We start from the raw sequence: 47,112 nt of genomic DNA on the forward strand, positions 1-47,112 counted from the left end.
ACCGGCACAGGCGGCGCGGCCGGCGTGGGCACCACGGGCGTCGTCATCTTCATGGGCTCGCCCTGCGGCGTGGGTGCGGGCTCGGGCAGCGGGGCCACGTGATCCTTCTCTGCCGCCTTGGCGACCTTGCGGTCCTGGCGGGCGGGGTCGATCTTCAGGAAGTGGTCGACCAGGTTGAAGTAGCGCTCGTAGAACACCCCGGCCGGAATCGTCTCGCTGGCCACCTTCACCATCGAATCGTCCCCCGAGCCGATGGGCAGCGACACCGAGCCCAGGATGCTCAACCCCACGCTTGCCGACGTGCTCGTCTTCTTTAGCGTGTAGCGGTCTTGCACCGCGTTCACATAGGCCGTGCTGGACGTGCCGTCTGCATTGGCCTCTGCGCACACCACGTGGAACGAGATCACCACGTGCGAATCGTTGCTCGGCTGGAAGTTCTTGCTGCCATCGATCGTGTCCGGGCGCGGCGAACTCGACACATAGCCCTGGCTCAGCAGCGCACGGCGCGCCGCCTCGCACGTGGCGTCAGACTTGGCGTGGAAGGTGCGCGCGTAGGGGCTTGCCGTCGCATCGAACTGCTCCTGCTGATAGAGCGGCGTGGGCGCAGAGCTGCACGCAGCCAAAGCGGCAGCGATGCTGACAGCAGCGCACAAAACAGACAACGGACGGAAGCGGTATGGCATGGCGTTGGGCAAAAGGGCTTGGCCGGGTGACGGTGCGGCCCGGCGGTGCCACTGCAGGTGCGGCGCAAGTTTTGTGCGCGGCAGGCGGTGGCGGCGTGGGCGTATGGCCGGGCGCCATTATAAGTTTGTCGGGTGACACGTCACCCCGCGACATGCGCCCATTCTGCTCGCGCGACATCTTTGGCATCGCGGGTAACGGTTTCATTAGGCCTTTGAGCATGCCTAGCCCTGGGGTTCCACCTTGCCAGTGCGCAGCGCAACCGCCCAATCCTGCCGGCCCCGCTGCTCCGCAATCGCCGCTGCATCGTTCCACGCGTATTCAACCGCACAGAACTCGGCAGTTCATTCACCTTCCTGTTCAGTCACGATGGCATAGCGCGCATGCGGGCTGCCGGGTTCAATCGTGTGGGCAAACGGATAGGCATCGCTGTAAGCCTGTAGGCCGACGCTGCCCGTGTTGACGATAAAGCGGCCATCCACCAGCTTTATCGCGCGTGGCATATGGGTGTGGCCGCACAGCACGAGCTTCGCGCCGGCATCTTCTGCGCAATAGGTGCCGCATCGCGCCCGACAGTTTTTTGCGGGAGTACGAGCAAACCGCCGCGTAGCCAAACGCCGCCGCACAACGGCGCTTACCGCCCACCCGGCCGCCGCTCGTGCCTCGCATATGAGTAATTTTTAATTCAGATTTTTACCAAATATAAATCTGGCGCCAGGCTTCGATCTTTATCCAACCCCCGCCCAAAAAAACCCCCAAAAAACCCCACCAACGGGGGCAGCGCAATCCCGATGCATCGCCTATGCTGTTTCCCATTAAAAAACGGCGCCCTGATTTGAAGCGGATTATCAGAGAAAGCGCCTAGTCCTAAATATCTAAAAAGCATTCGGCCGGGGGGCGGTAAATGGGGCGGAGGAGAAAACAAGCATCCACCAGCGACGTGCTGTTGGCGCTGCCGTGGTGGATGCTGGCCCTTGGCGCGGCGGCCAGTTATCTGATTTTTCACAACATCCTCCCGGCGGCGTTTAGCGCCAATCCGCTGTTGAGCGGCGTCGGGATGTTGGCGCGCGGGCTGGCCTGGATGCCCGCGCTGCTGCTCGGCTTCTTTGCCGTGCTGTCGTACTTGCGGGAGCGCAGCCAGCAGGCCGATGCCCGGCTCGGCCCCCCGCGCACTGAACCGACTGGGCGATCCCGCCCGCCGAAGGCGCCGCCCCAGCCCGCCCGCAACGCAGCGGGCAGCATCACGCCCAACCCGCCTCATCCGACTCGCAACACCCGCTGCCCCCCACAAGCCGCCACGCCGGCAGAACCCGCCCCGCCCCAAAGCTGGACGCTGGAGGCCATCCACGCACTTGAGTGGAAGCGGTTCGAGCTGCTGTGCGTGCAGTACTACGAGCAGATGGGCTTCACGGTGAAGACGGTGCCGCACGGCGCAGACGGCGGCATTGACGCCACGCTGTACATGGCTGGCCAGAGCGCGCCCGTGGCGGTGGTCCAGTGCAAGGCGTGGTCCAAGCCCGTGAAGGTGGAGCAGGTGCGGGCGCTGGGCGGCTCCATGCTGGCGCACAAGGTCAAGCGGGGCGTGTTCTGGTCTTTGTCCGGTTATGTCGGCAACCCGGTGCAGGAGTATTCCGAGCTTGCCGGTATCCAGCTATTGGACGGGCCGGCGGTGCTTGAGCGCATCCGCGCGCTGGCCGAAGACAAGCAGGCCGCGCTGCTGGCGAAGGTGTTTGAGGGGGATTCCCGAACGCCTTCGTGCCCGGCTTGCGGGGTGAAGCTGGTGGCGCGGAATGGGAAGAGTGGGGCGTTTTGGGGGTGTAGCAATTTCCCTAAGTGTTGGAATCGATTGGAGATGAAGCACGGCGTGTCTATGTAGTCGCGTTTTGGTTGAGTCAGTGCTCTAGGGATGGAGCTGCGATAAGCAGTTAGTACTTCCAAAAAATCTGCAAGGGAAAAGACAAGTTTGAAAAACGGGGGAAGGAATGAAAACTGAATTGCCAAATGAACACGGTCTTTCTGACGGCTCCTTACGGCACTTGTTGTTTTATCAAGATGGGAAACCCTCTCTCAGCGATATCCAGCATCAAGGTCTCGTAGCCGGGGTGGCTCGCGACACAAGCATGTTGGTTGTGTCACCGACTTCCACCGGGAAAACGCAGCTCGCGGTCTGGGCGATTGCCAAGGGTATTGAGAATGACTGTAGAACAGTTTACTTGGTAACCCATCGGGCTTTAGCAAAGCAGAAGTTTGACGATTTCAAATCGCTGTTCTTATCAAATTTTCTGTCTGGCAACCCCGCTTCATTAGTGCTCGCAACCGGCGATAGCGTTGAGGATTCTGAGGGAGAGTTCCCCCCGGAACCTCTGAAAGCATCGCTCTTAGTGGCGACCTATGAGAAATATCTTGCCATGTTGTCTGCTAGCGGCGTTCCCCGGGACATGAGCAATACAGTAGTTGTGTGCGACGAGATTCAGCTCATTGGAGACAAGAATCGTGGCCAGAACGTCGAGATATTGCTAACTCTTCTTCGCAATGCGGGTTGGCGTCAATTTGTTGGGTTATCTGCAGTTTTGCCTTCCCGCGATGCACACGATTTGGCTGACTGGCTGGGCGTGCAACTAATTATGAAGGCAACCCGCGAAAAGCATCTTAGCTATCGCACAGCGTTTAGCGTAACCCTGTGTCATCCCGGTGTGGATCCGAGCGTTGCACCCGTGGTAGCTGCCTGCGGGCGCCTTTGTGTTGTGGAAAGTGTGGATTTGGGGGAGGCACTCCTTCGCTATTGCGAAGGTTCTCTGTCGAACGACCAGCTTTATCGATGGCTTGCAACACCCGGGCAAGCTTTGGCGGCAGATCTGCCATTCGTTGAGCGCGTCTAAAGAGAAGCTCGTGCCCATATACAGCAGGGGTGGGAATGACCTTCATGAGCGGTTTCGGAGTGGTCGGACTGCTGTGCAAACAGACACATTGCTGCTCGCGCGGGAGTAAAGGGGAAGGGAATGTTCACCGTATTTCTTCAAGGGGCCAACCGAGGTATCGGAATGGGCTATCACAGTTTTGTAGATGAGTTTGAGCGCATTTGCAGAGAGCACATCCGTGAAGGCCGGGCCCGTGCATTCGCATTTATTTTTTATAACATGACGCATGGGCTAGTTCGACGGGCGCTTAAGAGCACAAATGGTTTCCAAGTTTTGAACTCTGCATCTGGAAAGGATTTGACAGTCTTTTATCTCCACTCTGGTGCGGTTGATGGTTTATCGGACAATTTTAATGAGAAATTCCTCAGAATTTTAAGAGTGGATGAGCAAATTACACCGCCTTGTATTGTGTTTTTTAGAGTGAATGGAGAGAATATTGAGGACCTTGATTTCCGGGCCATAGATGATGAGGTAGGGGATTCGCACCTTATTGTGGAGGAGTTGAGAAGGTATATTAGTGAATATATCGATCGAATTAATGAGCAGGGAAATTTGTCAGGCATAAGTTGGATCGCCACAGAGATGCTGTCTGGCCTTCTCAAGAAGGCGTTGCTGCACGCGTGGTGAGAGATGGTTGGGTAGTCCGCAGCCATGCCGTCTACGTTGTCTGGATGAGATTTGGAGTGGCTAAAACGATAAAGTGGATCAATCTGTCAGAATGAATGGCGCGCTATCTTTTTGTATACCTGTGTCGAGGGTCAAATTTTTTCGACCGTCATAAATTCATCAAAACGAAGATTTATGATTTTCTTCTTTATTAGGGCTTGGATTGTAGAAATAAGCAGCGAGGCGCCAAACTGATGTAGTTGGTACAGTTTGGTCGCATCGTCGTCTAGCGCCCGGTCAATTACCTCGCTATGAATTGGATGGGGGACTGCATAACCACCATGCACAAAAGAGCTGCGAAGATCATAAAGTGACCGAATTTCTTTGTTGAGCTTTTTCTGTGCAGGTAAGTCAAGATCCAGGATCATTCCCAGTCGACGCACAAGGCCTGACACGCTTTCCCCAACTCGAGTTGATACCAATGCCTCGAGTCCATTGAATATCCATATTACAGAGTCGATCCTCGTCTCATCTTTTGCCATATGGAGCAAAACGTATAGTGCTTTTTCAATCCCGGTGCTAGCTCTCTGCTTGTAGCCAATACTGATCGCTTGAAACCACTCGCGTACATCCTCTATTGGAAGAGCTTCCACTGTCGGCCATCCACCGTCAAGAGATTCAACCCAGCCATTCTCAAAGCAGAAGGAAGATAGTCTTACCTCTGTCGATCGGGATTCGTTTCCGGAATTTATGAAGAGTGAACGAAAATTCGCTGAGCCTGGGGTGGATAAATTTGCGATTAAAAAGAACTCATGGATAAATGCTTCTATGAAAAAAGACGGATACCACTTGTAATCTGAATATTTATTTTTGTTGATTGTATTAACTTTGGCTGTGATTTTTAATGGCCGAGAAACCTTGCTGAACCATTTTTTGTCAAGTGGGGTTCCAATTCGAACTGGGCGTAGCAGATCATTGTCGCGCCGAATTCTATTAGCCATGCGTTGCCACCCGACGTCAATGGTAATGGTGCAGTCGTTATGAGTGTATTCGCATTGACGAAGGATCTTTGATGCTTTGTGCCAAAACGCTTCGATAGATGGATCGATGGTCTTGTAATGATCCTCCATATCCCGACTGAAGTTTTTAAATTCCAGCGAGATTAGATAAGTCGAAGTTGACTGCGCTGACATAGCCAGATTCCTTGCCAATGTGGAATGGGAATAATACTTGCACAGCACTCAGATTTCGATATGTTCCCCGGAGCCAAGGTATCCGCTAAACTCCCACCCGCTGCGGCAACAACCGCAGCCGAGACTGCAATCTCGATCGTTCCTGTCCGGAAGAAACTCAAGTTTCTACCGCTGTCGTCGTTCGCCCATTCGGGCGGGCCCGACAGGGAGGGCTTCGGCCCTGCCGTCATGACAGTAACGTCGGTATTGCAGACCTTGTCGTGTGCCCGCCCACCCTCCCAGGTGGGTGGCTCCTCACTCAACCAGAGGGCAAGACAATGGATCAACCGACCCAAGCTGTACCCATCCCCATCCCACGCGGGCATCGCCCCGCAAACTGTCAGTTCACCAGCATCACGCGGCGGCATCCGCCCGGAGGTGTCCGATGAACGTCGATGACAATCTCCTGTACGCACAGGGAGCCTTGGCCGCCAAGGAGTACCTGCACAAGGCGCGGATGGATATGAAGATGCACCGCAAGTTCGAGCCACAGACGTTGCGCTGTCATAAGCAGGTCTACGTCAAGGACAAGGCACTCGAATTCCAGGCCGGGTTTATGGACGCGATCGGGGCGTTCATTCTTAGCTCGCTGGATGGCGTGACGGTGGATCTGTTCCGGTGGGATGTTCTGCACGTGCTGGCGCGTGCGAATAAGCAGAAATAAAAGAAAAACAGCAGCAAAGCGACCCCGGGACGGCGGGGGCGCCAGGCCAGGGCACAATGCCCAGCCCAATATGTGCCGAGCCCAACGGGCTACGCGCGACACTCAAAGGCCCGACCGCCACGGTCCGAGGCCCATACGCCGAGCGCCAACACCCGAGCGCCGCTCGCAGACATTCAATTTTTCGAGCTCAAACACTCGCGCGCGAGTGCGGGGAGACGCGTGCCTACCTGAAACAGTCGAGCGCCGGGGGCAGAGGGGCGTATCAGTATTTCCGTGTTCGCGCAGGCGTGCATTCGGCGCCTTTCGTCACCACCCCTGCACCCCGTCGTGGCCCGCCTACCGGCTGCGTTGATGAATCGTTGCCAGTTCCGTGCGGTTTCGTGCCCCCATGCGCACGAGCCGTTGGCGCATGTGGCTTTTGACGGTTTCGACGCTGATGTGCAGCCGTTCTGCGATCTGGGAGTTCGAGCGGGCGCACGCCACCTTCTGACGACATCCTGCTGTCGCCGCGCCAGGTTGGCGACCAGCTCACCTTCCTGGGCAGCGATGGGGGCCATCCATCGTTCAACGGCTGCATCCAGGGCTTCCGCGTTTAAGCGGGCGCATTGAGTGCTGTGGAGTTTGCGGCGCTGGCCCGGTGAGGTGATGCGGCATTGCTCGGCACTGGTCGCGACCACAGCTGGGGCAACTCGCAAGGGGCGCGCCTAGCCGGGCGCCCCTGCTTCACCCGATATTCCACTGTGGCGCAATCGCCAGCAGTTGCTGACGGAGGTTCTCGATCTCGTTGGCAAAACCGTCGGCCAGCGCGCTTTCCACCGTGGGCGTGCCGTAGGCATGGCTTACCTCGGCGGAGTCGGCCGCGCGGGGTCGTGCCAGACGCGCCAGCGTGCCAAACCGCAACGCGCGCGACATGCCGATCAACGTGTCGCGAGTGCGCCGGGCGCCCACGTCGGGCAGGGCGCCTGCAGGCGCCGCACCCAACGTCCCGCGCGTTGCGTTGAGCAGTTCCAGCGTGCTGATGCAGATGCGCAGGCTGCGCTGGATGTCTTCCAGCCGCTCCAGGGGCACGTCAATCTCTTTGGACACCGATGGCATGAGCGAGCGCAGTTGCACCAGCAGCGTATTGAGCTTGCCGAGGTGCTTGCTGCGCTCGCTCGAGGCTTCACCGGGCTGGCCGAGGCCGGCAACCGCCCGGGCGCATTCGCGCAATGCTTCGGCCAGCCGGTAGCGCCACGAGTACGTGGCGTACAGCGGCAGTGCAAAAGAGAACAGCAGCGCAATCGCAATCCCCACCAGCACGTTGAGCGTGCGCCAGGCGCCGTCGAGCAGGTTGTTGTCACCATGGCCGACCACGATGACCAGCGTGATGGCGGCCAGCAGCGCGATATAGCCGCCCTTGCCGATTGCGTGATACGCGCAGACGCCGCACGCGATGGCCGTGAGTGCGTATGTGAGCGGCAGATGCCCAAGCCACGTCTGCTGGACGATGAGCAGCAGACCCGCGACGGCGCCGATGAGGGTGCCCCACGCGCGCTCTGCCGCGCGCTTGCGGATGTTGCCGTGGTGCTGCAGGCCGGCAATGACGATCAGCAGCGAGATGGTGGCCCACTCCCCATGCGGCCATCCCAAGCCCGACGTGACGGCAATGGAGAGCAGCACGCCCAGGCCGACGCGCGTGCCATGGATGTACCGCGCATGCCGATAGCGCCGGTGCGGATCGCGCACGAGGCGGAGCAGCGAAAGAAAGGGTGCAGGGTGTTTCACGTTGCGGGGTGCACGAATGGAAATTGACATAAGCAAGATCGTTGCAGATTCTGGGGTGCGCCGTACACAGAATGGGCGCCATGTCGGTGCCGATGCCTTGCCGTGGTGCGTTTTGGAGGCAACCGGCACGGCAAGACTTCGGGTTTCCCCTAGGTATTGCACAAAGCTTGCCATGGGCGGGTGACCATTTTGCGTATTGCGCAAAATGACGCTTAAGTGCGTGCCGAGTCATGTCGATTAGGATTCGTAGCTCCATAGGCAACACTTCGGGCTGCCCCGGGATTTGCCGATCCACCTCGAACAAGATCGAGTCCTATGACGACGCAGGCGCTATCGCCCTGGCTGAGGTTGTTGAGCGCCGCTGAGCGCTTCGACCGCGGGCCGTATTTCATTGCCATTCGGCGCGGGCTGGCGCTCTCGTTGCCGCTCATCATGGTGGGCGCGGTGGCGCTGCTGTTGCGCAACCCGCCCACCGCCGGCATGCGCCACCTGCTGCTGGAGGCCTTTGGCACGCGGCTGGATGCCTTTTGCGACAGCGTGCTGGCCGGCACGATCGGCATCGGCTCGCTGGTCGCGCTGTTCGGGTTTGCCGATGTGTTGGCGCAGTTACACAACCAGCGCGCCGGGCACCGCGTGGTCAACCCCACCGTGGCGGCCGTGGTGGTGGTGTCGTGCTTCTTTACGCTCATCGCGCCGGCTGCGAACGCATCGTTGATGGCGTGGCTCTCGCTGGGGCAGGGGCTGTTTGGCGCGTTGGTGGTGGCGTCGCTGGGCGGCAGCCTGTTTCTCAAGCTGTGCAGCATCCGCCGTTTGCGCATTCCGTCCCACCATTTGAGCAACGATCTGCTGGTGGGCGATGTGCTGTCGGTTGTGCCGGCCGGCATGCTGACGATCCTGACGTTTGCCCTGCTCAAAGCCGGCATGGCGTGGGCGGGCTGGCTGCACTTCATGGCGATAGTCGACCCGCTGCTGGCGTGGCCGTATTCGGCAGTCTCCAATAGCCTGCTGTTTGGTTTGGGCTATGAGACGGCGGCGCAGGTGCTCTGGCTGTTCGGCATCCACGGGCCGAACGCGCTGTACACGGTGCACCAGCACATCCTGGAGCCCGCCGCGCAGGCCAATGCGGCGGCGGTTGCCAGTGGTGGCCAGCCGCCGTTCATCTTTACCTATCACTTCTTCGCGGTGTTCGCGCGCATGGGCGGCTCAGGCGGCACACTCAGCCTGATCTTGGCGCTGCTCATCTCCAGGCGCATGCAACGCGGCCGCAAGATGGCGCTGGTCGTCATGCTGCCGGCATTGTTCAACGTGAACGAGCCCCTGCTCTTCGGGCTGCCGCTGGTGCTCAACCCGGTCTATGCGATTCCGTTCCTGCTCACGCCGGTGGTGCAGATCCTGATCGCCTATGCGGCCACCGTTGCCGACCTGATGCCCAAGACCAGCTACCCCGTGGCGTGGACCACGCCGGCGCTGTTCAGCGGTTACGCGGCTACGGGCTCGGTGTGGGGGGCGGTGGTGCAGCTCATCGGCCTGGTGGTGGGGGCGGCGATTTACCTGCCGTTTGTCCGCATGGCGGATGTTCTGTCCGCACGGCGCAGTCAGGATGTGCTTGCGTCTTTGCTGCAGATTGCGGAGTCGGCGGAGGTGAGCCTGAAGGGCCGGCGCTGTCTGGACCTGCCGGGCGACGAAGGCCGCATGGCGGTGGCGCTGGCCAGCGACCTGGAAGACGCCATCAAGAGAGAAGGGCAGATCTTTCTGGAGTTTCAGCCGCAGGTGGATTGCTCAACCGGGCGCGTGTTCGGCGCCGAGGCGCTGCTGCGCTGGCAGCATCCGGTGCTGGGGCGCGTGGCCTCGCCGATCGTCGTGGCGCTGGCTGATGACATTGGTCAGATCGATCAGTTGGGCCTGCGGATTCTGTCGCTCGCGTGTCAGCAGCGCGCGGCCTGGCGCGATGTCTTGCCGGACGATTTCGTGGTCGCCGTGAATCTCTCACCTCGGCAGTTGCTGGACTGCAGGCTGTACCGGAACGTGCTCGACATCCTGCATCGCGAAGGGTTGTCGCCCACGCAGCTCGAACTGGAGATCACTGAATCGACGATGCTGCTGCCGGACATCACCGCCATCGGCAACCTGAAGCAGCTGCGCGAGGCCGGCGTGAAAGTCGCGCTCGACGATTTCGGGATGGGCCATACGTCGCTGCACTACCTGCGCGAGCTGCCGCTGGATACCGTGAAGATCGACCGCTCGCTGGCAGATGTGAGCGCGGGCAGCGTCAACGAACACATTGTGCGCAGTATTGCCAGCCTGAGCCGCACGCTGAACCTGTCGACGGTGGTGGAAGGCGTCGAGACGGAGCAGCAGCTTGAGCGCCTGTCGGCCTTGGGCTGTGAACGGTTTCAGGGGTATTTCTTCAGCCGCCCGCTGGCGCCGAGCGTGTGTCAGCAGTTTGTGCTGGATGCCAACCTGCGGCCGTTGGTGCACGCGCTTTGAGAGCGCGTGCGTGGCTTAACGGTATTTGCCCACAAAGCTCTCGCAACGACGGACGCGGCCAACCTTTGCGGCCCATCGATAGAGGCCTTCCACCAGGCTCTTGTTGACCGTGACGGGTTGACCGTTGATCTGCCCGAGCACTTCCGATTGGTTCGGGTAGGGCTTCTCGAACAGCAGCTTCATCTCGCTGCCGCCGCCCACCGCCAGGTAGACGGCTTCGCGCGGCTCGAACTGCAGCGCGAACGAGTTGCTGCGCACGCTGGCGCTTTCCACGGACTCGGCAAAGTTGGCGATGAGCGCGGCGTCTTCGGTGCTGTATTCGCATCCGGCGTCTTTCAGTTGCGCTTCGTCCACGGCCTTGAGCGACGCCATGGCCGGGTCCATCAAATACAACGTGATCGCACGCGCCTTGCGCATCCGCGCGCTCAGCCCTTCGGCCGCCCAATAGCTTTGTTCGACCTTGACGACGGGCTCCGCCCTTGGGGCGGGCTCGGAGCTGGACGCTTGCGCTTGCGGTGCTTCCGGCATGGGTGCTTCCGCTTGCAGTGTGCCCGCTTGAAGGACTTCCGCCTGGAGCGCTTCGGTTTGGGGCGCGTCGGTCAGGGGCGCTTCCATTGAGATTTGTCCGAAGGCCACTTGGCTCATGCTGCAAGCACAGGCCAAGACCAGAGAGATGATCTTTTTCGACAACTCCTACCCCTTTGAAACGTGCGTTGTTGTGTTGTGTTGCGTTGCGTTCTGGATGTTAAGCCGAAGAGATGACGGAACAGCTTGGCTTGCCTGTGACGGCACAAGCGGTGCTGGGCAACCGCTGCGTGAATGATGTTGTGGACTGCAGGAGTGCCATTGACGGATCGCACACGGTGCCTGCGGTTCTTATGCTTTCGAGCCACGCATCCAATGTCACCCGCATCGCTATGCCAAGTGTTGCATAAAGAAGACCGAGATTTCCTCATCCCGAAGCATTGTGGCTTTGGCCGACAGCATGTGCCCTGCTTCCGGAAAGAGGAGCTGCTCTGCCGTTTTTCCTCCAGCTGCATATCGTTCGGACAGCCGCTTGCTCATCTTCGATGACCATGTTGTGTCTTTCTCGCCAGCGCTGATCAGGAGCCGACCGGGATAACCATCGATTGCAATGGGCTGGGACGGCATGAGTGCTTCTGAACTGCCTTTCCAAGTCCATGCTCGCCGCGAAGGATCCCACGCCTGCCAACCCGGGTCGCCGGGGTCTCTCCACTCGCGGGCGTCGAACGCGCCGCATATCACGGAGAGTTTGACGCTGCCGAATACCTGGACAGTGAAGAGACGATGGCCGAATTTCTGTCAGCGGCGCTCGAGACGGGGGATGCCGCTTTTATTGCGGAGTCGATCGGCGTGATCGCTCGAGCGAAGGGTATCGCTCAAATTGCAGAAGAAACGGGCCTTGGACGTACAAGCCTATACAAGGCACTGCGCGCAGAGGGGAACCCGGCGTTCTCGACGGTACTGCAGGTCATGAAGGCACTTGGGTTGCACTTGCAGGCCAAGCCCGCCGTATCCAAAGAGAATGTGGAGTCCGGCAAGCGTGGGGCCAACGCCAAAGCGAAAGGTGCAAAGGTGAGCGCGTCCCGAAATGGCGGTGCAAACAAGCCTACAAGCAAGAAGCCCGCGACTCGTACCAAGCGGGGCTCTGCAACGGGACACGGAAAGGTCATCCCAACTTAACAACGGTCTGTGCGCGTCTGCTGCCCCACGCCCACACTTCGCCCCACACCAAACCGTTTCCCGCACACCCAGCGCCCAGCCTCGCTACGATCCTCCTGTATCACGTGGCGGCAGCCTGACCGCCAAACAGGAGGGCACTCCGTGCCGCATACCACCACGCCCGCATCCAGCCACGTCACTGATCTGGCCCTGCTGCTCACGCTGTCGACCTTGTGGGGCGCGTCGTACACGTTCATTCGGGTGGGCGTGGAGACCATTCCGCCGCTCACCTTCATCGCCGCCAGAACGTTGATCGCGGCGACGCTGCTGTTGGCGTGGATGCGCAGCCGCAATATCCGCATGCCCCGAGACAGGCAGGTCTGGATGCGCTTCGGCGTGCAGTCGCTGCTCAACAGCGTCGTGCCGTTCACGCTCATCGCCTGGGCCGAGCGCTCGGTTGGCGCGAGTCTGGCGACCGTCCTGAATTCGACGTCGCCCGTGATGGTGTTTGTGGCCACGGCGTTCGTTACGCGGCACGAATCGGTGTCGTTGCGCAAGCTGGTCGGCGTGATTGCCGGGTTTGTCGGCACGTGTTTTGTGATTGGGCCGAGCGCGTTCGATGGGCTGGGAGGCCAGCTCGTTGCGCAACTGGCCATCCTGGCGGCCACGGCGTGCTATGCAGGCGCGGCCATCTACGGCCGGTCGTTCAAGGGGCTGCACCCTGCGGCGCCTGCTACCGGTTCGTTGCTGATGGGCGCGTTGGTGCTGACGCCCACCAGTCTGCTTGTGGATCATCCTTGGGCACTTCAGCCTTCTGCGCGTTCGCTGATGGCGTTGGTGGCGCTGGCGGTGTTCTCTACGGCCCTCGCGTTTGCCATTTACTTCCGGCTCATTCAAACGCTCGGCGCGATCGGTACGACTGCGCAGGCCTATCTGCGCGTGCCGATCGGGGTAGCGATCGGCGTGGTGTTTCTGGGGGAATCGTTGCCGCCTTCAGCGTGGATCGGGCTGGCGTGTGTGGTGGTGGGGGTGGCGGCAATGTCGATGCCGGCGCGGGCCACGCAAGTGCTGCGGGCGTAGCGCGGCACAACCGCATCACCGCGTCGATGCGTCACCGCTCCCCATCCGCCACATGACTCGCCGCCAGCCGCTTGAGTTCCGCGCGCGCCGCTGCCAGCCGGGAGTGCAGCACCGTGTTCTCGATCAGCAACAGCAGCAGCACAAAGCTCGCACCCAACAGCCCGAACATGCGGCCGGCATAGAACCCCAGGTCATACCGCCCGCCGTTGAATACGGCGCTGAGCGCGACATCGCAGATCCATACGCACAGCACCACCATCAGCCAGACATCGAGCGTCAGGTGCGGGCGGCTGCGCCAGAGCGCGACCAGCGCAGCCACGCAAAAGCACCACGTGCCGCCCGCCACGATGCCCATGGTGCGTGTGTAGCGGTTGGCGGCCATGATGGTGGGCAGCAGGTGATCGCCCACGGTGGCAAGTAACACGCAGGCGATGGACGCGCCCAGCACGGCCGCCACGGTGGCCAGCGCCGTTTGCCGCGTCAGCGTGTGGACTGGGAAGCGGCCGGGCTCGCGCTCTTCGCGGCTTTTGAGCACGGCGTAAGCGATGACAAACAGCGGAAAGCCCGTGTGCCAGAACATGTAGATCCAGGCGGTGCTCTGTGGCCCGGCGCCCAGCAGGCCGCCGGATGCGAACAGCCCCGGAAATGACAGCAGGTGCCCCACCGCCGTGGCGGCCGTGAACAGGTAGCCGCTGGCGAGCGCCAGCATTGCGCGCGACCGCGTGATGGCGAACTGCCCGAAGAGCAGCGCGGCGGTAATCAGGTCATTGAGGATGAGGGCCGATTCGTAGATCGGCACGAACGATGGAAGTTGCGCCAACTGCACCTTGGCGAACGGCACGGCCGACACCAGCACCACCAGCGACAGTATGGCCACTGCCTGCGCCATCCAGTACGTCCGGCGTCCTGGCGAGAGGTTCAGCAACAAGCCTCGCTGCATGTCCAGCGTTTCCGTCATCCCGTTGGCCCCCTTGCCGTGACTGTGTCACTCGTTCGCTTGTGGTGTGACTTGCTGTGCGACTGCGCAGCCCGGGTGCAACCCCTGCTATAGACGCGTGATAGTCAGCGGCCTGCCCGATGTCAACGCGGCGAAGGGGTAGAATTTCAGGCCTGGTGCCGCTGGCGGCCAGCAGGGTGTTACGGGGAACGCCCGAGTGCGGCTTGCGTTGTGCGGGAATAGACTGGTGGCCACCCCACGGCACCGCCCTGCAAAGGAGTGCGCATGCAACCTCATTCCACCACTGCCGCCACGGCAACCCCCGCCACGAACGACGCACTGGTTCTGCGCGACGACCACGACGGCGTCGTCACCCTGCGGCTGAATCGGCCCCTGCAGTTCAACGCGTTGTCTGAAGCCATGCTCGATGCGCTGCAGCGCGTGTTGGACGACATTGCACAAGATGCGACGGTGCGCTGCGTGGTGCTTGGCGCCGAGGGCAAGGCGTTCTGCGCCGGGCACGACCTGCGTGAAATGCGCGGCACGCCGGAGCTTGCGTATTACCGGGCGCTGTTTGCGCGCTGCAGCGTGGTAATGCAGGCCATTCAGGCGCTGCCGGTGCCGGTCATTGCGCGCGTGCATGGCGTGGCAACGGCGGCGGGTTGCCAGTTGGTCGGCAGTTGCGATCTGGCCATTGCCTCGGATGCGGCGCGGTTTGCGGTGTCGGGCATCAACGTCGGGCTGTTCTGCTCGACGCCGGCGGTGGCGTTATCGCGCAACGTGCTCGCCAAGCGCGCGTTCGACATGCTGGTGACTGGGCGCTTTATCGATGCGGCCACGGCGGCCGACTGGGGCCTGATCAACGAGGCTGTGCCGGCGGCGGACCTGGATGACGCGGTTGCCCGCAAGGTGGCGGACATCGTGTCGAAGAGCCCCACCGCCATCCGCTATGGCAAGGCGATGTTCTACCGGCAACGGCAGATGCCGCTTGCCGATGCCTATGCTTACGCAGGCGATGTCATGGCCCGCAACATGATGGATGAAGACGCCGGCGAGGGCATCGATGCCTTCCTGGAAAAACGCCCCGCCCGCTGGCGCTCGTAGGCGCTGTTGGGGCGGGGTCAGGCGGCCGTGCCCGGACATCGCGACTGAGCGCCGCCTGCGCTCGGGCGCCGGATACGCGGTTGGATGGCAGCCAGCGAATGCGACGCCATCACGTTTGCCCGAGAAACGTAGCGATGCGATCGGCAATCGCATCGGGTGCATCTTCCAGGCTGTAATGTCCAACGCCAGGCAACCGATGCACCGGTGCATCCGGAAACAGCTCGCTGAACAGCGGCAGGAAATGTTCCGCATGCAACGTGCGATCGGCCATGCCCCAGATCGCCATGGCGGGTTTGGTGACAATGGCACGGCGCGCTGCAGCGTCCGGCAGTTCAAAACGATGCGCGCCGGTAGCAAAGCCTTTGGCCCAGCCGATGGCACCCACGCAGTCTGCTGGCGTCGCAAAGCGCGCGCCGTACGCCTGCAACCACGCATCGTTGATGAGCCGGTGGTCTTCAAAGCCATTGAGCTTCAGGGTACTGAGGATATTGAAGCCAAGTTCACCCAGCACGGCTTCAATGCGCCCCTCCGATTCCGCCCGCACGATCCACTGAAACCACGGCGATACCGCCGCATTGGCGGCCAGACGTTCACCCAGCGTCGCCTGCCCGAACGGCGTCGGCCCATTGACGCTCACAATGCGCCGCACGCGATCCGGATGACGTGACGCGAGGCCCATGCCGACCGGGCCGCCAAAGTCGTGCATGACGAGGGTGATATCGCGCAGGTCCAGCGCGAGCACGAAGCGCTCGAGGTTGTCGATGTGGTCTTGCAGCCAGTAGCTGCGTGATGGCGGCGTTCCGCTCTTGCCGAAGCCCATGTGGTCGGGCACCACCATGCGGTGGGTGCCGCGCAGCACCGCGATCAGGTGCCGGAAGAGGAAACCCCACGTGGGCTCGCCATGCAGGCACAGGACGACTTCGCCATCGGCGGGGCCCTCGTCCACGTAATGCATCGGAAAGCCCGGTGCATCGGTAAAGCGAGGTGCATAGGGGTACATCCCATCGAACGTATCAGTACGCATGCCGTGCCCCTCTTCATTCATGTGGTTGCAAAATGAAACCGTTGCGTTATAGCAGTCGAGGTTTTATATTGCAACCACATTCAATGTGAGGGCGCGCACGGTATGCGCGATGCAGATGGTCAAACGTACGAGCCACGCGGATTCTCTTTGCGGCGTCGCCAGGCCACTGGACGCCATTGGCGACGGGTGGTCGCTGCTGATCGTTCGCGATGCGTTTGACGGCCTGCGCCGCTTTGGTGAGTTTCAGCGCAGTCTCGGACTGTCGAAGAACATCCTGGCGGTGCGCCTGCGCAACCTGGTTGCGCACGACATTCTCGAGACGGTGCCGGCGTCCGACGGCAGCGCGTATCAGGACTACGTGCTGACCGAGAAAGGGCGCGCGCTGTTTCCGCTGCTGGTGGCGCTGCGGCAGTGGGGTGAAGCGTTCTGCTTTGCGCCGGATGAGGCGCACGTTGTACTCGTCGACAAGGCAACGGGTAAGCCGGTGCCTCGCCTTGAACTCCGTGCGCAGGACGGGCGCGCGCTGGCACCGGAGGATACGGTGGTCGTCCACCCATCGGCCATCAGGCCGACGAAGCGCCAGCGGGCGAAGGCGAGCTGAGCGTTAGCGCTCAGACGCGAGCCGCCGTTTCACTCGGCAAGACCCAGCCGTTCGAGCAGGCGCCGGGTATCGGAAGGCGCTTCGACCTTTTTATCGTTATCAGCGGATGCGATCGGCCCAGCGGTCGAGCGCGGCATCGGCATAGGTGCCGCTGTAGAGCGCATCGGCGCCATGCAGGCGGAGGTCGACGCGATGTCTTCTACCAGCCGCCGCGGCCATTCGATCAGGAATGCGGGTTGCCCTTTGCGCGCGGTGCGCGTCACCGATGCGGCGCGCTCACCTGCGCTTGCACGTGCATCAGGCCGGTTTGCGGCGCGTGCAGGCCCAGCGGCTCGTCGGTCAGATCGCGGGCAAGCGAATACGCCGTGATCACGGCCAGCGTGACGCCCACGATGGCCAGCATTTCCCGGGTGTCCATACGCATCTCCTCCTTGGCTCCTTAGGTTCCTTGTGTGCGTGGTTTGCGCCCTGTCTTGTCGGTGTCGGGCGGCGTCGCAGCACGGACGCAAAGTTCAGGCCTGAGGAAGCCAAATGGCGGAGTGACGCGGGTGTTTGCTGTCTTACCGTGCGCGCAACGAAGACGGCGGCACGCCCAGCAAGCGCTGAAAACTGCGGCGCATGCGCTCGGTATCGCCAAATCCGCACTCGGTGGCCACCCGCTGCATGGAGACGGCCCCGCTTTCCAACGCGGCGCGGGCCGCCTCAACGCGCAATTTTTCCACGGCCTTTGCAGGGGTGAGACCGGTTTCGACCTGGAATGCGCGGGCGAAATGGCGCGGGCTCATGCAGGCGTGCTCGGCCAGATCGCCCACGCGGTGCGGTGCGCCCAGGTTGCGCCGCACGTGGTCGAGCAGCGGCTTGAAGCGGCCGCGTGCCGAATCCATCTCATTTAGCGCTGAAAACTGCGACTGTCCGCCCGGCCGGCGGTAGTACACGACCAACTGCCGCGCCACCGCGCGTGCCAGGCGCTCGCCCAGGTCGTCGGCGATGAGCGCGAGCGCCAGGTCGATGCCGGCGCTGATGCCGGCGCTGGTCCAGATGGGGCCGTCGTTTACGTAGATGTGGTCCGGTTCGAGCTGCACCTGCGGGAACGCGCGCGCGAACTGCTCGCTGCGGCTCCAGTGGGTGGTGGCGCGTCGGCCGTTCAGCAAGCCCGTGGCGGCCAGCAGCAAGCTGCCCGAACACACGCTGGCGACGCGCGCCCCGCGGGCTGCGCAACGCTGCACGAAGCGGCGCGTGCGTGCATCCGCCATGGCCGCATCCACGCCGTCGCCGCCGGCAATGAGCAGCGTGTCGACCTGGCTGGCCGGGGGCAGGGCGTCGGCATCCCAGCGGGCCCCGGAAGAACTGCGTACAAGGCCGGCCTGCGCGGCAACCGTGCGCAGCGCGTAGTGGTCGTCCCGATACCGGCTGGCGACTTCAAACGCCGCCACCGGCCCCGCAGCGTCGAGCAGTTGGAAGTCCGGAAAAATGAGCACAGCGATGCGGTGGGCCATGGCAGAAAAAGTGGGAGACTGGTCATTGCTGCCAACACGATAGAGCGAGATCCTGTTAAGCGTCAACCTGCCATCACATCACTTTCAGGAGATCCGAACCATGACGACTTCCCCATTCATCGTTGTCTTTGCGCTGTACAACCGTGTCACCCAGCTCGACTTCACCGGTCCGCATGAGGTGTTCTGGCGGCTGCCCGGCGCGCAATGCGTGGTGGCTTCCGCAGCCGGTGGTGAGATCCATGCCGATGGCGGTCTCACCATCTCGAACGTGCAGCGGTTGGCGGACATTCCGCATGCTGACCTGATTTGCGTGCCCGGCGGTTTCGGCGTGATCGAAGCCATGGAAGACGCAGAGTTCGTGCGCCAGGTGCGGCGCCTGGCCGACGGCGCGCGCTATGTCACGTCCGTCTGCAGCGGCTCGCTCGTGCTGGGCGCGGCGGGGTTGCTGCAGGGCAAGCGCGCGGCCTGCCACTGGGCATGGCGCAACCTGCTGCCCGCGTTTGGCGCCACCGTGGACGAAGCCCGCGTGGTGCGTGACGGCAACCTCATCACGGGCGGCGGCGTGACGGCCGGCATCGACATGGCGCTGACGGTCATGGCCGACATTGCCGGCGCCGAACATGCGCAGGCCGTGCAGCTCGGTATCGAATATGCCCCCGCGCCGCCGTTCGATTGCGGCCGCCCCGAGCGTGCGGCACCGGAGATTCTCGAAGCGGTGACGTCGCGGCTGGATCGTTTGCGTGCGGATCGCCATGACGCCGTGCAGCGGGCGGCGCAGCGCCTCTGAGCGCCGGCGCCGGCCGGAGCCGGATTGCGGCGACAATGACGTCTTTCGACGTATCCACGCTCCAGACTGGCGCCGCATTCTGCATGAACACACCGTCTTCCCAACCCAACGCCCGTGGTCCGATCGGCATCGTTGCTGCCCTGCATGAAGAGATCAACGAATTGCTGACATGGCTGTCTGACGCGCAGTGCATCCACATCGGCAGCCGCGATTTCTGGACGGGCGAGTTGGACGGCCAAACGGTCGTTGTGGTGCTGTCGCGCGTCGGGAAGGTGGCGGCGGCGTCCACCACTGCCGTGTTGATCACGCAGTTCAACGTACGCGCCGTGGTGTTCGCTGGCGTGGCGGGGGCATTGGCTCCGGGCGTGGCCGTGGGCGACGTCGTGGTGTCGGAAGAACTGCTGCAGCACGATGTCGACGCGTCGCCGCTATTCCCGCGCTGGGAGATTCCGCTGACCGGCATGGCGCGTTTTCCCGCCGACGCGGCACTGGCCAGCGGGCTGCTGGAAAGCGCCGGCGCCGTGTTGGCTGATCCGCATGCGCTGCTCGGTCCGGATGTCATGCGGGCGTTCGGGATTGCCGCGCCGCAGGCGCATCGTGGTCTGATCGTCAGCGGGGACCGCTTCGTCTGCACCTCGGCGGAAAGCGCGGTGCTGCGCACGGCATTGCCGGATGCCCTGGCCGTCGAGATGGAAGGCGCCGCGGTGGCGCAGGTGTGCCACGAGTGGGGCGTGCCGTTTGCCGCCATCCGCACGATTTCCGACCGCGCGGATGACGCGGCCAGCGTGGACTTCGCGCAGTTCATCACGCAGGTGGATTCACGCTACGCCGTGGCCATCCTGCGCAAATGGCTGTCGACGGCCGCTGGCGCCTGAACGGCTTAATGACCCTTCGCGGCCAGATACTTGTCGAGTGCGTTGGCGCGCTCGCTCAGGCGGAAGATTTCGTTCTCCAGGCGCTGCAGATCGTCGAGCTTGCCCTTGCCGTAGATGGCGGTCTCAAAGGCCGCTGTTCTGGTGTGGAAGTCCTGCCACGCCTGCTCTGAACTCACCAGTGCGTCGTTCGCCTTGCTGTTCAATGTGCCGAGCAGCGTCTTGTACGTACGGTCGAGGCGCTCATTCTGCGCGGCCTTTTCTGCAGACAGGCATGCGCCGATTGCGTCCGCGTTGTCCGGCGCCTTGTCGACGCACGCATACAGTTTGGTGGAAATGCCCTGCGGCGCACGGCGCTTGATGCCGTTGGCCAGGCTCTCGGCTGCAAATGTGCCGGCGCTGTGTGTCAGCAGCACAACGGCAACGGGAAGGGCGAGCGTCTTCAGTGTCGTCAGCGTGTTCAAGAAATGACTCCTGATCGCGTGTCTGCGATGCGTGAAGGGCCAACCAGTCTATCGGCCCGCTCGCGCCTCCGCGATCAGCCAGGCAGGTGAGGCCGCAGGTTCGCAGGGCGTTTTCCACATAGGCCTCTTTTTCGCCGACGGGCGCGACGTAGTGCAGCGCTTCAGCGGTGGCTTCAAGGCCCTCTGTGCGTGCAATGATCCACGCCGCCAGGTACGGCGAAGCAAAGCAGCCGCCGGCCGTCGCCACATTGCCGTTGGCGTAGAACGGCTGGTTCAGCACTTCCACGCCGGTTTCCTGCACCCAGGGTTTGGTGGTCAGGTCCGTACAGGCCGGCACGCTGCCGAGCAGCCCAAGCTTGGCCAATATCAACGTCCCGGCGCACCGTGCCCCGACCAACTGGCGTGACGGATCGAGCGCCAGGCGCGCCATCAACGCCGGATCGGACACCACATCGCGCGTGCGGATGCTGCTGCCGACAGCGTTGCCGTGGCGCTGCAGGAGGATGGCATCTCCGTTTCCACGGCAGAGCCGTTTGCGACGTCGAAGCAGGTACCGCATGCGCTGCGGCTGGCGCTTGGCTCCGTTGCGCCCGACCGCCTCGACGCCGCATTGCAGACTGTCAGGCAGCGCGTGCAAGCGCAGGTGGATCGATAACGAAAACCGTGCCAAACCTCGTGCGCTTGCCTACACTCTCGTCGCAACGAAATGGCCCAATTTCCCGACAGGAGACCCTATGAAGAACTGGCTTGCGACGATCGCCGGATGGACGCTCTGCGCATGCGCAGCGTTCGGCAACGCCGCCCATGCGGCCGATGCGCCTGATGACGGTGCGACGCTGAGCGTCAACATCGGCACGGAGCACCGCACGCTGTCGCGCGATGCATTGCTGCACGATCCGCACCTGACCAGCGTGACCGTGGAAGACCAGAACCTGAAGCACCGCCTGACCTTCAAGGCGATCCCGGTGACGGCGCTGTTCCGCGGGCAGACTGTCAGCCCAGAGGCCAGCGCCACCACCGCCGCCAGCGACGGCTACGTATCGCACCTGCCGATGCGCTTGCTGCTGGGCGATCGCGCCGACGGGCCCCGCGCCTGGCTGGCCGTGGAAGACCCCGCCGCACCGTGGCCGACGCTCAAGGGCCAGGACATCGGCCCGTTCCGGCTGATCTGGACGGCGCCGCCGGCCAAGGCGTCGGTGGTGAACGAAAGCCTGTGGACTTACAGCATCGTGCGTATCGACATTGCCGCGCTGCCCGGCGAGCGCTTTGCGGCCATCCGCCCGGCTGCGGGGTTGCCTGCAGATGGCCCGGTCATGCGCGGTTTCGCCACGTTCCAGCGCGTCTGCTTCTCGTGCCACACGCTCAATCGCGCCGGCGATGCCAACCTGGGCCCCGATCTGAACGTGCCGTACAGCCCGGTGGAATATCTGGGCGACGAGAAACTGCGCCACCTGATCCGCGATCCGCAATCGCTGCGCTGGTGGCCCAACGCACGCATGTCGGCCATCGACGAGAAGACGCTTTCCGATGCGCAGCTCAACGACCTGCTGGCGTATTTTCACCACATGACCAAGCGCAAGTCGGCAGCGCAATGACGGGCGCTTAGCGCCGCTATTCGGTCGCCCAGTCGACCAGCGTGGCGATGGTGTTCATGTTGCGCGCCGTCCCCGTCTTGGCGGCGGGGATTTTCAGTTTGGAATCGGCCATGCCGTCGCCGTAGTGCACGTAGATTTCGCGGGTGCCCAAGGCCATTTCTTCCGTCCGGCGGCCGGTGGCGGCAGCCAATGCATCGGCGGGTGGCGGCGTATCCAGGAAAATCGCGACCGTCCGGCTGGGCGCCGCTGTCTTGAACGGATTGCCTTCCAGTACCGCCGCCAGCTCGGCGCCCGTGCGCACGAGCACGCCCACGGGTTTGCCGGCGTAGTCCTCCAGGCAGCGTTCCAGCTTCGCCTTGACGGTCGTTTCTGCCAGCCGGCTTTGAAAAACCACGTTGCCGCTCGCAATGTAGGTGCGTACGCCGGTCAGCCCGATCGATTCACACATCGCGCGCAATTCGGCCATGGGCAGTTTTCCTGTGCCGCCAACGTTCACGGCGCGGAGGAAGGCGATGTAGCTGGGCATGGGTTCTCCTGTTCTGTCTGCCTGATCAACGGCTTACGGGCGTGCTCCGGTCCGCAACATTCTGTTACGAGATTGACGAATGTGTTTAACCCGCCCTGTTGTACGACTTGTATTCTTCGCCCCGAATCATCGAGCCCGGATCGGCTCCCTCAGTGTTGGTTGAGTGCCGCATCCTGCATTTGCGCAAAAGGAGAACACCATGTTGAAGAAAATTGCACCGGCCCTGATTGTGGCAACCCTCGCCGGCCTGACGGCTTTGCCCGCAGCGGCGGATGACCTGCGCAATGCCATGGGCGGCCACACGGGCGGCATCGTTGGTGCGGGCCTGGGTGGCGGCGCCGGTGCAGCTCTGGGCGGCAACGTCCAGCGCAATTCGTATTCCGACCGCGACGACCGGGGCTACCGTCGCCATGGCAAGCACCATCACCACCATTGATGTGATGCGCCGGTGCGCTCGCCATTGAGCGCACCGGCCGACTTCCTGCTTTCCTTCCGGCGAAGGCGCTGCCTGCGTATGTTGCCCGGCGCGTCGGCAACTCCTGTTGCCATGACTCGCCGTTGCCGCGTGCGCCGCCTACCATAGCGAGACGGCCGCGACCGGCCCGCACACGAAGGAGAGCGCCATGACGCAACGCTTCGACGCCATCATCATCGGCACCGGACAGGCCGGCCCGCCGCTGGCTGCGCGCCTGTCCGGCGCCGGCCTGAAGGTGGCCATCGTCGAGCGCGGCCGCTTTGGCGGTACGTGCGTCAACACCGGCTGCATCCCCACGAAAGCCATGGTGGCCAGCGCCTACGCGGCGCGCATGGCGCAGCGTGCGGCCGAATACGGCGTGGTGATCGACGGCGGTGTCACCGTCGACATGCGGCGCGTAAAGGCCCGCAAGGACGAGATTTCCGGCCGCTCCAGCCACGGCGTGGAGCAATGGGTGCGTGGCCTGGAGCACGGCACGGTCTTCCAGGGCCATGCCCGCTTCGAAAGCGCGCGCGCGGTGCGCGTTGGGGACGAACTGCTCGAAGCCGAGCGCATCTTCATCAACGTTGGCGGCCGGGCGTTGGTGCCGCCCATGCCCGGGCTCGATCAGGTGCCGTTTCTAACCAACTCCACCATGATGGATGTGGACTTCCTGCCCGAGCACCTTGTCGTGATTGGCGGGAGTTACGTCGGGCTGGAGTTCGGCCAGATGTTTCGCCGCTTCGGCTCGCGCGTGACGATCGTCGAGAAAGGTCCGCGCCTGATCGCGCGCGAAGACGAAGACGTATCGCAGGCGGTGCGCGAGATTTTGGAAGCCGAAGGCATCGACGTGCAGGTCAACGCCGACTGCCTGAGCGTGCGGCGCGACGGCGCCGGTGTCGTGGTCGGCCTGGAGTGCGGCAGCGGCGCGCGCGAGGTGTCAGGCTCGCATCTGCTGATGGCCGTCGGGCGCGTGCCCAATACCGACGATCTCGGCCTCGACAAGGCCGGCGTGGAAATCGACAAGCGCGGCAATATCCGCGTGGACGAGCAGTTGCGCACCAACGTCCCCGGCATCTGGGCCATGGGCGATTGCAACGGCCGGGGCGCCTTCACGCACACGTCCTACAACGATTACGAGATCGTCGCGGCAAATCTGCTTGATAGCGACCCGCGCAAGGTGTCGGACCGCATCCAGGCGTACGCCATGTACATCGACCCGCCACTTGCACGCGTCGGCATGTCGCTCACGGAAGCGAAGCAATCGGGGCGCACGCTGCTGGTCGGCAACCGCCCGATGACGCGGGTCGGCCGCGCGGTAGAGAAGGGCGAGAGCCAGGGCTTCATGCGCGTGGTGGTCGACGCGCAGACGCACGAAATCCTGGGCGCGTCGATTCTCGGGGTGGGCGGCGACGAGGCGGTGCATTCGATTCTCGACGTGATGTATGCCAAGGCGCCGTACACCACTATCAGCCGCGCCATGCACATTCACCCCACGGTGTCGGAGCTGATTCCCACGTTGCTGCAAAGCATGGAGCCCGAGCAATAACGCAAGACGTGGCGCCTGAAAAAAAGAAGGGCGCCTTCCAGGCGCCCCACACATCGATTCGCTAGCGTGCGCGCCGCTCAGGGCACGATCGAGAGAAACAGATACGCCGCGAAGATCGCCAGATGCACGACGCCATGCAGGATGGTCGTGCGACCCTTGCCCAGCGTGAGCGACGACACGATCAGCGTGAGGAACAGCAGGACCATTTCCTTCGGGCCCAGGCCCAGTTCGAGCGGACGGCCGATCCAGATGAACACGGCGGCCACCGTCGGGATGGTCAGTCCGATACTCGCCAGCGCCGAGCCCAGTGCGAGGTTCAGGCTCGTCTGGATGCGGTCTGCATTGGCGGCGCGCAGGGCGGCCAGGCATTCCGGCAACAACACCAGCGCGGCGATGACGATGCCGACGGTGGCGGGCGGTGCGCCGGCATTCAGGATGGCCGCTTCCACCGAAGGCGACAGCACTTTGGCCAGCCCAACAACTGCCACCAGCGACACCATCAACAACACCGCGCTGAGCGCCGCCACGCGTGCGGGCGGCGGCGGTGCGTGCACGTCTTCGTTGGCACTGTCGACGAGGAAGTAATCGCGGTGGCGGATGGTCTGCACGATGACGAAGCAGCCGTACAGCACCAGCGACGTCACCCCGGCAAAGGCCAATTGCGACGAAGTCATGACCGGCCCCGGCGTGGAACTCGTGTAATTGGGCAGCACCATGGTCAGCGTGACCAGTGCAGCCAGCACGGCCAGCGCGGCGGTGGCGCCCGGCGCTTGAAAGGCTTGCTCGCGGTGACGCAGGCCGCCCACGAACAGGCACACGCCCACGATTCCGTTGCAGATGAGCATGACCGCGGCAAACACGGTGTCGCGCGCCAATCCCGCCTTCTCTGGCCCCGAAGAGAGCATCACCGATACGATCAGCGCGACTTCGATCACGGTCACGGCAATCGCCAGGACGAGCGTGCCGAAGGGCTCGCCCACCTTGTGCGCGACGACCTCGGCATGGTGGACGGCTGCAAAGACGGCACTCGCCAGTGCAAGCGCCATCAGTGCGATCAGCCAGCCGGGGGGCGTCATGAACGCGCCGCCGGCCAGCACCACCCACGCGAGCAGCGGGGCAGCGACTGTCCAGGGGGGCAGCTTGTTGGAAGAAAGGGCCACGGAGTTCTCCTTGTTGTTGCCTCAACGCCGGCATGCAGCGAAGGGATGGATGCGGTGTGGCCCGAATATAAAGCATGTGCGGAGCCTCAGCCCGCACAAGCGGCGTGCGTCACGCCCGCGCGGTTACGGGGCAACGGCCGTGGCGGACACCTCCTGGCTCCAGTAAGTCGGCAGCGCGCCATACGGGTTCGGCAACGTCTTGTTCGTGATGAACACGGCGGCAGCGCCCTTGCTGGATGCGTTGCGAACGAAGGTTTGCATCTGCGTGGCCGATGCCGCGTAGACGATGTGCGCAAAGCGTGCCGTCGGATAGTTGGCCTGCCACGCCAGTGGCGCATAGCTGGCGTAGTGCTTTGCGCTGTCTTCAAACACAACGAGCTGGTCCGCTACCGGCAGGCTTGCATAGATTTCCGGCACATTGGTGCCCGGGTTGCCCGTGACCGTGTAGTTGGGCGACAGCCCCTTGATGTAGTTGTAGACCGATTGGTAGAACTGGATGTGTGCCGTTGTGCTGTCGGCGGTCATCTCGTCGATGAAGAAGCCGTCGACCTGATACAACGCCTGGTAGGTGTTGATGTCCTGCACCACCGCCGACAACGACCGGTTTGCGTACGAGCTGGACACGTACCCGATCACCTTGCCGCCGGCGGCATGCACCTTGGCGACGGCGGCAACGTAGTTGGCGTCCTGCGTGGTGCCTGGGCCGCTGTTCGGGTTGAGGATGACTGTGGTCGGTACCGACGTCGCCGCTGTGGCTAGCGCACCCCATTGCGTGGCGCCGGTGCCCGACGGATAGATGTAGGACGGTACCAGCAGCGCTTCAGCACTGGCATGCGGGGCGCCCATCAGCGCGCCGGACACCAGAGCGAATGCAGCACATGCGGCGCGCGCAAACCTGCGCTTTGCGTTGCCCATTGGCGATGCCACGGCCAGCGTGGCGAATGCGGGCGAACGCCCCCCCGTTTGTATCGTTTTCATTGTGTGCCCCTGACCACGCAAATCGCTGCGTGCGTCCTCAGGCCCGCCCCCCTGCGGGTTGGCGGGCAACTGGCTGACTTCTTCTGGAGAAGTCCCTGTAGCTTTGCGTCGCCGGATCACTCCGGTTTTGCCCAGACCTCTGGGTGTGAACCCATTGAAGAAGGACTCTACCGGGGCGGCGCCAGCCCGGCAAACGGAGAATGCGCAAACGAGTCGGCTGTCGCATGAAGCGTTGTCGAGACCCCACGTTGCGCGTTGCCATGGCAATCAACCATCACGCCAATGAAGCAGTGACGGCCTTCCGCCATTCTTCCCATGCCGCGCTTCCCCTGACCTGCGCCAGAACCTCTGGTGCATTCCGCCGCCGCAGACCCCGCCCGTATCGTCAGTCCACGCAGCGCTGCCGGTTGCCGCTGTGTTTCTTGTCCACGTATCTGACTGAGGAGAAGCTGCAATGAACATCCGCTCGAATGTGCTTGTCATCCGTATCGTGCTGTTGACGGTGGTGTCCCTGATCGCCTCGCTGGCGGCCACGGCCGCGTTGGCTGCGCCGCCAGCGACCGTCGCATCCTGTGACGGCATCAAGGATGCGTACCCGATTCTCGGCACGCAGTGCGCCAACCACTACGCCAAGATCAACCACGCGCCCGCCACTGCGGCCGAACGGCGCGAGACGTATTCAGCGCGGATCGCGGTTTTGGACATCTTCCGCAAGGCGCTGCTGTGCAACGGCATGTACGGCGCATCGAAACCGGCGCAGCAGCGCTTTTCAAGCGGCGAGGCTGGCCACCTTCAGGCCCTGGCGAACCTGAACGCGGCAATGACGATTGCCGGCGACCCGAACGTGCCGGTGCTCTACACCGCCTCCGACTTGAGCGACGTGTCCATCAACAAGTCGCAGTGCAAGTAAGGGGGGGTGGAAGGCAGCGGAGGCCGCGGCTGGTGTCCCTGGTCAAGTTCGGTGGGTACACCATCGTCGAGTTGTGCATTTCGAGCCGGGTGCCGCGTGAGATGTACCTGCGTGCCAAGACCTGGGTCGATCGCGTGGCGGCCGTGGCGATCGGCGGGCTCGGGCTGCATCGGATCTTCACCGCGCCGACGGTCGGGCTGTGACGGCTGCGGCGCGGTGCTTCAGACCGCGCCTGCAATCACATCACGCAACCACTGATGCCCGGGGTCTCGATGCACGCGCTCATGCCACAGCATCGACATCTCATAGCCTGGCACCTCCACCGGCGGTTCAACCGCCTGTAGCGCACTGGCCCCGCGCACCAGCCGCTCGGGCAGCATGGCGACCATGTCAGTGCTTGCCACCGCTGTCATCACAAAGAGGAAGTGCGGCACCGACAGCACTACGCGTCGCGTGGCACCGGCTGCCGCCAGGGCTTCGTCCGTCACGCCGAAGAAGCCACCGCCATCGGGCGACACGATCACGTGATCGAGCGTGCAAAACTGCGCCAGTGTCGGCCTGCGCTTCAGGCGCGGGTGCCCCGCGCGGCCGATCAACACATAGCGTTCAGTGAAGAGCGCACGGCGGCGCAGGCCGGGTGGCGCGCCGTCTGTGGTGTGGAACGCGAGGTCGATCTCCCCTTGCTCGGCTTGCTTTTCAATACGCGTGGGCACCAGTCCCAGCATGGCGAGCCGTGTGCCCGGTGCGCTTGTGCGCAGGGTGTTCAGCACCGGCAGCGCGATGGTCGATTCGCCGTAGTCCGTGGCGGCCACGCGCCAGGTGTTGGTGGCGTGCGCCGGGTCGAACGGGCTGGCGGGTGCGACGGCCTGCTCCAGCGCTTCCAGCGCCAGCCGCAGCGGTTCGCGCAAGCTTTCCGCGCGGGCGGTTGGGCGCATGCCGCGCGGGCCGGGCAGCAGTAGCGGGTCACCAAAAATGTCTCGCAACTTGGCCAGATGCACGCTCACGGAAGGCTGCGAGAAGTTCAGCCGCTCGGCCGCACGCGTGACGTTGTGCTCGGTCAGCAGCACATCGAGTGTCACCAGCAGGTTCAGGTCCAACCGCCTGAGATTATTCATGGCTATGCCTGGAATATTGACAATTCATTTCCAATATACCGGGGCGCCCCGCATTCTGGAGCCATTCCTTATTTGGAGTTGCCACCATGAATGTCCTGATCGTCTACGCCCATCCCGAACCCAAGTCGCTCAACGGCGCCCTCAAGGACTTTGCCGTCCAGCGTCTGGAAGCCGCCGGCCACACCGTGCAGGTATCGGACTTGTACGCCATGCAATGGAAGGCCGCGCTGGATGCAAGCGACAGCACTGTTGGGCCGGTCGGTCCGCATTTCCATCCGTCGCTCGATTCCAAGCACGCGTTCGAGAACGGCCTGCAAGCCGATGACATTGCTGCCGAACAAGCCAAGCTGCAATGGGCCGACGCCGTGATCCTGCAGTTTCCGCTGTGGTGGTTTTCGATGCCGGCCATCCTGAAAGGCTGGGTCGAGCGCGTCTATGCATACGGCTTTGCCTATGGCGTTGGCGAGCATTCCGACACCCACTGGGGCGACCGCTACGGCGAAGGCACGCTCGCCGGCAAACGTGCCATGCTGATCGTCACCACGGGTGGCTGGGAGTCGCACTACAGCCCGCGCGGCATCAACGGCCCGATCGATGACATCCTGTTCCCGATCCAGCACGGCATCCTGTACTACCCCGGCTTTGAGGTCGTGCCGCCGTTCGTGAGCTACCGCACCGGCCGCATGGACGACGCGCGCTTTGCGCAGACCACGCAGGCGCTGGGCCAGCGACTCGACACCTTGTTCACCACCGCGCCGATCCCGTTCCGCCCGCAGAATGCAGGTGAATACGAGATCCCGTCGCTCACGCTGCGTGCCGAGATCGCGCCTGAAAAATCGGGCTTCGCTGCGCATCTCGCCTAGCCCTCGCCTGGGCGGCAAGCGCTACAATTTCGCATTCATCTCCGGCGGCGCGCTGTAGCGGATACAGCGCGCCGCCGCGTTTGTTTCTCCTCCCTCCCTTCTTGTCGGCATGACGTCTCACGCGGTTTTCACGGGCCTGATCAATTTGCTGCTCGGCATGGGTCTCGGCGTGGCGGGCGGTTTGCTCGGCATTGGAGGCGGGCTCATCGCCATTCCTCTGCTCGGCTATCTGTACGGAATGGACCAGCACTTGGCGCAGGGCACGGCGCTGGTGATGATTGCGCCCAATGTGCTGATCGGCTTCTGGCGGTATCACCAGCGGCATCCGGTGCATGTGCGTTCCGTCGCGCTGATCTGCGTGTTCTCGATGGGGGCGACCTACGTTGCCGCGCGCTTTGCGGCGGGGCTGGACGCCAACCTGCTGCATACGGCGTTTGCCGTATTCCTGATCGTGCTCGCCGTGTACTTTGCCTCGCAGCTCAAGGAGAAGCCGAATGCCGCTGGTGCTGCGCACGCTGTGCCGCACACCATGCCGGCCGCCGCGCTGCCGTTGATGGGCATCGCCAGCGGCGCGATGTCGGGCATCTTCACGGTGGGGGGCGGGCTGGTGGTGGTGTCGGCGCTGGTGACGTTCTTCGGCATGCCGCAGACGCGCGCGCAGGGCATGGCGCTCGCGCTGGTGGTGCCAGGCTCGCTCATTGCACTCGCCGCGTATGCGCATGCGGGCCACGTGGATTGGGGTACGGGCATTCCGCTGGCGGCCGGCGGTGTTGTCAGCGTGTCGTGGGGTGTGGCCCTGGCATATCGGTTTTCAGCGCGGCGTTTGCGGCTGGCGTTCTGCGCAGTGCTGCTTGGTACGGCGCTGATGATGTTGCTGGTCAAGCCAGCCTGATCGACCTGATTTTCAATGCGGAGGAGGGCATCGTGTCGGAACAAGACAAGCAGGCCGGGCGCGCACGCCGCGCGCAGGTAATGGGCGACGCATTCGTGGAGCGTGCGATGAGCGGGTTGGACGCTTTCTCGGCGCCGCTGCAGGATTGGCTCAACGAACACGCCTGGGGCAGCACGTGGCAGCGGGACGGCATCGACCTCAAGACGCGCAGTTTGTGCACCTGCGCGATGCTCGCCGCGCTGGGCCGCAGCACCGAGCTCAAGGGCCATGTGCGCGGCGCCATCAACAACGGCGCAACGGCTGTGGAGATCCGCGAAGTGCTGCTGCACAGCGCCATCTATGCCGGCGCGCCGGCTGCCATCGAGGCGTTTCGTTCGGCACGTGAGGTGCTCAATGAGCTGGGCATCCACATCGAAGAGCCGAGGTAGCCAGCGTCGGGTTTGCGGCTTGTGCTCACGGGCCTAACACAAGTTGCGTGGCTGGGGTCGCTTCCCTATTCTCGCAGGATCACGTTTCTGGTGGACGGCGACAAGCTGGCCTACCGCGATGCCGGACGCAAGCGCCTCACGCCACTTGGCTGGGTGCTCGTGGCCATCTTTGCGGCGCCAGCAGCGCTCTGTTACTGGTGGTTCAAGCAGCAGTTTGCGGCACTCGGCTATGCCGGCTGATACCTGATCGAGATGGACACCTTCGACGATGATCTGACGCGGTTTGCCGCCCACGGTGCAGAACCGCTGCCCCCCGCCGTTGAGCAAGGCCATGTCGAGCACGACGGCGCCCGCATCTGGTATGCGACCTTCGGTGCCGGCACACCTGTGATCTTGCTGCATGGCGGGCTCGGCCATGGCGGCAATTGGGGATATCAGGTTCCGGCACTCATGACTGCTGGCTACCGGCCTATCGTCATTGATAGCCGTGGGCACGGTCGCAGCACGCGCGATGCGCAGCCTTACGCCTACACGCGCATGGCTTCCGACGTGCGGGCCGTGATGGATGCGCTGCGCATCGACCGCGCCGCCTTCATCGGCTGGAGCGACGGTGCTTGCGTTGCGCTCACCCTCGCCATGCAGACACCGGAGCGCGCTATTGGCGTGTTCTTCTTCGGTTGCAACATGGATCCAAGCGGCGCCAAACCCTTCGCGCCGACGCCCGTCATCGACCGCTGCTTCGGTCGCCACCTAAAGGATTACACCGCGCTGTCATCCACACCGGACGACTTCGATGCCTTTGTCGAGGCCGTCACCGAAATGATGCAGACGCAGCCGAATGCAACAGCCGAGGAACTGGCGGCGACCCGTGTGCCGGTCACCATCGCGCAGAGCGAACACGACGAGTTCATCTGGCCCGAGCACGCGCACTATCTGGCACGGACCCTTCCTGAAGCACAGTTTGTGTTGCTGCCGGGCGTGAGCCATTTCGCGCCGTTGCAGCGACCGGCGGTGTTCAACGACGCCGTGCGCGCGTTCCTTCACGGAATTTGTCAGACGTAGGCCGCGTCGAGGCCGAACGGGTTTGCGCAACACTGGCGCCGCGTTATCCACAGAAACAGTGGGTAAGCCTGTGGATAACGATGCCCGACGGCGATACCACGCGGCCTGCAGTTCCTTGCTGACGGCGTAGGCAGGCAGCTCAACCGCCCGAAACCGGCGTGCTGTAGGTCGCCTTGATCGCCTTGTGGCGCGCTTCCATTTCCTGCCGCAGGGCGCGGCGCTGCTGCGCGGCTTCGAAGCGTTCCCTTTCTTCGGCGTTGGCGGGCGCCAGCGGCGGCACGTCGGCCGGCTTGCCGTCATCGTCCACGGCCACCATCGTGAAGTAGCAGCTGTTGGTATGGCGCACGACCTGGTTGCGGATGTTTTCCGTCACGACCTTGATACCGATTTCCATCGACGTGCGACCGGTGTAGTTGACCGACGCGAGGAACGTCACCAGTTCACCTACGTGAATCGGCTGGCGAAACACCACCTGGTCCACCGACAGCGTCACGACATAGCGGCCGGCGTAGCGGCTCGCGCACGCATACGCGACCTGATCGAGCAGCTTGAGGATGTGGCCGCCGTGCACGTTACCGGAAAAATTGGCCATGTCGGGCGTCATCAGCACCGTCATGCTGAGCTGGTGGGATTGCGTATTCATGGGGGCGTTGAAGCTGGAATGATGGGGAAAGCAGGGCGCGCAGAAATGGGTACGCAGCAGGCCGACATTGTGCCGCGCTCAACTCATCTTGTGCTGCATTGCGTGAAATTTGATGGCATCGCGCTACACTACCGGTTTGCGCGGCAAACGATTTTCAGCCCCCTCCTGCTTTCCATGCACCGATTCCTGACCCGCCTCCTGCTCTGGCTGGTTGTCCTGGCACTCCCCCTGCAAGGGTTGGCCGCGACGACCATGATGGCGCGCGGCGGCGCTCTGGACGACACGACGGTTGCCGTGGCAATGCTGGATGACGGCGCCGTCATGTCCGATGCCTGCCATGAGCATGAAGATGCCATGGCCACCGGCGCCGAGTCGAAAGCGCCGGCACAGTCGCACTGCAAGACCTGCCCGATCTGCGCGGCCTGTTCGCTCGGTTCGGTCGTTCCCCTGGCCGCCAGCCTTGGTGTGCCGCTGATCAAGCTGCCGGCCGCTGCGCCGCGCGGCCTTGCTGTTTCCTTCCGCAGCTTCATTCCCGAAGCGCTGCAACGTCCACCCTCGATTCGCGTTTGACGCCGCCAGTCCGTCCATAGATCGGGCTGGCTTCTGGTTTGACGGCTCCTTGCAAGACATGGGGCCGTACGTCATCACGCTCGATCGAGGTTTCTCATGCTTTTCACACGATGGTTCGTGGCTGCCGCGCTGCTGGCGCTGGCGCCGCCATGGGTGTTGGCGCAAGGTGCTGGGTCTGCGCCTGCAGCATCACCGCCTGACCCACTGAATGCGGACGCGGCCGTGCCCGCCGTGGCCGCGCCGCGCACATTCGACAGCTACCACGCGTATCGCGATACCGGCCCAGCACCCTGGCGCGAGACCAACGCGGCCGTGAGCTCCAAGTCAGACGCTTCTGCGGATGGCGGCCACGCGGGGCACGTCATACCAGCGAGCGCACCAGCCGCCACCTCCAACAAGCCTGCCGGCGAGTCCATGCCCGGCATGCACCACCACTGAGGAGGCGCCGTGCTCAAACCATCCACACGCCGCCTCGCCCTGTGCGCGCTGGCCGGCACGCTGCTGCTGTTGGGAGGCTGCGCCACCATCACGCAAGACAGCGGCTTCAAGACCGTTGCCGACGTGGCGCGCGATCGGCTCGGCAAGGACGCCACGTGGCATCGTTCACCAGAAGCCCGCGACAGCGCCGCGCAACGCACGCGCGAGCTGCTCGCCCAGCCGCTGACGATGGACAGCGCCGTGCAGATCGCGCTGCTGAACAACCGTGGCCTGCAGGCTTCGTATGCGGAGCTGGGGCTATCCGAAGCCGCGCTCGTGCAGGCCAGCCGTCTGCCGAATCCCGGCTTCAGTTTCAAACGCACGCGCAGCGGCGACGACCTGTCGATCGAGCGCACGTTTTCGCTATCTTTTCTGAACCTGCTGACGCTGCCGATGGCCACGCGCATCGAAGGCCGCTACTTCGAACAAACGAAGTTGCTGGTCGCCAACCAGATGCTGCAGGTGGCGACCGACACACGCCGCGCGTACATCAATGCCGTGGCGGCGGAGCAATCGGCGCGCTATGCCGAGCAGGTTCAGCAAGCCGCAGAAGCCGGTGCCGAGTTCGCCAAGCGTCTGGCTTCCGCAGGTAACTTCAGCAAGCTTGATCGTGCACGTGAACACGCCTTCTATGCGGAAGCCACTGCCACCCTGGCGCGCACGCGTCAGCAGGCGCAGGCCGAGCGCGAGGCGTTGATCCGCCTGCTTGGTGTGTGGGGCACGGATACCGGCTTCAAATTGCCCGAGCGGCTGCCTGACCTGCCGAAGGATCGCCCCGAGCTGCAGCAGATCGAGGCCTATGCGTTGCGCAACCGGCTCGATATCCAGGCGGGCAGGTTGCAGGTCGATGGCCTGGCATCGTCGCTGGGGCTCACGCAGGCCACGCGCTTCATCAACGTGCTCGACCTCGGCTACGTGCGCAATAGCAAATCCAACGAACCACGCGAAACGGGTTACGAGATCGGCATCGAGATCCCGCTGTTCGACTGGGGCGGCGCCCGCGTGGCACGTGCGCAGTCGATCTACATGCAGGCCGCCGATCAGCTTGCCGACACGGCCGTGCGTGCGCGTTCGGAAGTGCGCGAATCGTACGTGCGCTACCAGACCGCATATGACCTCACGCGCCACTACCGCGACGAGGTCGTGCCCGTGCGCAAGCGCATCTCCGACGAGATGCTGCTGCGCTACAACGGCATGCTCGTGAGCGTGTTCGAACTGCTGGCCGATGCGCGCGAGCAGGTGAATGCCGTGAACGGCTACATCGACGCGCTGCGCGGTTACTGGATTGCACAGACCGACTTGCAGATGGCGCTGGGCGGCAGGCTGCCGCCCGCTGAAGCGAATGCGGCCACCACAGCGCCGAACCCTCCTCAAGGACATTGAACATGGTTTCCCGACGTCAATTTCTCGGCGGCACGGGCGCGGCCATGCTGGGCGCAGCGATGGTCTCGCGCGCCGGCGCGGCCTCGCTGCCCGAAGCACCGCTGCAAACGAAGCCCGCCACGCAGCCGCCGCTCGCGCCGCCCAACGGCCGGCCCTACAACCCCGTCGTCACGCTCAACGGCTGGACGCTGCCGTGGCGCATGCGCGGTGGCTGGAAGGAGTTCCACCTCGTGGCCGAACCGGTCGAGCGCGAATTCGCGCCCGGCATGACGGGCCACCTCTGGGGCTACAACGGCCAGAGCCCCGGCCCGACGATCGAATGCGTGGAAGGCGATCGCGTGCGCATCTTCGTCACCAACAAGCTGCCCGAGCACACCACGGTGCACTGGCACGGCATGATCCTGCCCGCCGGCATGGACGGTGTGGGTGGCTTGTCGCAGCCGCACATTCCGCCGGGCAAGACCTTCGTCTACGAGTTCGAGATGAAGAAGTCCGGCACCTTCATGTACCACCCGCATTCCGACGAGATGGTGCAGATGGCGATGGGCATGATGGGCTTGATCGTCGTGCATCCGAAAGACCCGGCGCAGCACCGCGCGGACCGCGACTTTGTCTTCCTGCTCGCCGCGTACGACATCGACCCCGGTTCCTACACGCCGCGCGTGGCCGAGATGACCAACTTCAACATGTGGACGTGGAACAGTCGCGTCTTCCCCGGCATTGACCCATTGCCCGTGCGTCTGGGCGATCGCGTGCGCATCCGCATGGGCAATCTCACGATGACGAACCACCCTATGCACCTGCATGGCCACACCTTCGAAGTGGCCGGCACCGACGGCGGCTGGGTCCAGCCCAGCGCGCGCTGGCCGGAGGTGACGACGGACATTGCCGTGGGCCAGATGCGCGCGATCGAGTTCATTGCAGACAACCCCGGCGACTGGGCCTTCCATTGCCACAAGTCGCATCACACGATGAACGCCATGGGGCACAACGTGCCGACCATGATCGGCGTACAGCAGAAAGATCTCGCCAAGAAGATGAATGCGCTGGTGCCCGACTACATGGGCATGGGCCAGGCTGGCATGGCCGACATGGGCGAGATGGAAATGCCGCTGCCCGACAACACGCTGCCGATGATGACGGGGCAGGGCCCGTTTGGCCCCATTGAAATGGGCGGCATGTTCACGGTGATGAAGGTGCGCCGGGATCTGCCGCGCAACAGCTATGCCGACCCCGGTTGGTACAAGCACCCCAAGGGCACCGTCGCCTACGAATACACCGGCACCAGCATCGACGACTGATCGATGCTGAATCCACATCCCATACGAAACCGAGACCGAACATGCAACGCAATCTGCTCCGTTCCACCTTCCTGGCCGCGCTGATGTCCATGGCCGCCATCGCCCACGCATCCGGCAATCACGCCGGCGGGCACGACCACGGCGATGCCGCCATCGGTGAACCCGGCGACGCCGCCCGCATCACGCGCATGGTGCACGTCGACATGACCGACACCATGCGCTTCACGCCCGCGCAGATCACCGTTCAGCGCGGCGAGACCATCCGCTTCGAAGTCGTGAGCAGCGGCCAGGTGCGGCATGAGATGACGCTGGGCACGCCGGCCGACCTCCTCGCCCACGCCGAGCAGATGCGCAGGCACCCCGAGATGGAGCACGCCGATGCCAACGCCGTCACCGTTGACCCTGGCCAGCGCGGCGAGATCGTCTGGCACTTCACGCACGCCGGCTCGGTCGAGTTTGCCTGTCTGCAGCCCGGCCATTTCGAGGCCGGCATGCGCGGCGCCGTGCAGGTGCGCGGCAACAAGTCCTGATCCCCCCAACCACCTCTTTCGACAAGGAGCCCAACATGTTTCGTCATGCCCTGATGCTGACCGCGCTGCTGGTCGGCACACCGCTTGTTCACGCCGCCGAAGACACCGCCCCTGCGCCTGCGCCCGCGGCCACAACTCCCGCAGCCATGTCCGAAGGCGAGATCAGGAAGATCGACACGGTTGCCGGCAAGCTGACCATCAAGCACGGCCCGCTCGACAACCTTGGTATGGAGCCCATGACGATGGTGTTCCGCGTGCAGGATCCGGCCATGCTCACCAAAGTGCAGGTCGGCAGCAAAGTGCACTTCGTCGCCGAGAAGGTGAATGGCGCGCTGACCGTGACCGCGTTGGACGTGCAGTAGTAACGAGGCGGGCGGGGAGGTACCTACCCGCTCGCGCCTTCAGGGCCGTGGGTGAGGCCAACGTGAGGGGCCGGCCGCGAAAGGCAGAACACTGTGACGCCATGACAACGGTCAGCCGGCCGGGAATAGACCCGGTGCGGGAGCGGGCGGCTTGCCACCCAGAAACGGAATGAGTCGCAAGATTCTTACGGTAAAGTGAGGTCCGCTGCGGATACGAGGCATAACCGGGGCCGACGCGCTGTCTGTAGGGGGAAGCGCGATCGGTGGTCCCGTACATCGGCGGCAAGTAGAAAGTGGATCATGTGCCACTCATTTCTGCGGGTGGGGGCTACAGCTTTTCGCCCGAAAAGCGACACCCTGGGTTTAAATTTCCGCGGCATCTTTTGTTTCATGCGTCATCTCAAATACCGCTTGAGCAGAGTCTCTGCAAAAAAATTCTGGTATTACTTTTCGAATGCCTCTAACCATTTTCTCGCGCGTGCTACAAAAAATGGAAAAGCTGAGACGCTTCTGAAAAGAAAAAGTGGTCAGCGTCGTACGCAGGACGTCTTCGATCGATTGAGCTATTACAACTCAATTTCGGAGGCATTCGACACCAGTTGCAATGCCGTGGAATATTCAAATTTCTTGTTGAAATCCTCAACAAGCACCATCGTCGACAAGCATTGTGAAATAGGGAGTACCTATTTCTATGATCTGGTCGACCTGATGGATTATTTTGGTCCGGGATACAGCTTTGACTACGACTGCGGGGATGTGACTGTCGAGCCGAACCACCCGGCGTTCGTAAAAAGCCGCCCGATCAAGAACAGCTCCCATAATGGCATTCTCTTGAAGCTCGACGCCATCCGGCATTTTTCGCTGGCACGCGACCCCATCGATTTCCAAGACAAGAAGCCCATGGCGGTCTTTCGGGGGCCGTGCCATCAGGAACACCGCAGGGCGTTTGTGGAGCGATGTCATGACCTGGCAAACGTTAACATCGGGGATACTCGAAAATCAGAACTTGGGAAAGCGACTTACAAATCGCCGATGACGATTGCGGAGCAATTGCAATACAAATTTATTGTGAGTGTCGAGGGAAACGACGTTGCAACGAATTTGAAATGGATCATGGCGTCCAATTCGCTGTGCTTCATGAGGCGGCCCCGGTATGAGACGTGGTTCATGGAAGGAAGGTTGATCCCGGACGTGCATTATGTCCTTCTGAAAGATGATTATTCCGACCTCCAGGAGAAAATTGAGCATTACCGGAAATACCCTGGCGATGCATTGGCGATCGTCCGCAACGCCAATCGGTGGGTGGCGCAATTCATGAACCGTGACCAGGAACGCCTGCTCGGTTTGATGGTGATCGCAAAGTATTTCCGGTTGTCGGGCCAACAGTCGTTTTGGTAAGGCTCGAACAGGACAGCACATCCCACGTTTGATCCTGCGCAGGCCCGTCGTGTGTCGGGTCTGCAACGCATACGGCGGCGCGTTACACTCATTGTCTTTCGCCGTCTCCGTACGCATTTTTCCACCATGTCTGCGTCTGCCCCCACCGCCACCCACGCACATCCGCTTTCCGACGAGCAGCAAGCCTTCTTCAAGGAGCACGGCTACGTCGTGTTGCGCGGGTTTGCCAGCCAGCAGGTGAGCGCCGCGTTACTTGCCGCCGCACAGGACGGGCTGGCCAGCGCGGCGGCGCCGGTGGAGCTGGAAACCGACGTCGGCTATGCCGGAGCACCGACCTCGCGCGAAGCCGAAGGGGGCCAGACGGTGCGCCGCCTGCTCGACGCCGATTCACGCGGCACGCCTTATACGGAATGGGCGCGCGACCCGCGCGTGGCCGCCGCGATTGCACAACTGATTGGCGGCCCTGTGCATCTTTCGCTCGCGCACCACAACTGCGTGATGACCAAGCACCCCGCGTTTGGCACGGCCACCCATTGGCACCGCGACAGCCGTTACTGGTCGTTCGCACGGAACGAACTGGTGTCGTCGTGGCTGGCCCTGGTGGAAGAGACGGTCGACAACGGTTGTCTGTGGGTGATTCCGGGCAGCCACACGCTGGACCTGCCCGCTGACCGGTTCGACGCCAAGCTGTTCCTGCGCCAGGAGCAGCCAGAGAACCGCGCGCTGATCGACACCGCGCGCCCCGTGCCGCTGCTGCCCGGCGACGTGCTGCTCTTCCACTGCAACACCTTCCATGCGGCCCGTGCCAACCAGACGGCCGCCGTCAAGTTCTCGGCAGTGTTCACGTATTACGGTCCCGATAACTACCCGTTGCCGGGCACGCGCTCGTCGGCGCGGCCCGATCCCCTGGTCGGTTGAGGTGCGCCCTCCCCCATTTGTAGGTGAGCGGCGGACAGATTTGTGTCACGCGCCTTTGTTAACGTGGTCTTCCAACGATCAACAACGGGGAACCACAATGCCAATTCAGGAAGTGACACATGGCGCGCATGTCATCTTCGTTGATCCGCTGCAACGCGATGATCATCGCTGGACGGCCCGTTTCCAGATCTGTCGCGCCGGCCACATCATCTGTGACTGGGAAAACGTTGAGATGCCCGAGGGCTTCATCTCCGCCCAGCTCGCCTTGAGTGCGAGTGTGCTGCTGGCCGACCACCGTTTGTCGAGCTTGCCGCATTAGCATCCACCTCCACAAAGCGCCCGCCGAGCCTGCGGGCGTTTTTGTCAGCACGTCTGGCGTGATTCCATCAAGCTGTTGTGATTCGCTCATCGCGCGCAAGCGACCGTTTGCGCCGCGGCATCCACACTTCGTCGCAAGACCGCTGACTGGCGCTCAGTGTCCGCCTACATTGCCTCCTGACCGCCGGCCTGCCAACGCATCGCCGGCCATTCAGGAGACTTTCATGAGTGCCATGTTTGCTCTGCCGCGCGTTGCGCTGGCCCTGATGTTGGCGACGCTTGCCGCAAGTGTGTCCGCAGCCACGCTCACGGTGGTGGTGGAGGGCGCGCAAGGGCGCCAGGGCGCCGTGCGTGCCGCACTGTTCCGCGACGCCGCCGGCTGGCTCAAGCCCGATTCCGCCATCCGCGCCGACATTGCTGCGCTTGATAGCGTGTCGGGCGCGAGCGTTACCTTCGTCTATCCGGATCTGCCGGCGGGGCGCTATGCGTTGTCGGTCTTTCATGACACCAACAACGACGGCAAACTCGGCACCAACCCGGCCGGCATTCCCGTCGAGCCCTACGGCTTCAGCCGCGATGCGCGCGGCCGCTTCGGTCCGCCCGCATTTGACGATGCCGCCATCGACGTGCAGGGCGACCAGCGCGTGACGATTCACTTGCATTGATCTTGAGCGAGGCCCCGTCATGCAACGCCGATCCTTCATTGCGGCCCTGGGCGCCGCACCGTTTGGCTTGACCCTGACCGATGTAATGGCCGCCACCCCGGACCCATGGGCTGCGGGGTTTGCAGCGGCGCGCGCGCAGTATCCGTGGCTGGCGGGCTACCAGGGCGTCAGCGCCGACATGCCGACTCGCGCGCTGAAGGTGGAAGGCAGGTTCCCGCCCGCGTTGCACGGCGCGTTCTACCGAAATGGCCCCGCGCGGCATGAGATCGGCGGCGTGCGTTATCACCACCTGTTTGATGGCGACGGCATGATCCAGCGCTACGACATCAGCGAGCAGGGCGTAACGCACCGCGGCGTGTTCGTGCGCACTGACAAGTTTGTCGCCGACACCGCCGCCGGCCGGCCGTTGCGCGCGACGTTCGGCACCGCCAACCCCGACATGGAGCCGGTCGCTTCGCCCGACAGCATCAATGTGGCCAACACCAGCCTGGTGATGCATGGCGACGAGATGCTCGCGCTGTGGGAAGGTGGCTCGGCCACGCGTGTCGATCCGGATTCTCTGCGTACGCTGGGAGTGCAGACCTGGCGCGACGACTACAAGGGCATGCCGTTCTCCGCCCACCCCAAGGTCGAGCCCGACGGCACGCTGTGGAATTTTGGCGTGAGCAGCGCGGCTGGTCTGCTGACTGTCTACTGCGTGGGCGCGGACGCTGCGCTCAAGCGTGTGGAATCGGTCAACGTTCCGGACGTGGCGATGGTGCATGACTTTGCCGTGACGCAGCGCCACCTGGTGTTTCTGCTGCCTCCGTTCGTGTACGACGTTGAACGCTCGCACGCCGGCATGTCGTTTCTCGATTCCCATGTCTGGCGGCCGGAGCTGGGCATGCGCGTGCTGGTGCTGGATAAGGACGACATCACGCGCATGCGCTGGCTGAAGTTGCCGGAGGGCTTTGTGTTCCACCTGGGCAATGCTTGGTCGTCGCCGGATGGGCAGGAGATCCACCTCGATTACCTTCGCTCGGACGATGCCTCGGTCGTCATCACGTCGCTGCGTGAATTGATGCGTGGGCAGATTCGCCCGTCGCCGGGCGCGCGCCTCACGCAAGTGCAACTGAACCTGCGAACAGGTCGGGCTGAGCAGTTCAGCACCGCGCATGTGGCCGAATTCCCGAAGATCGACACGCGGCGCACCGCGCAGCGTCATCGTGCGCTGTTCATGGTGGCCCACACGGCGCCATTGTCGAATGGAAGCCCGCACGCGCTGCACGGCTTCGACACGGTCATGCGCGTCGATACGGATTCAGGGCAGGCCGAGCAATACCGCTTCGGGCACCGCACGCTGGTGGAAGAACACGTGTTCGTGCCGGCATCGGCCAGCGCCCGTGAAGGCGAGGGCTGGTTGATCGGTACGGTGTTCGATGTGGATGCCGGCTGTACGAGGCTGACGGCGTTCGATGCACAGCATGTTGCCGCAGGGCCCGTCGCCACGGCAAGCCTGAACGGCGTGGCGCCGCTCGGCCTGCATGGATTGTTTCGCGCGGCTTAAAGCGGCCGCCTGTCAGAGCGGGTGCGTCAGCAGGCCGTAGATCGTCCGCACGCCGCCCACGTAGTTGCCCATCCGCAGGTTCTCATTCGCGGCATGCTGGTTGTTATCGGCATTGACCAGAGGAATGATCGCGAACGGCACCTGCAGCACGCCAACGATTTCCGCCGTGGGCACCGTCCCGCCCATCATGCGGATGCGGACCGGCGCCGGGTTCGCACCAAAGGTGTCGGTCAGCGACCTGTAGGCCCATGTGCCCACAGCCGAGTCGATCGGTGAACCCGCGGCATCCGCGCCCTCGCTCTGATACGTGAACGTGGCGAGCTTGTCGTAGCGGCTGCGCTCTTCGTCGGTCGGGGCGTTCTTGACGAGGTGGTAGCCCTGGCGCTCGATGTGCCGCTCGATCAGCTTGCCGAGGTAGGCCGCGCTGGAGTCTGGCGTGGTTCGCAGGTCCAGTTCGGCGACGGCCTTGTCGGGCACGATGTTCGCCACCTTGTCGCCCACCGCTGCAGAGGCCATGCCGCGCACGTTCAATGACGGGTACTGCATCGCTTCCTGGTAGTTGGCCCCGACCTTGTCGGCATGCGCAATGCCCAGGCGCTTGTTGAGCGCTGCCTGGTCGTCGGGCACGGCAGCCATGATCTTGCGGTCGGCCTCGCTGATCTTCACGTGGTCGTAATAGCCTGGCACCGTCACGCGGCCCGCGTCGTTCTTCATCGATGCCAGCAGGTTGGCCAACTGCTGGGCCGGATTGCGGGCGTAGTTGCCGTAGTGCCCGCTGTGCAGCGGCACCTTGGCCCCGTAGACGGTGAGCCTCGCTTCGGCTGCACCGCGGTTACCAAAGACCAGCGTTGGCAGGTTGCTCGCATGCATGGGGCCGTCGTGGATGACGATGGCGTCGCAGCGCAGCAGCTCGCGGTTTGCCTGCATGACCTTGCTGATCGACGGCGAGCCTTTCTCCTCCTCGCTGTCGAGAATGATCTTGACGTTGACGGCCGGCTGGGCGCCGCTGGCCTTCAGTGCGTCGATGGCGGCCAGCATCATCATGATCGGGCCCTTGTCGTCGGCGGACGATCGGCCGAATACGCGCCATTCCGGATCCAGTGGGCCGCTGAAAAGCTGCGCCGCGTCGATCTCTTCCCAGTCGCCTTGTGCGGTCTTGTGCTTGAGCACGGGCGTCCATGGACTCTTCTGCGCCCACTGCGCGGGAATCACTGGCTGGCCGTCGAGGTGCATGTAGAACAGCACCGTCTTGCGTCCGGCATCCGGGTTCGGCAGCTCGGCGTAGAGCATCGGTTTGCCGTTGTTCGCCAACTGTTTTGTTGTGAAGCCGCGCTTGCGGAACGCCTGCTCCAGCCAATCGGCATTCTTGCGGACATCCTCCGGCACGATGGCGTCGTTGGGCAGGGAGAGCAGTTGAAAGTATTCGCGGTACGTTGCCTGGGCATGGCGTTCGGCGTCTGCCGAAGACAGTTCAGCGGCGCCGGCCAGGCCAGTGGCACCCAGCATGAGAGCCGGCACGAGGACCCGGAGGCGATGCGACGCGCGGTGCGCAGTAGTTTGACGGGCTGCTGGCTGAAGGGGCATCTGGACACTCCGCTGGTCGAACAGTTCCGGGTGAGTGTGCGCATACCACACCTTTTTGACCATTAGAATTTTCTTGGGATATCTTTGCGTTTTCTGCAAAGCAAAAAGGCCCCCTGCGCCTACGTCGCCTATGTCATCTCATCGCCTGCAGGAGACGTCCCTCCGCTATTTTCTGGAGGTTGTGCGCAGCGGTTCATTGACGGAGGCGGCCGCGCGCCTGCACGTCAGCGCGTCCGCCATCAGCCGGCAAGTGGCGATGCTTGAAGAGCTGCTGGGCGTGCCGCTGTTCGAGCGGCAATCGCGTGGCATGCGGCCCAGCGCAGCAGGCGAGCTGCTTGCCGCGCACGCGCTGCGCGGGGCGCTGGAGGCAGAGCGCGTGGTCTCGGATATTCAGGGCCTGCAAGGGCTGCAGCGCGGCCGTGTGCGCATTGCGTGCTCCGATGGCTTTGCGATCGAGTTTGTGCCGCGCGCCATCGTGGCGTTTCGCGAGCGGCATCCCGGCATTCAGTTCGACCTGCGCGCCGAAGAGCCCATGCGCGTGACCGAGGCCGTCTTGCGTGGCGACGTGGACATCGGCCTGACCTACAGCCGCGCCGCCGTGCACGGCATTCGCGTGGCGTATCAGCAGCGTGGCTCAGTGTTTGCCATCATGCGGCCCGACCACCCGCTGGCGAAGTTCAACAGCGTGACGCTGGCGCAGATGCACCCGTTTCCGATTGCGCTTTCGGGGCCGGACAACACGGTGCGCCAATTGTTCGACATGGGCTGCAGTCAGCGCGGGCTCGTGTTCGAGCCGGTGCTGGTCAGCAACCGCTTCGATGGGCTGTTGAGTTTCGTGCTGCAAGGCGGCGGCTTGGGCATCGCGGGGGAGATCACGGTGCGCGAGCGCGTGCAGCGCGGTGAGCTGCATGCCGCGGAGATCCGCGAGCGCGGCATGCGCGGGCGGACGGTAGAACTGCAGATCCTGGCGGGGCGCACCTTGCCCGAGGTGGTGCGGGTGTTTCTGGACTTCCTGCGCGAGGCGCTGCCGGAGCAGCCCCCGCGCTAACCGGTGCTCACCCGCGCTATCGGAACGCGGGTTCGTCAAAGCTGCGCAGCTTGCGCGAGTGCAGCGCTTCAACGCCGCTTTCGCGCAACAGGCGCACGGCCTCCATGCCGATGTCCAAGTGCTGGCTCACGCGCTGGCGGTAGAACAGGTTGGCCATGCCGCGCAGCTTCAGTTCGCCATGCAGCGGCTTGTCGGACACGCACAGCAGGGTGCCGTAGGGCACGCGCAGGCGGAAGCCGTTGGCGGCAATGGTCGCGCTTTCCATGTCGATGGCAATCGCGCGCGACTGGTTGAAGCGGCTGTACAGCGCCTGGTACTTCAGCTCCCAGTTGCGGTCGTCGGTGGAGACCACCGTGCCGGTGCGCATGCGTGACTTCATGTCGGCGCCGGACAGCCCCGTGATGCGCGCCACCGCTTCCTGCAGCGCCACCTGAATCTCGGCGATGGGCGGCACGGGCACCCATGGCGGCAGATCTTGGTCTAGCACGTGGTCGTCGCGCACATAGGCGTGGGCGAGCACGTAGTCGCCCAACTGCTGTGAACGCCGCAGGCCGCCGCAGTGGCCGATCATCATCCAGCAGTGCGGACGCAGCACGGCCAGATGATCGGTGATGGTCTTGGCATTGGACGGGCCCACACCGATGTTCACCAGCGTCACGCCCAGGCGGTCTTCGCGCACCAAATGGTAGGCGGGCATCTGCGGGAGACCCTTGATGCGGTGGGAGTCGTCAGGCGCCGGGGTGCCGAGTTCGTGTTCGGTGTCGCCGGGCTCGACAAAGCGGATGTAGCCTTCGTCGTTGCCGTCTTCCATCAGCTTGCGGCCGAGGGCGGCAAACTCATCGACGTAGCGCTGGTAGTTGGTGAACAGCACGAAGCGCTGGAAATGCTTCGGATGCGTGGCGGTGTAGTGGTACAGGCGCTGCAGGGCCAGGTCGACCCGCTCGGCCGTGAACATCGACAGAGGCTGCGGTTCGTCGCCGATGGGGCGGTACGTGCCGTTGGCAATGGAGTCGTCGATCTGCGCGAGGTCGGGCAGCGTAAACGCGCCGCCCAACGCGCGCGCCTGTTCGGGCGTGATGTCCACGGTGGACGCCTCCACCACGAACGGCAGCGGGATCGGCCGGTTGCTCACACCCACCACGACGGGGCTGTTGTGATAGTGCAGCAGCCGCTCGATCTGCACGCGGTAGTAGTCGCGGAAGAGGTCCGGCCGCGTGAGCGTCGTGCCGTACACGCCCGGATACGCCACTGTGCCCCATGCCGGCCGCGCGTCGCTCACCAGCGTTTTCGGGTCGACGGTGATGCCGAGGTAGGGGTAGCAGGCGGACAGGTCTTCGCTGCAATCCTCGCCACGCGCAAAGGCGTGGAAGCGATCGCGAACCGCCTGCGCAGAGCGCTCGTAGATGGCGGTGATGCGCTCGACGGCGGTATTGGCGTCGGTACAGATCGCCAGGTCGTGCGCAGGATAGAGATGGGCGGTGGCGCGGGTATCGGTCATGTTCTCGATGATACCGACGTTTTGTGAAGCCAAGATAGCGGTGTGGCTCAAGTCACGGCATCTGAAACAGGGCGTTCGCGCCAGCGCAAAAAGCGTTGCCAGGTCGACATGTGGTCCGGTTGCGCCGCAGGCGTGCGGGGGCCTGCGCGCAACCAATTGGGCAAGGCCTCGATGCCGGTGCACAGCAGGAAATACAGTACGGCCACCGCGCCGAACACCTCGGCCGGGTAGGCCACCGTGCGGCTGTTGACCTGGCTGGCGGCGGTGGACAGTTCCACCACGCCCACGATATACGCCAGCGATGTGTCCTTGACCGTCGATACCCATTGGTTGGCGAGTGACGGCAGCATGATGCGCCACGCCTGCGGCAGCACCACGGTCAGCAGCGCCTGTGGGGGCGACATGCCCAGCGCCAGTGCCGCATTGCGCTGCCCGGCACCGACGGCACGCAAGCCGGCTTCCATGCTTTGGGTGATGTAGGCCGCGCCCACGGCGGCAAGTGCAGCGACCACCGTGGCGGTTTCCGGCACCGACACGCCCAGGGCCATGGGGATCAGAAAGTACGCCCAGAACATCAGCATGAGTACCGGGATAGCCCGCAGCGTGGCCAGCAGCCCGCGTAGCAGGCGCGCCAACCGGCGCAAGCCCGGCGTGGCGTCGAGCCTGTCCAGCAACAGCGCACAACCGACGCCCGCTGCCGTGGCCATCACGCAGGCCCACAGCGCCATCCACAACGTGAGCGCCGCCCCGGCCAGCGGACCATTCGGATACGGTCCGATCAGCAGGTAACGCAGGTGCAGGAGCACGGCTTCCGTCGTCACGCGGGGGCTCCGTCCGGTAGCGTCGATGTCGATGTCCAGCCAAGCCGCCGCAGCACGCGGGGCGCCACCCATTGCAGCAACAGAATCACTCCGGCATACAGCACGGTTGCCACGGCAA

The 47,112-nt window shown here is 63.5% G+C and carries 53 protein-coding genes, 2 pseudogenes and 1 riboswitch; of the genes and pseudogenes, 33 read left to right on the forward strand and 22 right to left on the reverse strand.

What is annotated here, in order from left to right:
* The coding region (locus BEK68_RS23490) for a DUF2242 domain-containing protein (RefSeq protein ID WP_065851932.1) at positions 1–683 on the reverse strand (683 nt) is incomplete at its 3' end.
* A 342-nt stretch (positions 684–1,025) separates the two neighbouring features.
* Positions 1,026–1,184, reverse strand: a complete 159-nt coding sequence (locus BEK68_RS26610) for a hypothetical protein (RefSeq protein ID WP_407489485.1) — start codon at positions 1,182–1,184, stop codon at positions 1,026–1,028.
* Positions 1,185–1,585: 401 nt separating this feature from the next.
* On the opposite strand from BEK68_RS26610, the gene BEK68_RS23500 reads away from it, so the two are divergent.
* From BEK68_RS23500 to BEK68_RS23505, 3 genes are all read left to right on the forward strand, one after another.
* Positions 1,586–2,557 carry a restriction endonuclease gene (locus tag BEK68_RS23500; RefSeq protein ID WP_065851934.1) on the forward strand — a complete coding sequence of 324 codons (972 nt, stop codon included), beginning with the start codon at positions 1,586–1,588 and terminating at the stop codon, positions 2,555–2,557.
* A gap of 106 nt (positions 2,558–2,663) precedes the next feature.
* Positions 2,664–3,560, forward strand: coding sequence for a DEAD/DEAH box helicase (locus BEK68_RS25280; protein WP_012430028.1), 897 nt, complete (start codon positions 2,664–2,666; stop codon positions 3,558–3,560).
* 120 nt (positions 3,561–3,680) lie between these two features.
* On the forward strand, positions 3,681–4,226 hold the full coding sequence (locus BEK68_RS23505; protein ID WP_249262959.1) for a hypothetical protein: 546 nt from the start codon (positions 3,681–3,683) through the stop codon (positions 4,224–4,226).
* A 131-nt stretch (positions 4,227–4,357) separates the two neighbouring features.
* On the opposite strand, the gene BEK68_RS23510 is transcribed toward BEK68_RS23505, so the two are convergent.
* Positions 4,358–5,398 carry a hypothetical protein gene (locus BEK68_RS23510; RefSeq protein WP_012430030.1) on the reverse strand — a complete coding sequence of 347 codons (1,041 nt, stop codon included), beginning with the start codon at positions 5,396–5,398 and terminating at the stop codon, positions 4,358–4,360.
* A gap of 424 nt (positions 5,399–5,822) precedes the next feature.
* Between BEK68_RS23510 and BEK68_RS23515 the strand changes: the two genes are divergently transcribed.
* Positions 5,823–6,101 (forward strand): hypothetical protein, encoded by a 279-nt coding sequence (locus BEK68_RS23515; protein WP_009240302.1) that lies wholly within the window; start codon positions 5,823–5,825, stop codon positions 6,099–6,101.
* Between the two features lie 336 nt (positions 6,102–6,437).
* On the opposite strand, the gene BEK68_RS25285 is transcribed toward BEK68_RS23515, so the two are convergent.
* Both BEK68_RS25285 and BEK68_RS23520 read right to left on the reverse strand, forming a co-directional pair.
* Positions 6,438–6,584, reverse strand: a complete 147-nt coding sequence (locus BEK68_RS25285; RefSeq protein ID WP_029738336.1) for a LuxR C-terminal-related transcriptional regulator — start codon at positions 6,582–6,584, stop codon at positions 6,438–6,440.
* A gap of 240 nt (positions 6,585–6,824) precedes the next feature.
* Positions 6,825–7,895: an FUSC family protein gene (locus tag BEK68_RS23520; protein ID WP_012430031.1), complete on the reverse strand. Its 1,071-nt coding sequence runs from the start codon at positions 7,893–7,895 to the stop codon at positions 6,825–6,827.
* A gap of 285 nt (positions 7,896–8,180) precedes the next feature.
* On the opposite strand from BEK68_RS23520, the gene BEK68_RS23525 reads away from it, so the two are divergent.
* The gene (locus BEK68_RS23525; RefSeq protein ID WP_012430032.1) at positions 8,181–10,352 is read left to right on the forward strand and encodes a PTS sugar transporter subunit IIC/EAL domain-containing protein; all 2,172 of its coding nucleotides are present in this window, start codon (positions 8,181–8,183) and stop codon (positions 10,350–10,352) included.
* 15 nt (positions 10,353–10,367) lie between these two features.
* Here BEK68_RS23525 and BEK68_RS23530 read toward each other — a convergent pair whose 3' ends face one another.
* Both BEK68_RS23530 and BEK68_RS23535 read right to left on the reverse strand, forming a co-directional pair.
* The gene (locus BEK68_RS23530) at positions 10,368–10,967 is read right to left on the reverse strand and encodes a hypothetical protein (protein WP_012430033.1); all 600 of its coding nucleotides are present in this window, start codon (positions 10,965–10,967) and stop codon (positions 10,368–10,370) included.
* A 300-nt stretch (positions 10,968–11,267) separates the two neighbouring features.
* Entirely contained in the window at positions 11,268–11,504 is a 237-nt protein-coding gene (locus tag BEK68_RS23535) for an alpha/beta hydrolase family protein (protein WP_049768049.1), read from the reverse strand.
* Between the two features lie 54 nt (positions 11,505–11,558).
* On the opposite strand from BEK68_RS23535, the gene BEK68_RS26500 reads away from it, so the two are divergent.
* Entirely contained in the window at positions 11,559–12,056 is a 498-nt protein-coding gene (locus tag BEK68_RS26500) for an addiction module antidote protein (protein WP_316685372.1), read from the forward strand.
* Between the two features lie 141 nt (positions 12,057–12,197).
* Positions 12,198–13,115: a DMT family transporter gene (locus BEK68_RS23545; RefSeq protein WP_012430034.1), complete on the forward strand. Its 918-nt coding sequence runs from the start codon at positions 12,198–12,200 to the stop codon at positions 13,113–13,115.
* A gap of 31 nt (positions 13,116–13,146) precedes the next feature.
* On the opposite strand, the gene BEK68_RS23550 is transcribed toward BEK68_RS23545, so the two are convergent.
* Positions 13,147–14,073: an MASE4 domain-containing protein gene (locus BEK68_RS23550; protein WP_012430035.1), complete on the reverse strand. Its 927-nt coding sequence runs from the start codon at positions 14,071–14,073 to the stop codon at positions 13,147–13,149.
* Positions 14,074–14,337: 264 nt separating this feature from the next.
* On the opposite strand from BEK68_RS23550, the gene BEK68_RS23555 reads away from it, so the two are divergent.
* A complete protein-coding gene (locus tag BEK68_RS23555; protein WP_012430036.1) occupies positions 14,338–15,156 on the forward strand; it encodes an enoyl-CoA hydratase in 819 nt (272 codons plus the stop codon).
* A gap of 109 nt (positions 15,157–15,265) precedes the next feature.
* Here BEK68_RS23555 and BEK68_RS23560 read toward each other — a convergent pair whose 3' ends face one another.
* Positions 15,266–16,180, reverse strand: a complete 915-nt coding sequence (locus tag BEK68_RS23560; protein ID WP_012430037.1) for an alpha/beta fold hydrolase — start codon at positions 16,178–16,180, stop codon at positions 15,266–15,268.
* 115 nt (positions 16,181–16,295) lie between these two features.
* On the opposite strand from BEK68_RS23560, the gene BEK68_RS23565 reads away from it, so the two are divergent.
* Positions 16,296–16,781, forward strand: coding sequence for a winged helix-turn-helix transcriptional regulator (locus BEK68_RS23565; RefSeq protein ID WP_024542289.1), 486 nt, complete (start codon positions 16,296–16,298; stop codon positions 16,779–16,781).
* 29 nt (positions 16,782–16,810) lie between these two features.
* On the opposite strand, the gene BEK68_RS25635 is transcribed toward BEK68_RS23565, so the two are convergent.
* The 3 genes from BEK68_RS25635 to BEK68_RS23570 form a co-directional block, all read right to left on the reverse strand.
* Positions 16,811–17,044 carry a hypothetical protein gene (locus BEK68_RS25635; RefSeq protein WP_198135799.1) on the reverse strand — a complete coding sequence of 78 codons (234 nt, stop codon included), beginning with the start codon at positions 17,042–17,044 and terminating at the stop codon, positions 16,811–16,813.
* A complete protein-coding gene (locus BEK68_RS25870; protein WP_004628097.1) occupies positions 17,041–17,199 on the reverse strand; it encodes a hypothetical protein in 159 nt (52 codons plus the stop codon). The genes BEK68_RS25635 and BEK68_RS25870 overlap by 4 nt, the downstream gene beginning before the upstream one ends.
* Before the next feature lie 142 nt (positions 17,200–17,341).
* On the reverse strand, positions 17,342–18,277 hold the full coding sequence (locus tag BEK68_RS23570; protein ID WP_012430039.1) for a GlxA family transcriptional regulator: 936 nt from the start codon (positions 18,275–18,277) through the stop codon (positions 17,342–17,344).
* Positions 18,278–18,377: 100 nt separating this feature from the next.
* Between BEK68_RS23570 and BEK68_RS23575 the strand changes: the two genes are divergently transcribed.
* Together BEK68_RS23575 and BEK68_RS23580 are read left to right on the forward strand one after the other, a co-directional pair.
* Positions 18,378–19,064: a DJ-1/PfpI family protein gene (locus BEK68_RS23575; RefSeq protein WP_012430040.1), complete on the forward strand. Its 687-nt coding sequence runs from the start codon at positions 18,378–18,380 to the stop codon at positions 19,062–19,064.
* Positions 19,065–19,147: 83 nt separating this feature from the next.
* On the forward strand, positions 19,148–19,939 hold the full coding sequence (locus tag BEK68_RS23580; RefSeq protein WP_024542290.1) for a 5'-methylthioadenosine/adenosylhomocysteine nucleosidase: 792 nt from the start codon (positions 19,148–19,150) through the stop codon (positions 19,937–19,939).
* 5 nt (positions 19,940–19,944) lie between these two features.
* Here BEK68_RS23580 and BEK68_RS23585 read toward each other — a convergent pair whose 3' ends face one another.
* Both BEK68_RS23585 and BEK68_RS26615 read right to left on the reverse strand, forming a co-directional pair.
* The gene (locus tag BEK68_RS23585; RefSeq protein ID WP_012430042.1) at positions 19,945–20,400 is read right to left on the reverse strand and encodes a lysozyme inhibitor LprI family protein; all 456 of its coding nucleotides are present in this window, start codon (positions 20,398–20,400) and stop codon (positions 19,945–19,947) included.
* Positions 20,401–20,474: 74 nt separating this feature from the next.
* Positions 20,475–21,070 (reverse strand): annotated as a pseudogene (locus tag BEK68_RS26615) (hypothetical protein).
* A 64-nt stretch (positions 21,071–21,134) separates the two neighbouring features.
* Here BEK68_RS26615 and BEK68_RS23590 point away from each other — a divergent pair.
* Positions 21,135–21,995, forward strand: coding sequence for a c-type cytochrome (locus BEK68_RS23590; RefSeq protein WP_004628086.1), 861 nt, complete (start codon positions 21,135–21,137; stop codon positions 21,993–21,995).
* A gap of 16 nt (positions 21,996–22,011) precedes the next feature.
* Here BEK68_RS23590 and BEK68_RS23595 read toward each other — a convergent pair whose 3' ends face one another.
* The gene (locus BEK68_RS23595; protein WP_004628084.1) at positions 22,012–22,521 is read right to left on the reverse strand and encodes a DUF1697 domain-containing protein; all 510 of its coding nucleotides are present in this window, start codon (positions 22,519–22,521) and stop codon (positions 22,012–22,014) included.
* Positions 22,522–22,720: 199 nt separating this feature from the next.
* Here BEK68_RS23595 and BEK68_RS23600 point away from each other — a divergent pair, with 199 nt between their 5' ends.
* Complete coding sequence (locus BEK68_RS23600; protein WP_065851935.1) at positions 22,721–22,957, forward strand: hypothetical protein; 237 nt, start codon at positions 22,721–22,723, stop codon at positions 22,955–22,957.
* 187 nt (positions 22,958–23,144) lie between these two features.
* Entirely contained in the window at positions 23,145–24,524 is a 1,380-nt protein-coding gene (locus BEK68_RS23605; protein WP_012430044.1) for an FAD-containing oxidoreductase, read from the forward strand.
* A 77-nt stretch (positions 24,525–24,601) separates the two neighbouring features.
* On the opposite strand, the gene BEK68_RS23610 is transcribed toward BEK68_RS23605, so the two are convergent.
* Together BEK68_RS23610 and BEK68_RS23615 are read right to left on the reverse strand one after the other, a co-directional pair.
* Complete coding sequence (locus BEK68_RS23610; protein WP_004628078.1) at positions 24,602–25,684, reverse strand: calcium:proton antiporter; 1,083 nt, start codon at positions 25,682–25,684, stop codon at positions 24,602–24,604.
* 123 nt (positions 25,685–25,807) lie between these two features.
* Positions 25,808–26,662 (reverse strand): spherulation-specific family 4 protein, encoded by an 855-nt coding sequence (locus BEK68_RS23615; RefSeq protein ID WP_004628077.1) that lies wholly within the window; start codon positions 26,660–26,662, stop codon positions 25,808–25,810.
* A gap of 61 nt (positions 26,663–26,723) precedes the next feature.
* Positions 26,724–26,804, reverse strand: a riboswitch (cyclic di-GMP riboswitch).
* A gap of 312 nt (positions 26,805–27,116) precedes the next feature.
* Between BEK68_RS23615 and BEK68_RS23620 the strand changes: the two genes are divergently transcribed.
* Together BEK68_RS23620 and BEK68_RS25875 are read left to right on the forward strand one after the other, a co-directional pair.
* Positions 27,117–27,572: a hypothetical protein gene (locus tag BEK68_RS23620; RefSeq protein WP_004628075.1), complete on the forward strand. Its 456-nt coding sequence runs from the start codon at positions 27,117–27,119 to the stop codon at positions 27,570–27,572.
* A 23-nt stretch (positions 27,573–27,595) separates the two neighbouring features.
* A pseudogene (locus tag BEK68_RS25875) lies at positions 27,596–27,775 on the forward strand (LysE family translocator); the annotation flags it as partial.
* Between the two features lie 18 nt (positions 27,776–27,793).
* Here BEK68_RS25875 and BEK68_RS23625 read toward each other — a convergent pair.
* Positions 27,794–28,687 (reverse strand): LysR family transcriptional regulator, encoded by an 894-nt coding sequence (locus BEK68_RS23625; RefSeq protein WP_004628071.1) that lies wholly within the window; start codon positions 28,685–28,687, stop codon positions 27,794–27,796.
* Between the two features lie 86 nt (positions 28,688–28,773).
* Here BEK68_RS23625 and BEK68_RS23630 point away from each other — a divergent pair, with 86 nt between their 5' ends.
* The 5 genes from BEK68_RS23630 to BEK68_RS23650 all read left to right on the forward strand — a co-directional run bounded on the left by BEK68_RS23630 (position 28,774) and on the right by BEK68_RS23650 (position 31,932).
* Positions 28,774–29,550 (forward strand): NAD(P)H-dependent oxidoreductase, encoded by a 777-nt coding sequence (locus tag BEK68_RS23630; RefSeq protein WP_012430045.1) that lies wholly within the window; start codon positions 28,774–28,776, stop codon positions 29,548–29,550.
* Between the two features lie 109 nt (positions 29,551–29,659).
* Positions 29,660–30,442 (forward strand): sulfite exporter TauE/SafE family protein, encoded by a 783-nt coding sequence (locus tag BEK68_RS23635; RefSeq protein WP_012430046.1) that lies wholly within the window; start codon positions 29,660–29,662, stop codon positions 30,440–30,442.
* 32 nt (positions 30,443–30,474) lie between these two features.
* Positions 30,475–30,870, forward strand: a complete 396-nt coding sequence (locus BEK68_RS23640; RefSeq protein WP_004628067.1) for a carboxymuconolactone decarboxylase family protein — start codon at positions 30,475–30,477, stop codon at positions 30,868–30,870.
* Between the two features lie 90 nt (positions 30,871–30,960).
* A complete protein-coding gene (locus tag BEK68_RS23645; protein ID WP_235202088.1) occupies positions 30,961–31,110 on the forward strand; it encodes a hypothetical protein in 150 nt (49 codons plus the stop codon).
* Between the two features lie 12 nt (positions 31,111–31,122).
* Positions 31,123–31,932, forward strand: a complete 810-nt coding sequence (locus tag BEK68_RS23650; RefSeq protein WP_012430048.1) for an alpha/beta fold hydrolase — start codon at positions 31,123–31,125, stop codon at positions 31,930–31,932.
* Between the two features lie 139 nt (positions 31,933–32,071).
* Here BEK68_RS23650 and BEK68_RS23655 read toward each other — a convergent pair whose 3' ends face one another.
* Positions 32,072–32,575, reverse strand: a complete 504-nt coding sequence (locus BEK68_RS23655; RefSeq protein ID WP_012430049.1) for an acyl-CoA thioesterase — start codon at positions 32,573–32,575, stop codon at positions 32,072–32,074.
* An 18-nt stretch (positions 32,576–32,593) separates the two neighbouring features.
* On the opposite strand from BEK68_RS23655, the gene BEK68_RS23660 reads away from it, so the two are divergent.
* From BEK68_RS23660 to BEK68_RS23710, 11 genes are all read left to right on the forward strand, one after another.
* Positions 32,594–33,145, forward strand: coding sequence for a hypothetical protein (locus BEK68_RS23660; RefSeq protein ID WP_249262960.1), 552 nt, complete (start codon positions 32,594–32,596; stop codon positions 33,143–33,145).
* Between the two features lie 96 nt (positions 33,146–33,241).
* A complete protein-coding gene (locus BEK68_RS23665) occupies positions 33,242–33,583 on the forward strand; it encodes a hypothetical protein (RefSeq protein ID WP_004628042.1) in 342 nt (113 codons plus the stop codon).
* 9 nt (positions 33,584–33,592) lie between these two features.
* Positions 33,593–35,005: a TolC family protein gene (locus tag BEK68_RS23670; protein ID WP_012430051.1), complete on the forward strand. Its 1,413-nt coding sequence runs from the start codon at positions 33,593–33,595 to the stop codon at positions 35,003–35,005.
* Between the two features lie 2 nt (positions 35,006–35,007).
* Positions 35,008–36,306 carry a copper oxidase gene (locus BEK68_RS23675; RefSeq protein WP_004628038.1) on the forward strand — a complete coding sequence of 433 codons (1,299 nt, stop codon included), beginning with the start codon at positions 35,008–35,010 and terminating at the stop codon, positions 36,304–36,306.
* A 41-nt stretch (positions 36,307–36,347) separates the two neighbouring features.
* On the forward strand, positions 36,348–36,836 hold the full coding sequence (locus BEK68_RS23680) for a cupredoxin domain-containing protein (RefSeq protein WP_012430052.1): 489 nt from the start codon (positions 36,348–36,350) through the stop codon (positions 36,834–36,836).
* 35 nt (positions 36,837–36,871) lie between these two features.
* On the forward strand, positions 36,872–37,198 hold the full coding sequence (locus BEK68_RS23685; RefSeq protein WP_012430053.1) for a copper-binding protein: 327 nt from the start codon (positions 36,872–36,874) through the stop codon (positions 37,196–37,198).
* 300 nt (positions 37,199–37,498) lie between these two features.
* The gene (locus tag BEK68_RS23690) at positions 37,499–38,596 is read left to right on the forward strand and encodes a glycosyl transferase family 90 (RefSeq protein ID WP_015855702.1); all 1,098 of its coding nucleotides are present in this window, start codon (positions 37,499–37,501) and stop codon (positions 38,594–38,596) included.
* A 126-nt stretch (positions 38,597–38,722) separates the two neighbouring features.
* Positions 38,723–39,514 (forward strand): phytanoyl-CoA dioxygenase family protein, encoded by a 792-nt coding sequence (locus BEK68_RS23695; protein WP_004628030.1) that lies wholly within the window; start codon positions 38,723–38,725, stop codon positions 39,512–39,514.
* Positions 39,515–39,611: 97 nt separating this feature from the next.
* A complete protein-coding gene (locus tag BEK68_RS23700; protein ID WP_012430055.1) occupies positions 39,612–39,833 on the forward strand; it encodes a hypothetical protein in 222 nt (73 codons plus the stop codon).
* A gap of 223 nt (positions 39,834–40,056) precedes the next feature.
* Complete coding sequence (locus BEK68_RS23705; RefSeq protein ID WP_012430056.1) at positions 40,057–40,497, forward strand: DUF2141 domain-containing protein; 441 nt, start codon at positions 40,057–40,059, stop codon at positions 40,495–40,497.
* A 19-nt stretch (positions 40,498–40,516) separates the two neighbouring features.
* The gene (locus BEK68_RS23710; RefSeq protein ID WP_012430057.1) at positions 40,517–42,043 is read left to right on the forward strand and encodes a carotenoid oxygenase family protein; all 1,527 of its coding nucleotides are present in this window, start codon (positions 40,517–40,519) and stop codon (positions 42,041–42,043) included.
* A gap of 12 nt (positions 42,044–42,055) precedes the next feature.
* Here the strand turns inward: BEK68_RS23710 and BEK68_RS23715 are convergent, their stop codons facing one another.
* Positions 42,056–43,549, reverse strand: coding sequence for a M20/M25/M40 family metallo-hydrolase (locus BEK68_RS23715; RefSeq protein ID WP_012430058.1), 1,494 nt, complete (start codon positions 43,547–43,549; stop codon positions 42,056–42,058).
* 208 nt (positions 43,550–43,757) lie between these two features.
* Here BEK68_RS23715 and BEK68_RS23720 point away from each other — a divergent pair, with 208 nt between their 5' ends.
* A complete protein-coding gene (locus BEK68_RS23720) occupies positions 43,758–44,675 on the forward strand; it encodes a LysR family transcriptional regulator (protein WP_012430059.1) in 918 nt (305 codons plus the stop codon).
* A gap of 16 nt (positions 44,676–44,691) precedes the next feature.
* On the opposite strand, the gene BEK68_RS23725 is transcribed toward BEK68_RS23720, so the two are convergent.
* Complete coding sequence (locus BEK68_RS23725; protein ID WP_004628021.1) at positions 44,692–46,173, reverse strand: AMP nucleosidase; 1,482 nt, start codon at positions 46,171–46,173, stop codon at positions 44,692–44,694.
* Positions 46,174–46,220: 47 nt separating this feature from the next.
* A complete protein-coding gene (locus tag BEK68_RS23730) occupies positions 46,221–46,994 on the reverse strand; it encodes an amino acid ABC transporter permease (RefSeq protein WP_012430060.1) in 774 nt (257 codons plus the stop codon).
* Positions 46,995–47,112: the final 118 nt, after the last annotated feature.

Source organism: Ralstonia pickettii (assembly GCF_001699815.1).
Lineage (GTDB): Bacteria > Pseudomonadota > Gammaproteobacteria > Burkholderiales > Burkholderiaceae > Ralstonia > Ralstonia thomasii.

What these genes read in the sequence shown, in the direction of transcription:
- BEK68_RS26610 (WP_407489485.1), bottom strand. Translation starts at nt 1,184, where the DNA reads ATGCCACGCGCGATAAAGCTGGTGGATGGCCGCTTTATCGTCAACACG.
- BEK68_RS23500 (WP_065851934.1), top strand. Translation starts at nt 1,586, where the DNA reads ATGGGGCGGAGGAGAAAACAAGCATCCACCAGCGACGTGCTGTTGGCG.
- BEK68_RS25280 (WP_012430028.1), top strand. Translation starts at nt 2,664, where the DNA reads ATGAAAACTGAATTGCCAAATGAACACGGTCTTTCTGACGGCTCCTTA.
- BEK68_RS23505 (WP_249262959.1), top strand. Translation starts at nt 3,681, where the DNA reads ATGTTCACCGTATTTCTTCAAGGGGCCAACCGAGGTATCGGAATGGGC.
- BEK68_RS23510 (WP_012430030.1), bottom strand. Translation starts at nt 5,398, where the DNA reads ATGTCAGCGCAGTCAACTTCGACTTATCTAATCTCGCTGGAATTTAAA.
- BEK68_RS23515 (WP_009240302.1), top strand. Translation starts at nt 5,823, where the DNA reads ATGAACGTCGATGACAATCTCCTGTACGCACAGGGAGCCTTGGCCGCC.
- BEK68_RS23520 (WP_012430031.1), bottom strand. Translation starts at nt 7,895, where the DNA reads ATGTCAATTTCCATTCGTGCACCCCGCAACGTGAAACACCCTGCACCC.
- BEK68_RS23525 (WP_012430032.1), top strand. Translation starts at nt 8,181, where the DNA reads ATGACGACGCAGGCGCTATCGCCCTGGCTGAGGTTGTTGAGCGCCGCT.
- BEK68_RS23530 (WP_012430033.1), bottom strand. Translation starts at nt 10,967, where the DNA reads ATGGAAGCGCCCCTGACCGACGCGCCCCAAACCGAAGCGCTCCAGGCG.
- BEK68_RS23535 (WP_049768049.1), bottom strand. Translation starts at nt 11,504, where the DNA reads ATGCCGTCCCAGCCCATTGCAATCGATGGTTATCCCGGTCGGCTCCTG.
- BEK68_RS23550 (WP_012430035.1), bottom strand. Translation starts at nt 14,073, where the DNA reads ATGACGGAAACGCTGGACATGCAGCGAGGCTTGTTGCTGAACCTCTCG.
- BEK68_RS23555 (WP_012430036.1), top strand. Translation starts at nt 14,338, where the DNA reads ATGCAACCTCATTCCACCACTGCCGCCACGGCAACCCCCGCCACGAAC.
- BEK68_RS23560 (WP_012430037.1), bottom strand. Translation starts at nt 16,180, where the DNA reads ATGCGTACTGATACGTTCGATGGGATGTACCCCTATGCACCTCGCTTT.
- BEK68_RS23565 (WP_024542289.1), top strand. Translation starts at nt 16,296, where the DNA reads ATGGTCAAACGTACGAGCCACGCGGATTCTCTTTGCGGCGTCGCCAGG.
- BEK68_RS25870 (WP_004628097.1), bottom strand. Translation starts at nt 17,199, where the DNA reads ATGGACACCCGGGAAATGCTGGCCATCGTGGGCGTCACGCTGGCCGTG.
- BEK68_RS23570 (WP_012430039.1), bottom strand. Translation starts at nt 18,277, where the DNA reads ATGGCCCACCGCATCGCTGTGCTCATTTTTCCGGACTTCCAACTGCTC.
- BEK68_RS23575 (WP_012430040.1), top strand. Translation starts at nt 18,378, where the DNA reads ATGACGACTTCCCCATTCATCGTTGTCTTTGCGCTGTACAACCGTGTC.
- BEK68_RS23580 (WP_024542290.1), top strand. Translation starts at nt 19,148, where the DNA reads ATGAACACACCGTCTTCCCAACCCAACGCCCGTGGTCCGATCGGCATC.
- BEK68_RS23590 (WP_004628086.1), top strand. Translation starts at nt 21,135, where the DNA reads ATGAAGAACTGGCTTGCGACGATCGCCGGATGGACGCTCTGCGCATGC.
- BEK68_RS23595 (WP_004628084.1), bottom strand. Translation starts at nt 22,521, where the DNA reads ATGCCCAGCTACATCGCCTTCCTCCGCGCCGTGAACGTTGGCGGCACA.
- BEK68_RS23600 (WP_065851935.1), top strand. Translation starts at nt 22,721, where the DNA reads ATGTTGAAGAAAATTGCACCGGCCCTGATTGTGGCAACCCTCGCCGGC.
- BEK68_RS23605 (WP_012430044.1), top strand. Translation starts at nt 23,145, where the DNA reads ATGACGCAACGCTTCGACGCCATCATCATCGGCACCGGACAGGCCGGC.
- BEK68_RS23615 (WP_004628077.1), bottom strand. Translation starts at nt 26,662, where the DNA reads ATGAAAACGATACAAACGGGGGGGCGTTCGCCCGCATTCGCCACGCTG.
- BEK68_RS23620 (WP_004628075.1), top strand. Translation starts at nt 27,117, where the DNA reads ATGAACATCCGCTCGAATGTGCTTGTCATCCGTATCGTGCTGTTGACG.
- BEK68_RS23625 (WP_004628071.1), bottom strand. Translation starts at nt 28,687, where the DNA reads ATGAATAATCTCAGGCGGTTGGACCTGAACCTGCTGGTGACACTCGAT.
- BEK68_RS23630 (WP_012430045.1), top strand. Translation starts at nt 28,774, where the DNA reads ATGAATGTCCTGATCGTCTACGCCCATCCCGAACCCAAGTCGCTCAAC.
- BEK68_RS23635 (WP_012430046.1), top strand. Translation starts at nt 29,660, where the DNA reads ATGACGTCTCACGCGGTTTTCACGGGCCTGATCAATTTGCTGCTCGGC.
- BEK68_RS23650 (WP_012430048.1), top strand. Translation starts at nt 31,123, where the DNA reads ATGGACACCTTCGACGATGATCTGACGCGGTTTGCCGCCCACGGTGCA.
- BEK68_RS23655 (WP_012430049.1), bottom strand. Translation starts at nt 32,575, where the DNA reads ATGAATACGCAATCCCACCAGCTCAGCATGACGGTGCTGATGACGCCC.
- BEK68_RS23660 (WP_249262960.1), top strand. Translation starts at nt 32,594, where the DNA reads ATGATGGGGAAAGCAGGGCGCGCAGAAATGGGTACGCAGCAGGCCGAC.
- BEK68_RS23665 (WP_004628042.1), top strand. Translation starts at nt 33,242, where the DNA reads ATGCTTTTCACACGATGGTTCGTGGCTGCCGCGCTGCTGGCGCTGGCG.
- BEK68_RS23675 (WP_004628038.1), top strand. Translation starts at nt 35,008, where the DNA reads ATGGTTTCCCGACGTCAATTTCTCGGCGGCACGGGCGCGGCCATGCTG.
- BEK68_RS23680 (WP_012430052.1), top strand. Translation starts at nt 36,348, where the DNA reads ATGCAACGCAATCTGCTCCGTTCCACCTTCCTGGCCGCGCTGATGTCC.
- BEK68_RS23685 (WP_012430053.1), top strand. Translation starts at nt 36,872, where the DNA reads ATGTTTCGTCATGCCCTGATGCTGACCGCGCTGCTGGTCGGCACACCG.
- BEK68_RS23690 (WP_015855702.1), top strand. Translation starts at nt 37,499, where the DNA reads ATGTGCCACTCATTTCTGCGGGTGGGGGCTACAGCTTTTCGCCCGAAA.
- BEK68_RS23695 (WP_004628030.1), top strand. Translation starts at nt 38,723, where the DNA reads ATGTCTGCGTCTGCCCCCACCGCCACCCACGCACATCCGCTTTCCGAC.
- BEK68_RS23700 (WP_012430055.1), top strand. Translation starts at nt 39,612, where the DNA reads ATGCCAATTCAGGAAGTGACACATGGCGCGCATGTCATCTTCGTTGAT.
- BEK68_RS23705 (WP_012430056.1), top strand. Translation starts at nt 40,057, where the DNA reads ATGAGTGCCATGTTTGCTCTGCCGCGCGTTGCGCTGGCCCTGATGTTG.
- BEK68_RS23710 (WP_012430057.1), top strand. Translation starts at nt 40,517, where the DNA reads ATGCAACGCCGATCCTTCATTGCGGCCCTGGGCGCCGCACCGTTTGGC.
- BEK68_RS23715 (WP_012430058.1), bottom strand. Translation starts at nt 43,549, where the DNA reads ATGCTGGGTGCCACTGGCCTGGCCGGCGCCGCTGAACTGTCTTCGGCA.
- BEK68_RS23720 (WP_012430059.1), top strand. Translation starts at nt 43,758, where the DNA reads ATGTCATCTCATCGCCTGCAGGAGACGTCCCTCCGCTATTTTCTGGAG.
- BEK68_RS23725 (WP_004628021.1), bottom strand. Translation starts at nt 46,173, where the DNA reads ATGACCGATACCCGCGCCACCGCCCATCTCTATCCTGCGCACGACCTG.